Raw genomic sequence first — 45,224 nt, 5'->3', positions numbered from 1 at the left:
TCAGATGTCCTTCGATAATTTCTACGCCTTTATAACTACACAAACGTCGGAATATTTCTCCCAAACTACTTCGATATTGATTATAGATGATTTTTCGTCTATACTTAGGGGTGAAGACAATGTGGTATTTACACAGCCACTTTGTATGTGATAAACTATGTGCCTTTTGTGCCATACTTTTCTCCTCTCGCTTTACAATAGGCTTGAACACCTTTATTGTATCGCGTTTGGAGTTTTTTTGGTATAACCTTCGTCGCACACCCGCATAGCGGGTGGTTTATTTGTCACGCACCTTACGGAGCGTGACGGACTAAAAGTCACATAATAAAAAAAACTGACCTTCAAATGAAGATCAGTTCAAGGATAATAAACAGATTACAAGATGGCTAGAATGATGAAGTTCAGAATAAATAGAGCTGTAGCCCCCCAAAGGATTGGATGAATTTCTTTAGCCTTACCTGTTGAAACTTTTACCAAGCAATAGAAGATAAATGCTGCTGCAATACCGTATGAGATTGAGAAGCAAAGCGCCATGAAGAAGGCTGCAAAGAAGGCTGGAAGAGCGTCTTCGAATTGGCTCCAATCCACATCTAGGAATGATGAAACCATCATGACACCGACAATAATCAAAGCTGGAGCAGTTGCCGCTGCTGGTACAATTCCAATGAATGGTAAAATCAAAATTGATAGCAAGAAGAGAACGGCAGTTGTAACAGCTGTCAGACCAGTACGACCACCTGCAGAGATACCTGCAGCCGATTCAACATATGTCGTTGTATTTGAAGTACCAAATAGTGCACCGATAGAAGTACCAATCGCATCTGCAAAGAGCGCCTTGTCTATCTTAGAGTTAAAGCCTGTACCATTTTCGAGAGCTTTCTCATCTTCTTCTGAGAAAATACCAGTCTTACGACCTGTACCGATAAAGGTACCAAGTGTGTCAAAGGTATCTGACAAGCTGAATGCAAAGATGGTCATCAAAACAAGTGGTAGACGGCTTGAGTCAGCAAAGAGCGAAGATAGACCATCAAAAGCCGCTAGGAAAGTTGTACCAAGCTCCGCAAAGGCTGTACCGATATTGTTATTTGCAAAATCGATTGTAGACAGATCCACAACACCTGCTGGAATTCCAGCTAAAGTCGTTGCAATAATACCAATCAAAATTGCTCCACGCACGTTCTTAATAACCAAAACAGCTGTCAAGAGGAGACCGAACACTGTCAAGAGAACACTTGGATCAGTAAAGGTTGAAATACCAGGTACGACACCGCCACCAGCAAAAACTGAGAAAACACCGTTTGAGAATGTTTCTGCTGTTGCATCTGCCGGAGCAACACCATTTACAGTAATAATATCTGAACCAGATGTCAAGAAGGTGATTAAATTAGAGTTTTTAAAACCAAGATAGGCAACAAAAACCCCGATACCTCCACCGATGGCATGTTGCAAGCTAATCGGAATCGCCTTAATAATGCTCTTACGAACCTTTGTAACGGTAATAAAAACGTTAAACAAACCGCAGAGGAAAACCATTGCCAAAGCTTCTTGCCAAGTAAAACCAAGACCGATAACCACTGTATAGGTAAAGAAGGCATTCAACCCCATGCCTGGTGCCAAGGCGTAAGGTACGTTAGCAAATAATCCCATAACAAGCGTTGATACAGCACTCGCAATAATTGTCGCTAAAAAGACTGCCTGAGTCGGCATACCTGCCACACTCAATACGCTCGGGTTAACGAACAAAATATAGGACATGGCAAAGAAAGTCGTAAGACCTGCCATAATTTCTGTTGAAACCGTCGTTCCGTGTTCTTTCAATTTAAAAAATTGATCCATTTTTCATTTCTCCTTTAATTTACGAACGATAAAAACATTATAATCAAAAAACATTCTAATTTCAAGTTTTTTAATCTTGAAAACGTTATTTCGTTGATTTTCAGTCTTTAACATTCGCAAATACCGAACATTAAAAAGTTGCGGACGATCTATAAAAAATTTATTGCTTCTTTGCTTTTATTATCTCCTTTTGTTATACTGGAAATTATTAGTTCAAGATATGTTTACCTACAAGTACTATTCTTTGACGCATAAAACAATTTCTCAGCAATCTAGCTACCACCTAAATATTACTTACTATTAAAAACTAGTATAACAACTCTAGAAAGGAATGCTATTAAATATGAAGAAAAAAATCATTGCTATCGATTTGGACGGCACATTGCTCAATAATGATAGTCAATTATCTGATTATACCATCTCAACTATAAAGAAGGTCCGCCAAGCAGGACACACCGTTCTTATCGCCACAGGTCGCCCCTATCGAATGGCTGAAAAATATTACCACCAACTAGAACTGAATACTCCCATGATTAATTTCAACGGTTCTTTAGTTCACATCCCTGGAAAGAAATGGCAATGGGAACAAAATATTTTAATCGACAAAAAATACCTACTCGAATTTCTAAAAGAAGAAGAAACGTTTGAGGCAGATTTTATTGCCGGTGAATACAAGAATAAATTCTACATCACTCAAAAGAACTTAGACAAGATTGATCCAGCTCTGATGGGGGTTGAACAGATTACTCCAGATACACTCATCAGACCTGAGTTAATTACCAGTGACCCTCATTCCATCCTTATGCAAACTCGTGCAACAGATAAGTATGAACTTGCAAAAGAAATGAATGCCTATTTCAAAGATGAATTAGAAATCAATACGTGGGGTGGACCATTAAATATCCTCGAAACTTGTGCAAAAGGTGTCAATAAGGCAACCGCTCTGAGCTATGTTCTTAACCTCTACCAAGCCTCTCCTAGCGACTTAATTGCCTTCGGCGATGAGCACAACGATGTTGAGATGCTAGACCTAGCAGGAACGGCCTATGCCATGAAAAATTGTAGCGATACACTTCGTCCACATGCCGACAGATTGACAGCATTTGCTAATTTTGAAGATGGTGTCGCACGTGAACTAGAAAACCTATTTTTATAGACATCAAAAAACCTGATAAACTGTCAGGTTTTTGTCATATTCGTTGCATATTTTTATCACTTTTCTGAAACCAACTTATGAAAAATTTCGGAAATATTTTGCACTTTTAACATAATTCCTCTTGACAAATGCACTGAAAACGTTTTATAATGTTACAGTTCGAACATGAAAGCCCATTCAATGGTTTTTACATGAACAAGAAAAATTTAGGAGGATCAATAATGAGTATTGGAATCATTATTGCAAGTCATGGCGAATTTGCTGCTGGTATTCATCAGTCAGGTTCAATGATCTTTGGCGAACAAGAAAAAGTACAAGTTGTTACTTTTATGCCAAGTGAAGGTCCAGATGATTTATACGCTAAGCTAAATGCTGCCGTGGACGCATTCGATGCCGATGATGAAGTTTTGGTTTTGGCTGACCTTTGGAGTGGTTCACCATTCAACCAAGCAAGCCGTGTAGCTGGTGAAAATCCAGATCGTAAGTTTGCTATCATCACCGGTCTAAACTTGCCAATGCTTATCCAAGCTTACACAGAGCGTATGATTAACGCTGCTGCTGGCGTGGAGGAAGTTGCGGCAAACATTATCAAGGAAGCCAAAGATGGTATCAAAGTTCTTCCAGAAGAACTTCAACCAGCTGAAGCTGCTCCTGTTGCCGATGCTGCTCCTGTTGCACTACAAGGTGCTATCCCTCCAGGTACTGTTATCGGTGATGGCAAGTTGAAAATCAACTTAGCCCGTATCGACACTCGTCTCTTGCACGGTCAAGTGGCGACTGGTTGGACTCCTGCTTCCAAAGCAGATCGTATCATCGTTGCATCAGATACAGTTGCCAAAGATGAATTGCGTAAACAACTCATCAAACAAGCTGCACCTGGTAACGTAAAAGCGAACGTTGTCCCAATCAAGAAATTGATTGAGGTTTCTAAAGACCCTCGATTCGGTAACACTCACGCCTTGATTCTTTTCGAAACTCCTCAAGAAGCTCTTGAAGCAATTGAAGGTGGTGTTGAAATCAAAGAATTGAACGTTGGTTCTATGGCTCACTCAACTGGTAAAACAATGGTTAACAACGTATTGTCAATGGACAAAGATGACGTTGCAACCTTTGAAAAATTGCGTGACCTTGGCGTTGAATTTGATGTGCGTAAAGTACCAAACGATTCGAAGAAAGACTTGTTTGAACTTATCAACAAGGCAAACGTTCAATAAATCGATCTGTTAGTATAGAAAGGATTACAACATGTCAGATATTACACTTATTTCTGCAATTCTCGTTGTCATCGTTGCCTTCTTCGCTGGTCTTGAAGGTATCCTTGACGAATTCCAATTCCATCAACCATTGGTAGCTTGTACCCTTATCGGTCTTGTGACTGGTAACTTGGCTGCAGGTGTTATGCTTGGTGGTTCTCTACAAATGATTGCACTTGGTTGGGCAAACATTGGTGCAGCTGTTGCTCCTGACGCTGCTCTTGCTTCTGTAGCTGCTGCAATCATCATGATCAAAGGTGGCGACTTCTCAACTGAAGGTATTGCCGTTGCAACAACAACTGCTATCCCTCTTGCCGTAGCTGGTCTTTTCCTTACAATGATCGTTCGTACTATCTCAGTCGGTCTTGTACACGGTGCTGACAATGCTGCTAAAGATGCAAACTTCGCTGCTGTAGAACGTTACCACTTGTTTGCACTTCTCCTTCAAGGTTTGCGTATCGCAGTTCCTGCAGCTCTTCTTCTTGCAATTCCTGCAGAAGCTGTTCAATCAGTACTTGAAGCAATGCCAGCTTGGTTGTCAGGTGGTATGGCCGTTGGTGGTGGTATGGTTGTTGCCGTAGGTTACGCTATGGTTATCAACATGATGGCAACTCGTGAAGTATGGCCATTCTTCGCACTTGGTTTTGCCTTTGCCGCTATCAGCCAATTGACACTTATCGCACTTGGTGTTATCGGTGTTGCAATCGCGCTTATCTACCTCAACTTGTCAAAACAAGGCGGATCAGGTAACGGTGGTGCTTCATCTAACGACCCAATCGGCGACATCCTTGAAGACTACTAAGAGAAGGGAGATTCATCATGTCAGAAAAAATTCAACTTTCCGTAAGCGATCGTAAAAAAGTTTGGTGGCGTTCAACCTTCCTTCAAGGTTCATGGAACTATGAGCGTATGCAAAACTTAGGTTGGGCTTATGCAATGATCCCAGCTATCAAAAAACTTTACACTAAAAAAGAAGATCAAGCTGCTGCTCTTGAGCGCCACTTGGAATTCTTCAACACACACCCATACGTTGCTTCTCCAATCCTTGGTGTAACTCTTGCCCTTGAAGAAGAGCGTGCTAATGGTGCTGAAATCGATGACACAGCTATCCAAGGTGTGAAAATCGGTATGATGGGACCTCTTGCTGGTATCGGTGACCCAGTCTTCTGGTTTACTGTTCGTCCAATCCTTGGTGCTCTTGGTGCTTCACTTGCACTATCTGGAAATATCATGGGACCAATCATCTTCTTCTTTGGTTGGAACGCAATCCGTATGGCCTTCCTATGGTACACACAAGAATTTGGTTACAAGGCTGGTAGCGAAATCACTAAAGACATGTCTGGTGGTATCCTTCAAGACATCACTAAAGGTGCTTCAATCCTTGGTATGTTCATCCTTGCCGTTCTTGTTCAACGTTGGGTATCTATTACTTTCGCTGTAAATCTTCCTGCCAAACAATTGTCAGAAGGAGCTTACATCGTCTTCCCAGAAGGTACTGTTACTGGTGCTGAGTTGAAAGGTATTCTTGGTCAAGCTCTTAGCGGACTTAGCCTTGAACCAACTCAAGCTCAAACATTACAAGGTCAGTTGGACAGCTTGATTCCAGGTTTGATGGGACTTCTCCTTACTTTCCTCTGCATGCACTTGCTTAAGAAGAAAGTAACACCAATCACAATGATTATCGGTCTCTTCATCGTAGGTATTCTTGCTCGTTTCTTCAACATTATGTAATCAAGGACCCCGCTCTTGCGGGGTTTTATGATATAATGAATATCTAGGAAGGGAAGCACTATGGCACAATCACAAAATACAAACGTTGAACTCCAAACCACAGGGGTTTCCTACATGGGCTTTGGTGGCAAGGTTGGAAAATTTCTAATTGGTGACAAGGCACTTGAGTTCTACCCAGATAGCAACGTTGAACGCTACATCCAGATTCCTTGGTCAGAAATGACTAGCATTGGCGCAAACGTTTCTGGAAAAACAATCAGCCGTCATTTTGAAATTTATACAGAAAAAAGTCGATTCTTGTTTGCTTCTAAAGATTCTGGTAAGATTCTTAAAATTGCCCGTGAGCATATCGGCAATGAAAAAGTTGTAAAATTACCGACTCTTATGCAGACAATCGGCAGAAAAATTTCGAATCTATTTGCCAAAAAATAAAAAATCAAGTATAATAGTAGAAACGGATAAGTAGCTTCTAGCTCCTTTCAGAAAGTCTGCGGTCGCTGTGAGCAGATAGGAAAAAGTTGTGAAATTCTACCGTTATGAAATTATCAAAATACAATCAAGTGCACAGAATGTGAAGCTGGATGGAACCGCGGTAAATATCGCTCCAGCATCTCTCATTCTGTGTTTTTTATTCTAAAGGAGACATCTATGCTAGATATCAAACGTATTCGTACAGATTTTGACGGAGTAGCTGCCAAATTAGCTACTCGTGGTGTGGCTGCCGAAACCTTGGCAGACATCAAGGAATTGGATGCAAAACGCCGTGAAATTTTGGTTACCGTAGAAGAATTAAAAGCAGAGCGCAACACCGTTTCTGCGGAGATTGCCCAAGCAAAACGCAACAAGGAAAATGCTGACGACAAGATTGCGGCTATGCAAAAATTGTCTGCCGATGTTAAAAACTTGGATGCTGAACTCTTGGAAATTGATGAAAAACTAAATGCCATCCTTGCAGTTCTTCCAAATACGCCGCACGATTCTGTCCCTGTTGGTGCAGATGAAGAAGAAAACGTGGAAGTTCGCCGTTGGGGAACTCCCCGTGAATTCACTTTCGAGCCAAAAGCTCACTGGGATTTGGGCGAAGACCTAGATATTCTGGACTGGGAACGTGGCGCAAAAGTAACTGGTGCCCGCTTCCTCTTCTACAAGAACTTGGGTGCTCGCTTAGAACGTGCCCTCTACAACTTCATGTTGGACGAGCATATTGCAGAAGGCTATCAGGAAATCATCACACCTTACATGGTCAACCACGACTCTATGTTTGGTACTGGTCAGTATCCAAAGTTCAAGGAAGATACCTTTGAGCTGGCAGACACCAACTTCGTCCTCATTCCAACTGCGGAAGTACCATTGACCAACTACTACCGCAACGAGATTTTAGAAGAAAAAGACCTGCCAATCTACTTCACAGCCATGAGCCCATCTTTCCGTTCTGAAGCTGGTTCTGCTGGTCGTGACACCCGTGGCCTTATCCGCCTTCACCAATTCCACAAGGTTGAAATGGTCAAATTTGCCACACCAGAACAGTCTTATGATGAATTGGAAAAAATGACGGCAAACGCAGAGAATATTCTCCAAAAACTAGGCTTGCCTTACCGCGTTTTGGCCCTCTGTACAGGCGATATGGGCTTCTCAGCTGCTAAGACCTATGACTTGGAAGTCTGGATTCCTGCTCAAAATGCCTACCGTGAAATCTCAAGCTGTTCAAATACCGAGGATTTCCAAGCCCGTCGTGCCCAAATCCGCTACCGCGATGCTGCTGACGGCAAGGTTAAATTGCTCCATACCCTCAACGGCTCTGGTCTAGCAGTTGGCCGTACCGTAGCTGCAATCCTTGAAAACTACCAAAACGAAGATGGATCTGTCACCATTCCAGAAGTTCTCCGTCCATACATGGGTGGGGTTGATGTGATTAAGCCTTAGAGGTAAGGAATATGAAAAAGAAATGGTATAAGGACAAAAGTCGTGGTGAACTGGCTGGCGTTATCGCAGGTCTTTATGACTACTTTGACCTATATGAAAACTACGGTTGGAAATTAGAAAATGTTCGTTTGGTGGTCATTATATTAGCTATTGTAACCAACCTACCCTTTCTAACTGCCTACATCATTCTGGCTATACTTTTACCAGACAAGTCTGAACTCAACTAAAGCATAGCAAAAGACGACTCCTTCTAGGAGTCGCTTTTTTATAGATAATAGAAAATAGTGGCAATCAGATTGTTTACCAAGTGCACTGCAATCGGGTAAATCAAATAGCCTGTTTTATGATAGAGAGTTGACAAAATGATACCACTCCCCGCATAAATCAACCATGAACCGATGTCCGTTGGTCCATGAAGCAATCCAAAAAGGAGGCTTGAGGCAATGATTCCTAAAATGGCATGATGACCAAATAATTTTTTGAAAAAGTAGCCGCGTAGCATAACTTCCTCTCCAACGGCTGGTAAAAATGCCGTTGTTAAAATTGCCAACCAAAACGGAACTCCTTTCAAGGATTCCATAATCAGGGTCTCATTGACAGTTGTTTCTGCTCCTTGTAACTCTAGTAGAAACGAGCCAGCCATATCCGTCAACTGCATGATGGCAAAACTCAAAATGACGAGAGCCATTCCATCCCAAGAAAGAATCTTGGAATCCCAAACGGGTAAGCTATTTTTCTCAGCTCGCCACCAGAAGAACCCCACAATTCCCACTGTCACAAGCCCCGTTATCAGCAGAACAGGTTGCGACTTGGACTCTTCTAAAATCAAATCCGGGATGACGAAAATCATTAAAAAACCAAAAACTCTCAATAAAATCCATATCTTCCGACCAAGCCACTCTAAACCTTGACTTAATTTTTCCATACTATTCTCCTTTTGCTCCCTGATTCTTGTCTCTATCTTCCCTTATTTTAAATAATAGAATGCCACTACCGACCAGGCATTGTTGATAAAATGAACAGCGATAGGATAGATGAGGTAGTCCGTCTTATAGTACAAGAACGCTAGTAAAAATCCCGGGCTGGCATAAATAATCCAAGAGCCAAAATCTGTCGGTCCATGTAAGAAAGCAAAAATCAACCCAGAGACCAAAATTCCTAACATCTTGTGCTTTTCAAATAGCTTTTTGAATAGATAGCCTCTAGTAATGACCTCTTCTGCGATAGCAGGCAAACAAGCCATATTGATCAGAGCCACCCAAAATGGAATGTTCTCCAATATCTTTGTTAATTCAATCTCATTGCTAGTATCTTCAATCCCCTGAAGTTCCATAATGTAATAGCCAAGGTGTTTAAATAGCTGAGCCACTGTGAAAGTTACGACAACAAAACCAAGACCTTTCCAAGTTAAAAAACTTCTATCCCAGATGGTAATGCCATTCTTTTCAGCCCTCCAATACATAAAGACCATAACTCCAATGGAAGATAAAGCTATTCCCAAATGAGCTACTGGTGAGGTAGACATTTCTAAAATAGCATCTGGAAAAACAGCAATCAATACCAAACCAAACGCTCTCAGTAGTATCCAAAGCTTGCGACCAAGCCATTTCATCCCTTGACTTACATTCTCCACACCCATCTCCTTTACTGCTACACAACATACAAATATTCAAACAATTATATCATTGAAATACTTTGTGTTATTTTTACAGTACAATTTTACAATAATACAATCGATTTATCAATATGACCAAAAAACAAACATCCTGACAATGCTTGTTTACTGTCAGCCCACTGATCATTCAGTGGTTTTTGTCATCTTCAGATAAGGTTCTAGTAGAAAAAAGCCTCCAACCAAGCGGTCTAGCAGTTCCTCTTCGGACTCAACCGTTTCAAATGGTACGTCATATTTGACCAGTACTTTTCGAACCTGTCCCGTTTCAACAGCTTCTAGTAAAATCTGCCTATTCTCCTCCGTTCCATCCAAGCGATAAAATACCTGTCCCTCCTGTACCCTGTAATAAAGCGGTGCCTGAATCGGACAGTTCAGCACACGGTTTTGCTGAAGCAGAGAGGTCTCTACCTTCTTTCGCTCAATGAAGCTAACTTCTACTGAAATCCCCGCTTCAGCTCCCTTACCATACAGACGAATGGCGAAAGCTGGGGCCGACGAACTAGCAGAGGGAAGGCGGTAATAGGTCCAAAAATGCGGTCTGCAAATCTGGGCTTGGTTCATCCATTGACTGACTCTCTCGGGCACCAAGGGACCGACTTGCTCAGCTAAGGCTAAACTTAATGTCTGAAACTCCTTACGTGCTGCCTGTGCTAAGCTTCTTAAGGCTGTCATGTCGCTTGCCGAAGCTCCTGCCTTTTCAGGCTTGCAATAATGAACTCCTTGATATTCCAAATATCTACGGCATTGTTCAAACATCTGAATCTCCTATCCACTTCTCCATATAGACCATATCCATGCCTTCCTGCTCAGGCTCGGTTTTGATAGCCTTGTAGCCGAGTTTTTCGTAGAAAGCGACCAATCTAGGCTCCTGTAAAACCGTACAGAGTACCCACCGCTTGACTGTCGGATAAAGACTTTCTAATTCTAGCATTGCCTTATGACCATAGCCTTTTCCTCTGTGGTCTGGATCAATGCCAATCAGACCTAGCCAGCCCTGGTCTGCATCTTCAGCGACCGTTGTTCGTACCAGTCCGACTGTGTGCCCTTCCTCGACAATCTTGTAGTAGGTGCAATTTGGTCGTGCAAACCGTGATTGGAAGTAGTCCATAGTTTCAATGGCAGGGTTGTATTGGTCCTGATAGGTTTCATACAAGGCTGCAAATGCTCGGTGTTGAATAGGTAGCAATTCTTCTGCGTTTGATAGATCCGCTTTTACTAACATGGAAAACCTCCTGAAATAATTTCATTTATTATATCAAATATAGCAAAAAAATACTAGGTCTTCCTAGTATTTCCTAAAGCGTTGATAACGGTTTTCGAGTAGCTCATCAAGTGGCAAGGCTTGTAGTTGAGCCAACTGACTGACCAAGTTTTCCTTGATGTCGGCCAAGACTTCCTTTGTCGCTCTGCCATTTTCCAAAACAACCCGATCAACCACTTGGAGTTTCTCCAACTCATAAGAAGTGATCTTCATGAGTTCTGCCGCTTCCATGGCCCGACCGCCGTCTTTCCAGAGGATAGAGGCGAAACCTTCAGGGCTGAGGACGGCGTACATGGAGTTTTCCAGCATCCAGACCTGGTCTGCGACTGCTAGGGCAAGTGCTCCACCAGAGCCTCCCTCACCGATGATAATGGCGATAATGGGTACCTTGAGGTCGCTCATCTCCATGAGGTTTCGGGCAATGGCCTCGCCCTGCCCACGCTCCTCGGCACCGACACCTGGATAGGCTCCAGCGGTATTGATAAAGGTGACAACGGGACGACCGAACTTCTCCGCCTGCTTCATGAGACGAAGGGCTTTGCGGTAGCCTTCTGGGTGGGGCTGACCGAAGTTGCGTTTGAGGTTGTCCTGGAGGTTCTTCCCTTTTTGGATACCAATAACTGTCACCGGCTGACCTGCTATAAAGCCGATGCCACCCACAACTGCTCCGTCATCGCGGAAATTTCGATCGCCGTGCAATTCGATAAAGTCATCAAAGAGCTGTGTGGCATAGTCCAAGGTCGTCAGGCGAGCTTGGTCACGTGCCAAACGGATCATACGTGCTACATCACTGGTCATCTGACACCTCCATGCATTCTCAACAAGCGACTAATGGTCGCTGGCAAGTCCTGACGCTTCACAATGGCATCGACAAAGCCGTGTTCTTGTAAAAATTCAGCCTTCTGGAAATCGTCTGGCAGATTTTCACGCACAGTTGACTCAATGACCCTGCGGCCAGCAAAGCCAACCAAGGTCTGCGGCTCAGCCAGGATAATATCGCCCTCCATAGCAAAACTAGCCGTCACACCTCCTGTTGTCGGGTCTGTCAAGACTGTCAGGTAGAAGAGGCCAGCATTGGAATGGCGTTTTACAGCTGCCGAAATCTTAGCCATTTGCATCAGGCTCATAATGCCTTCCTGCATCCGAGCACCGCCAGATGCGGTAAAAAGGACGACTGGCAATTTCTCTTCAGTAGCCAGTTCAAAGAGGCGGGTAATTTTCTCACCGACCACTGTTCCCATTGAAGCCATGATAAAGTGAGAATCCATGATTCCAAGGGCAACTGGTTGTCCGCCGATTGTCGCCTTTCCTGTCAAAACAGCCTCGTCCAAACCTGTCTTTTGACGGGTGGCTGCCAGTTTTTCGAGATAATTAGGGAAGTTCAAGGGATTTTTGGTTTCAATCCCTGTAAACAATTCCTCGAACGAGCCTTCATCCACTGTCAATGCCAAGCGTTCCTGGGCTGTAATTCGAAAATTATAGGAACAGTGTTGACAGGTTTTCTCTGGTCCCAAGTCCTTCTTGTAAAGGATTACCTTACAAGCTGGGCATTTGGAAAAGAGTTCATCTGGCACCTCTGGCTTTGCTTGAGGTGCTGACTCTATCCGCGAACGATTGGGGTTGATGCGGATATATTTGTCCTTTTTGCGAAACAAAGCCATAGCATTCTCCTAGTTTACTTTTTTATCGTCATTTAGTTTTCCTTTTATTACTTCGACGTAAGAGGAAACTCCGTTTCCTTATTTCCAACTTCAAACACTCCACTGGAGTATTTGAACTCGCCTTGCCTGATTGAAACAGTCTGGGGGACTGTTTCAAGTCAATGCCTAGAAACAAGAAAGCATTGAGTTATGCCTGTGGCTGTTGATGCGAACTTTGTTCGCTCTATTTCCAACCTCCAACTATCCACCAGATAGTTGGAGCGAGTACTAAAAGTAAACTAAAAGACTATAATTCTGCTTGATAGCGGGGTAAAAATTCTTCCATGAGGTAGGCGGTGTCGTAATCACCAGCCACCACTCGCTTGTCGGAAATTAAATCCAGCTGGAAGTCAGTATTGGTCACCACTCCGTCAATTTCCAATTCGTATAGGGCTCGCTGCATCTTCATCAGGGCTTCAAAACGATTTTCCCCATGCACGATAACCTTGGCAATCATAGAATCATAATATGGCGGAATGGTGTAGCCTGGATAAACTGCCGAATCCACACGCAAACCAACGCCACCGCTTGGTAGGTAGAGATTGGAAATCTTACCTGGACTTGGGGCAAAATTGAAGGCTGGATTTTCAGCATTGATACGGCATTCAATGGCATGGCCTGTAATCCGCACATCTTCTTGGCGGACGCTGAGTTCCTGACCAGCCGCAATCTTGATTTGTTCCTTGACAATATCCACACCGGTAACAAATTCAGTAACTGGATGTTCCACCTGCACCCGTGTGTTCATTTCCATGAAGTAAAATTCGCCCTTGGCTTCATCCAATAGGAACTCAATGGTACCCGCATTTTCATAGCCAACTGACTGGGCAGCCCGCACTGCTGCTTGACCGATACGATCCCGCATGGTCTGGCCGATAGCAATCGACGGAGCTTCTTCCAAGACCTTCTGGTTGTTGCGTTGAAGGGAACAATCCCGTTCGCCCAGATGAATGACATGACCGTACTGATCTGCCAAAATCTGTACTTCGATGTGGCGGGCTGGATAGACGACACGCTCCATATACATGGCTCCGTTACCAAAGGCTGCCTTGGCTTCACTGGAAGCTGATTCAAAGGCAGGCACTAGGTCTTCGGCTTTTTCCACCTTACGAATCCCCTTACCGCCACCACCAGCCGATGCCTTGAGCATGACAGGGTAGCCAATCTTTTCAGCGATTTCAAGGGCTTCTTGGCTGGTTAAGACTTCACCGTCTGATCCTGGAATAACAGGCACTTGAGCCTTAATCATCTCCGACCGAGCATTGATTTTATCGCCCATGGTATCCATGACCGTCCCAGAAGGTCCGATAAACTTGATACCGACCTCTTCACAGAGGGTGGCGAATTTGGAGTTTTCACTCAAAAATCCAAAGCCGGGATGAATGGCCTGGGCACCCGTCACAACAGCCGCCGAGATGACCGCCTGCATATTGAGATAGGAATCTGTCGAACGAGCCGGTCCAATACAGATAGCCTCATCTGCCAACATGGTGTGGAGGGCTTCCTTGTCAGCCTCTGAATAGACAGCCACCGTCGCAATCCCCAACTCCCTGGCCGCACGAATAATCCGCACTGCAATCTCACCACGATTGGCAATCAAAATCTTCTCAAACATGATGAATCCTATCTCCTTTTTAACATAGAATAATTGTTATAACAATCTCAAGGCGAGAATATTAAATAACGGTTATCAATAGCAGTTCTTCATTTTACTTTTAGTGCTTGCTCCAAAGGTTTAGGAAACCTTTGGAGGTTGGAAATGAGACGAATAAAATTCGTATCGATTGTTGTAGACAGTACTTGGGTACGTCAAAACGAGTTCAAATAATGATGAAATTATTTGAAGTTGGAAATAAGGAAACGAAGTTTCCTCGTTCGTCGACGCAATAAAAGATAAAATGGAGAACTGATTTATTTACCAATAGCAAAAGTCAACACCCCCGACGCAGCCAGTTTTCCGTCCACTTCTGCCTTTGCCTCAACGACCGCAATGGTTCCACGGCGTTTGACAAATTTAGCGGTCATAATCAACTGGTCACCAGGTACAACTTGCTTCTTAAATTTAACCTTATCCATGCCGGCATAAAAGACCAGCTTGCCCTTGTTTTCTTCCTTGGACAATTCCAAGACACCTGCGGTTTGTGCCAACGCCTCCATGATGAGAACACCTGGCATGACAGGATAGTCTGGGAAATGTCCGTTAAAGAAGGGCTCGTTAATGGTCACATTTTTGAGAGCCACAATCTCATCTTCCGATACTTCAAGGACACGATCGACCAAGAGCATTGGATAGCGATGAGGAAGAGCCTCTTTAATTTTCAAAATATCAATCATTTGATGCGTACCAATCCTTGTCCAAATTCTACAACGTCCTGGTTGGCCACCAAAATCTCTGTGACCACACCGTCACGGTCAACAGGCACTTCGTTCATGACCTTCATGGCTTCGATAATCATGAGAGTCTGCCCTTTTTTGACCGTATCGCCAACTGCTACAAAGGCTGGCTTGTCAGGGGCTGGCGACAAATAAGCCACGCCGACCAAGGGACTTTCCACTACCGTACCTTCTGCCACAGAGCTTGCACCTGCTTCTACTGGAGCTGGCTCACTGGTTTCGACTGCTGGCACAGGGGCTGGGCTTGCAGGAGTTACTGGAACAAGCGGAGCTTCTACCGCTGGACTCGGAGCCGCTGTCGCCTGCTGATTTTTACTGAAATGCAAGGTTTCCCCAGCATTGCTATATGAAAATTCTCGCAAACTTGACTGGTCAAACTGACTCATCAAGTCCTTTATTTCTGTAATATTCACTTAAGCCTCCCAACGTTTGAAAGCAATCACCGAGTTGTGACCTCCAAAGCCAAATGTATTTGAAATGGCATGGCGGATTTCCATATCACGCCCCTGTCCATAAATGACATCCGCTTCAATATCTTCAGATAATTCTGTCGTACCAGCTGTCTTTGGTGCGTAAGAATGACGCATGGCCTCAATGACTGCTGCCGCCTCAACTGCACCCGCTGCCCCCAACAAGTGACCTGTAAAGGACTTGGTGGAAGAAACTGGCGTGTTCTTGCCGAAGACGGATACGATAGCTTGGCTTTCCCCTTTTTCATTAGCCGGTGTCGAAGTACCATGGGCATTGATATAGTCAATATCAGCTGGTTCTAAACCTGCTTCTGAAATGGCCAACTTCATGGCCTTAATAGCACCCAGACCTTCTGGATGTGGAGAAGTCATGTGGTAAGCATCGCAAGTATTTCCATAACCAACGATTTCAGCCAAAATCGTCGCCCCACGCGCTTCTGCGTGTTCCAAACTTTCCAATACTAGAACCGCGGAACCCTCTCCCATGACAAAACCATTGCGGTCCTTGTCAAATGGAATAGACGCACGTTCTGGATCCTCAGTAGTCGACATAGCTGTCAAAGCTTGGAAGCCACCGATTGCAAACGGAGTAATGGCTGCTTCTGCTCCACCTGCCAACATGACATCTTGGAAACCAAACTTGATTTCACGGAAGGCTTCTCCTAAGGCATCATTTGACGAAGCACAGGCTGTGATGACACACTTGCAGACACCATTGGCACCGACCTGCATAGCAATATTTCCAGCAGCCATGTTTGGCAAGGCCTTTGGAAGAGCCATGGGACGAATGCGTTTTGGACCTTTTTCGTTCATCCGAGCCACTTGCTCTTCAATTTCCAAAATACCACCGATACCTGTTGATAAGATAACGCCAAAACGGTCACTATCCACTGTCTCTGTATCCAGCTGTGCATTAGCAATCGCTTCTTTAGCTGCATAGAGTGCATAGAGTGAGTAATTATCGTAGCGATTTGTATCCTTTTTAACGAAATATTTGTCAAAAGGAAAATCTTTTAATTCCGCAGCATTATGGACCGAATATTCACTGGTATCAAACTTGGTAATCTTTCCGATCCCAATTTTCCCTGCTTTCAAACTATCCCAGAACTCCTCTGGCGTATTTCCGATTGGAGATGTCAGACCGTAGCCTGTTACTACTACACGATTTAATTTTGTCATTTTCAAACCTCTCTTAAAATAACACACAAAACAACATTGAATTTACAGTGCGTTATTGCAGTCTTTCAGTTTGCTTTTAGTACTACGAACAAAGTTCATTTCAACAAGCTGCAGACATCTTCAATAGTCCAGTGGACTATTGAAGATTGGAAATCGTACTTACGATAGTAAGTAACGCTCCGTTAGTACGGCAAAGCGAGTTCAAACAATCCAATAGATTGTTTGAAGCTGGAAATCTGGAAACGTAGTTTCCTCGCTCGTCGAAGTAATAAAAGATAAACTGGAAGACTGGATTACTGCATGGTCAAACCGCCGTCAACCGCAATCACCTGTCCAGTTAGATATTCTTGCTTGGCAAGGAATACAGCAACATCAGCTACTTCTTCTGTCGCACCAAAGCGTTTCATAGGAATTTGTGCAGTCATAGCTTCTTTAATCTTGTCAGATAAAACATCTGTCATATCAGACTGGATAAAGCCCGGCGCAATCGCATTGACACGAACATTTCGCCCAGCAACCTCACGGGCAATGGCTTTAGTAAATCCAATCACACCTGCCTTAGAAGCAGAATAATTGGCCTGTCCAGCATTTCCAATCAAGCCAGATACACTTGACAGATTGATAATAGCACCCTCACGAGCCTTTGTCATTGGTTTCAAAACAGCCTGCGTCATATTAAAAGTTCCAGTAAGATTTACCTTCAGAACCGTATCAAAATCCTCTTCTGTCATACGAAGAGCCATACCGTCTTTGGTAATCCCTGCATTGTTGACCAAAATATCGACGCTCCCGAGGGTTTCGATGGCTTCTGCCACCATTCGTTTGGCATCTTCCGCGCTCGAAATATCTCCTGAAATAGCTAGGACTTTCACACCGTAATCTGCAAAGCTATCCAGAATCTCTTGCCCTAATTGACCACGACCGTTCAGCACCACATTGGCACCAAGACTGGCAAACTTATGGGCAATGGCCAAGCCGATTCCTCGACTTGAACCTGTTACAAAAACATTTTTATTTGTTAATTCCATGATTCCTCCTCATGATTTATTCAATACTATTTGTAGCCCCTCTATATCTTCAATTGCTACAACATGCGCTGTCTTATCGATTTTCTTGACAAATCCTGATAAGACTTTACCTGGACCGATTTCGATAAACTTAGTCACTCCAGCCGCCTGCATGGTGGCGATTGATTCATAAAAACGAACTGGCTCCATGACCTGACGGGTCAAGAGGGACTTGATGTCCTCTTTTTTCATGACCTTGGCTTCTGTATTACCAACCAATTCTACTTGGAAGTCCGCAAATTCCACCTGCTCCAAGGCCTGAGCCAATTGCTCCGACGCTGGACGCAAGAGAGCCGTGTGGAAAGGCCCCGATACATTGAGCGGAATCATCCGTTTGACACCTGCTTCCTTCAGCAATTCAACCGCCTCATCCACTGCAGCAACCTCGCCTCCGATGACGATTTGGGCTGGTGTATTGTAGTTGGCTGGGGAAACAATCCCAGAGGTAACTGACGAACAGACTTCTTCTATCAAGTTGACATCTGTGTTGAGAACAGCAACCATCTTACCAGTTCCTGCTGGCGCAGCTGTTTCCATATATTCACCACGCTTAGCAATCAGGGCAATCCCATCTTCAAAGGCCAATGCTCCCGATGCCACCAGAGCTGAATATTCTCCCAAGGATAGACCAGCTACCATATCAGGTTGTATTCCCTTTTCTACCAACAAACGATAGATAGCTAGGGAAGTTGTCAAAATAGCGGGCTGGGTATAGCGAGTCTGATGTAATTTATCCTCTTGATTGTCAATCAGATCGCGAATGTCATACCCCAGAATCTGACTAGCCTGGTCAAACGTTTCTCTAACTATCGGGGAATATTCGTAAAGGTCGCGAGCCATCCCCACTGTCTGAGACCCTTGACCTGCAAAAAGAAAAGCTGTCTTTGTCATCCTATTCTCCAACCGAAGCCCAACGGCTTGCCTCTTCTCTAATCACTTTGGCTGCTCCATAATAGATGTCTTTCAAAATATCTTCACAAGATTCTTCTTTAGAAACCAGACCAGCAATTTGACCAGCCATCACGGAGCCATTTGTTACATCACCGTCCACAACGGCATTGCGAAGGGCCCCTGCCCCAAGCACTTCAATTTCTTCTTCTGTAATTTTCCCTGCTAAGAAATCACGTTCTGCAGCTGCATAAGCAGATGACAACTTATTCTTGATAGCTCTCACAGGATGTCCAACAATAGAAGCAGATACAGTTGTATCAATATCCTTAGCTTTTAAAACTTTTTCCTTATAAGCCTGATGGGCATTGGACTCTGTAGCTACTACAAAACGAGTTCCAACTTGCACCGCTTCTGCACCCAACATGAATGCTGCCGCTGCACCTGCACCATCTGCAATACCTCCAGCAGCAATAACAGGAATAGATACGGCTTCAACAACCTGACGAACCAAGGTCATGGTGGTCAATTTACCAATATGGCCTCCAGCTTCCATACCTTCAGCAATAACAGCATCTACCCCTAATTTTTCCATGCGTTTCGCAAGGGCTACACTTGGTACAACAGGAATAACTGTAATTCCTGCAGCATGGAGACGCTCCATATACTTCCCTGGATTTCCTGCTCCTGTAGTGACAACTTTCACACCTTCTTCGATGACCAAGTCAACAATGTCATCCGCAAAAGGAGACAAAAGCATGATATTGACACCGAAAGGCTTGTCCGTGATAGATTTAACCTTGTCAATATTTGCCTTGACCACCTCTTTTGGAGCATTTCCTCCACCGATGATTCCTAGACCACCTGCATTAGATACGGCACCAGCCAAATCTCCATCAGCTACCCAAGCCATACCACCTTGAAAAATTGGATACTTAATATCGAGCAATTCTGTTATTTTCGTCTTCATAATTCCCTCATCTTTTTTTCTTGCTTACCTAATCATTTGAATATCAAATCATTAGGTAAACAAGTGAAGGGTTGCCCCCTCACTCAAAAAATAGTTTGATATTTCAATGTTTTGATTATCAAAGTATTCGACTTAAGAAAAATGCTAAATAGCACTTTTCCTTAGAAATATTATTTTGTTTTTTCTTCAACGTAGGCAACCAAATCGCCTACAGTTGTCAAACCTTCTTCAGTATCGATTTGAATATCGAAGGCATCTTCGATTTCAGAGATAACTTGGAAAAGATCCAATGAATCTGCATCCAAATCTTCAAAGGTTGTTGTAAGGGTTACTTCTTCAGCATCCTTACCCAATTCTTCAACGATGATTTCCTGTACTTTTTCAAATACTGCCATGATATGTGTCTCCTTTTGGAAAATAAAATATTTTAATCTTGCCTAGGGCAAGGAATTAACTAAAGTTGTAAGAGTAGAGTTCCCCATGTGAGGCCTCCACCGAAACCAGCCATGAGAACAGTCTGGCTTCCATCCAATCGCAACATTCCGCTCTCTACACATTCTGATAAGAGAATGGGAAGACTTGCTGCACTGGTATTGCCATATTTATCCATATTTGCTGGAAATTTTTCACGCGCCACTCCCAATTTACGAGCCATCTTATCTAGGATACGTATATTGGCCTGATGGAGCAAGAAATAATCAACACAATCCACAGTCATATCAGCTTGTTCTAGCAGCTCTGCCATGGTTGCCGTAACATCCCTCGTAGCAAATTCAAATATAGCTCTGCCCTCCATTTGGATAAAGGGTTGCTGACGACTTTGTGTCGAGAATGGCGTCTCTTTCTGATCTATCCCTGCTGTCAGACTAGCACCTCGACCGCCATCCGTTCGTAAGATTTCTGCTAAAAAGCTCGGTTGTTCACACGCTTCCAGCAAAACTCCTCCAGCACCATCTCCAAATAAAACAGCCGTTGATCGATCCGACCAGTCGACAGACCTAGATAGGGTCTCAGCTCCAATGACAAGTCCTCTCTTATAGACTCCTGAAGCAAGCAATTTTTCCGCTGTTGATAGCGCAAAAACAAATCCTGAACAAGCTGCAACGAGATCATAGGCAAAAGCCTTTTTCGCCCCAATTGCTGCTTGGACCATAGCCGCCGTAGATGGCATTGAAGCATCTGGAGTAATCGTTGCTACGATGATGAAGTCAATTTCACTAGCATCTAGCTGAGACTTTTCCAGTAATTTTCTAGCCACTTGACTAGCCAAATCACTCGTCGTCTCTCCAGTAACAATGTGCCGTTGACCGATACCTGTACGGCTACGAATCCACTCATCACTGGTCTCCATTCGTTGAGCCAAATCATCATTGGTCACAATCTTCTTCGGAAGATAGTGGGCCACCTGAATGATTTTAGCATGGTTTCTCATTTCAAATCCTCCAAGAAGTGATAGAGTTTCATGAGTCCTTTCTTCATTACCTGATACTCTGCATCATCCATACCATCTGTAATCTGCTTAACCATTTCATTGTGAAATCGTTGATGCAAACGATAGACCAGTCGACCTTTTTTGGTCAGGTAGAGATGAACAACTCGCCGATCTTTGGTCGAACGAATACGTTCCACGTATCCTTTTCTTTCCAAATTGTTCAAGCTAGTTGTAACAGTACCTAAGGTTACCATCAAAGTCCGAGCAACATCACTCGGAGTAGCTCCATCAATACTTCCTATCACATCAATCGTGTGCATTTCCTTAATCGAAATATCATTGAATCGGCTACCACGCAGACTTGTTTCTTCAATCACCAACACATTGTTAAAAATGGCCGTTAGATATTCATTTACTTTTGGATCTTCCAAAACAGGCCTCCTTTACTTTGATAGTCAAAGTATAAACCATAAAACTTTGATTGTCAAACATTTTTTACTAATTTAAAAATTAATCTCCCGTAAACACTGGTCTACGTCGTTCTGCATGCGCTCGAACTCCCTCTTTAAAATCCTCTTTATAGGCCAATGTTTCTTGCAAATCCAGCTCTAATCGGCGATAAGACTCCCAGTCTTTAAATTGACTTTCCCATGTCAGTTGTTTGATTGCTGCATAAGAATTTACTGAGCCTCGCAAGAGTTTTTTTATGACCTGGGCAACCGTCTTTTCTAGTTTTTCTGGCTCTGCCAATTTATAAATAATCCCATATTCTAAAGCCTTATCCGCTGATAAGCCCTCTCCAGTCATCGCCAAGTGACTAGCACGATTTGCCCCAATAGCACGACTCAGTAGAAAGAGCCCCCCCGCATCCGGCGCAAGTCCAACACCTACAAAGGCTTGGATGAATTTTGTCTTGCTGGAGCCAATAACAAAATCAGCTGCCACCGCCATATTAGCCGCGGCTCCGGCCACTGCCCCATCTGTCACCATAATGACCACTTTAGACAATTTCTTCATCGCAAACGAAATATCATTCACCAGCTCTGCTATTTTTACCAAAGAAGCAATATCATCATCATCAACTGCACGCTTCATCTCAACTAAATCTCCACCCACGGAGAAAATGGAACCCTGTGCTTGAATTTGTAAAATTTTGACGGAGGCATCCCCTTCTGCAAGGCGGATTGCTTCTAAGATTTCTTCACACATAGGAATATTAAAACCATTTGCCACTTCCGGTCTGTTTAAAGTTAGAATCGCTACGGAATCAATTACTTCATAACGAATTGTTTGGTAGGCCATTCCCTTGCTCCTTTCAAAATAGTTTGATAATTAAAAGATTTGAACATCAAACTTCAAATTCTTGTTTTCCATTGTAACACAGTTTTTACAATTGTCACTTTTTTTCTAGCAAGGAAAGTGTGACGTCCGAAAAAGAGGGGGGCTATCATCGAAATATAAAATTTAGATATGCTAGAAAATAACGTGTCTAAGAACCTATATTCACACGCAAAGCCCTTGGCTTTTTCGCTCATCAAGGCAATTTTTGAGGGAAATAGTGACTGTATTTTGAAAAAAACAACCTCAATATGCAAGTCTGAACTGTAAATATAGGCTCTAAGTTTAATTTACAACTTTCATTTTTTCACGTTAATACTTTCGGAAGATTGAACTGGATTCTGAGCTAGAAACACCATTTTTCACGGAGAACTAATACTTGGACTACAATATAATATTTCTTAAAATCGCAATAAATCAAAGGCGTCTTCAAGATTGTCTACCAATCTATCTGCTTTCGACTGATCAATTCCATAATGCTGGTCTCGAATAGCCCAAACTGTCAATCCTGCTTTTTTAGCCGCTTCAATTCCCTTAGCACTATCTTCAAATACTAAAATATCCGATTTAGCCACTTCTGTTGCACTAGCTGCTTTCATATAAACTGCGGGATCTGGTTTTGGGGCCTCACAATCCATCGCTGAGAAAACATGACTAAAGTGAGAGCGTATACCAGCATCTAGTAGAGCACGTTCGATTTCTGAACGGTCGGTATTTGAAGCCAAAACTACAGGAATACCTTGGATAGTTAGTCTCTCCAATACCGCTTTAACTTCAGGAAAAATCCTCTCTGCATAAGGGGTAGGTCGCTTTTCTTTATACACACGATATTCTTCTTCCAAGGCAGGGACATCCCAGTTATCATAATCATCCCCTAAAATCCGTTGCCAAATTTGACTAGCCCTTCCACCGACAAATATAGATGGATCCAAATGATCAACCGATAAACCTTTTGTCGCTAAAAAATCCGCTCGACGCTGGAAATAGAATGTTTCTGTGTCAAAAAGTACACCATCCATGTCGAAAATAATTGCTTTTACCATAATCGCCTCCTATTACTTTAATTGTAACACAGTTGAAAGAAAAAAATGTTTTTCTGAAATTTTCATACTTGTCTCTTGTTCGTTTTTCGATAAAATTCTTGGCAAGATTTGTCTGAACATACTGACAATTTCATATCATTCTGCTATAATAGAAAAAAATATCCAAGGAGATGAGAATGAAAGTTATTAAATTTGGGGGAAGCTCACTTGCTTCAGCTGGACAGTTAGAAAAAGTTTTCAATATTGTTCAATCTGATTCAGAACGTCGCTTTGTTGTTGTGTCTGCACCTGGAAAACGCAATGCCGAGGATACTAAAGTTACTGATGCGTTGATTAAATATTATAAAGAATATGTTAACGGAAAAGATGTGACTGCCAGTCAAGAATGGATCATCAACCGTTATCAAGCAATGGTTGACGAACTTGGTTTCACAGCTAACAGCATGAAGAAAATCGCAGACAGCATCATCTCTTTGGCCAGCCTACCAATTGATGACAATGAATTCCTTTACGACGCATTCTTAGCAGCTGGTGAAGATAATAATGCCAAATTGATTGCCGAATATTTTACCCACAGAGGATTGCCTGCACGCTATGTCCATCCTAAAAAAGCTGGTATTATCGTCAGCTCCGAACCAGGAAATGCTCGCATTTTGCCTTCAAGTTATGACAAAATCGAAGAGCTTCGTGATACAGATGAAGTACTCATTATCCCAGGATTCTTCGGTGTAACTGTTGATAACCAGATTTGTACCTTCTCAAGAGGTGGATCGGATATTACAGGTTCCATCATTGCTGCCGGGGTTAAGGCTGACCTCTATGAAAACTTTACAGATGTCGATGGTATTTTTGCTGCCCATCCTGGCATCATAAAAAATCCACATTCAATCAAAGAATTGACCTATCGTGAAATGCGAGAATTAGCTTATGCAGGTTTCTCCGTCCTCCACGATGAAGCCCTCCTTCCTGCCTATCGCGGGCGGATTCCATTGGTTATCAAAAACACCAATAACCCAACTCACCCTGGTACCCGAATTGTACACAAACATACCGAGCAAACAGTTCCTGTTGTCGGCATTGCCGCAGACGATGGTTTTGTCAGCATTAACTTGTCCAAATACTTGATGAACCGTGAAGTTGGTTTTGGTCGTAAGGTGTTGCAAATTCTCGAAGATCTCAATATTCGCTGGGAGCACATGCCGACCGGGATTGACGATTTATCCATCGTAGTCCGTGAGCGTGAATTGACTCCTATTAAGGAAGAAGAGATCCTTCGTCAACTCAATACGAAAATGGAAGTTGACAAGGCCGAAATCGAACATGGTTTATCTATTATCATGATTGTTGGTGAAAATATGAAGAGCCATGTCGGTGTAACAGCTACCGCTACCACCGCCCTCTCTAAACAAAACGTCAACTTGGCAATGATTTCACAGGGAGCCAGTGAAGTTTCTGTTATGTTCGTTGTCAAAACCGAAGAAAAGAAACGCGCCCTGCACGCACTCTATGAAGCTTTTTTTAACGAGCAATAATCACAACGAGGTCGATCAGTTCCCTCTTTCATACTCTTCGAAAATCAAAATCAGACGTTGTTGACTTGATTTGATAAGTGTCAAGCTCCAAAGTTTTCCCAAACCTTTGGAGCTAGTCTGATTTTAATTTTCATTGAGTAGCAATTAAAATTTGAATAAACAAAAATAGCTTAGAATCAACGTTTCTGACGATGCAATTCTAAGCTATTTTTTTAGGCTTTTTATACGAAAACTCAAAGTTAGTGTCAACATCTCAGTGCAGTGGTTGATTGGGTTTAACAGTCCAGTGGACTATTTTAGCCCGAGCCAACTGCTTGGAAGTGAGGGGAACTCTTTTTGACCTAGTCGAGTCTTTCCTACTCCCCTTACATCGAAGTAATAAAAGTCAACTAAATGACGATATTTGTATTATAGACAATATCTAGGTAACACTTCTCTAATATTTTACCCTTCTATTCTAGTGAAAGAGGCAGATTATTGTCACTTTTACTATCGCTGTTACTCAAAAATTCGAGGTAGGCGATCTGTCAAAAGACAAACCACCTCGTAATTTATGGTTCCGATGCGATCAGCCCACTCCTGAACAGAGATCGTTTTATCTCCATCTTGACCGATTAGGGTGACTTTTTGACCAAGTGGATAAGCATGAGGTAAACGAATGGTAATCTGGTCCATCGAAATACGCCCTACAATTTCACAGGCCTGCCCATCGACTAAGACTGATAAGCCCTGTAAGCTTCGTACGAGACCATCTGCATATCCTATCGGAACGGTCGCAATCCATTCTGAGGCGGTGCTGTGATAAGTAGCTCCGTAGCCAATTGTTGTGCCAGCTTCAACCTGCTTTACATGAACAATTTCAGATACGAGAGATAAGGCTGGTTGAACCTCAAACGGGAGTTCTAGTACTCGTCCACTCGGATTAAGTCCATAAAGAATGTTTCCCAAACGAACCAGGTTAAATACTGTATCAGCATGCCAAATGCTTGTTGCTGAATTACTGGCATGAATCCAGCGCGGAGTAATTGGTAGAACATCCAAAAATTCTTTAAAAACAGACAGTTGACTCTCGAAGTGCGCCTGATCAACCTCATCCGCAGTAGCAAAATGAGTATAGACTCCTTCGATGTCATACTCTAATTCTTCAAGGATAGCAATCGCTTGTAGCAAATCGGCTATTTTTCTAAAACCAATCCGCCCCATACCAGTATCTAGCTTAAGATGGACAGTTAGACCAGATAAATCCGCCTCCAAGTCTTTTGCATCTTGCAACCAGTCCAGACTGGCAACTGTCACACTGATATTGAGTTGATGAGCTACTGGTAAAAAACGTACAGGAACTACTCCTAAAATCAAGATAGGGTGCTCGATACCTGCTTTACGTAGCTCTAATGCTTCATCCAAATTCGAAACACAAAAACCAGCTGCTTGACTGGATAACTTTTTCGCTACCGCAACAGCTCCATGACCATAAGCATTCGCCTTAACAACAGCAAATGCTTCAGTCTTCGGGGGCAAATTGATCATTACTTGCTCGAAATTTTCCGCAATCGCATCTAAGTTAACCCGAATTTGCGTGGGTCGATGTTCACTTTCAATCATCTTTCTCCTCCAAAATCACACTAGCTTGTACAAAATTTCCTGAATGGCTAATGCTGAGCCAAATATTCCCATCAAAGGGACTCTTCGTCACATAGGGAACTCCTTTGCTGGTATTCAGAATTTCAATATCATGAAATCCTATCTTACCAATACCTGTTCCCAAGGCCTTGGTCAGCGCTTCTTTGGCTGACCAACGTCCAGCTAAATATTCTAACTGACGGCGACCGGACAGACTTTGATACCGTTCAAATTCTTTCTCTGTGAGAATCTTTTTGGGAAACCCTTGGTGTTTGATTCTGGCACTTTCAATCGCCTCCATCTCCTGAAGGTCAATGCCATGTCCTACTATCATTAATCGGTCTCCTTTTGCATAGTCATTTCATTTATTAAAATAAACGAACTGACTCTAGTGACTTGTCTAAAAATTGCAAAAGGACTGGACAGCCGTCCAGTCCACGCGTCATTCCTATTTACGGCCGTGACAATTTTTAAATTTCTTACCAGATTGACATGGGCATGGATCGTTACGATCAACACCTTCAAAAGATACATTCTCCTGAATTGCATGCGATTGGTTCGGCATAATATTCTTAACAGCTGTCGTATGTGCTTCTTGACTTGTGCGCTCACGCTCAATATTGTCATGAATTTGCGCCTTCATCATCAAGCGGGTTACTTCAAACTCGATAGCCCCAATCATATCGTTGAACATAGTAAATGCTTCTGATTGATATTCAACGATTGGATTGTTTTGAGCGTATCCACGAAGACTGACTGCATTGCGCAATTGATCCAAGGCATCAATATGGTCTGTCCATTTGTTATCCACAACACGAAGGATAAGAACTTTCTGGAATTCGCGTACACGTTCTTCATCGCGTAATTTTTTCACTTGCGAATCATAAACTCTCAAGGCACGTTCATAGAGCTCTTCGACAATCTCTTTCTGATTCATTGCTTCAAAAGTAGCTTTACTCAAGGTATCATCTTCAACAAGATTTGCATGCGCAAATTTGATAATGCCATCAATAGCTTCATCTTTCGAACCAAGGAAGTGACCAGCAACTTGGCGTTCAATCGTCCGTTTCATCATCGCTTTGATTTCAGGAGCCAAATCACGGTCAGCAGTAATCACATCCTGGCGTTGGCGATAGATGATTTCACGTTGCTCACGCATCACATCGTCATATTGAAGGACTTGTTTACGTGAGTCGTAGTTGTTCCCTTCCACACGCTTCTGAGCAGATTCAACTTGACGCGTCAACATTTTAGACTTGATAACAGACTCTTCTTCTGTTAGATTCATACGCTCCATAAATACTTTGATGCGTTCTGAACCAAAGCGTTTCATCAAGTCATCTTCGAGAGATAGATAGAATTGTGATTCACCTGGGTCACCTTGACGACCTGAACGTCCACGAAGCTGGTTATCAATACGACGACTTTCGTGGCGCTCAGTACCAATAACACATAGTCCACCAAGTTCACGTACACCTGGACCTAACTTAATATCGGTACCGCGTCCCGCCATGTTGGTCGCAATAGTGACCGCACCACGCTGACCAGCATTCATAATAATCTGCGCTTCACGATAGTGGTTTTTAGCATTCAATACTTCGTGAGGGACACCTGCAGCTACCAATTTTTGAGAAATCAAATCAGAAGTTTCAACCGCAACTGTACCGACCAAGACAGGTTGCCCTTTCTCATAGCGTCTCTTCACATCCGCAATAACGGCATTGAATTTGTATTCTAGACTTGGATAGAGTAAATCTTCGTGGTCAACACGCGCGATTGGGCGGTTGGTTGGGATTGGTACAACACGGATGTTGTAGATTTCACGGAATTCTTCCTCTTCTGTTTTACCAGTACCCGTCATCCCTGATAATTTTTTATACATACGGAAAAGGTTTTGGTAGGTAATAGAGGCACTTGTCTTAGACTCGTTTTGAACCGGTACACCTTCCTTAGCTTCGATGGCTTGGTGAAGTCCATCAGAATAGCGACGACCTTCCATCGTACGACCTGTAAATGGATCGATAATCATGACCTCTTGGTCTTCATTGACCAGATAGTCAATATCATAGGTCATGATGTAGTTGGCACGAAGTGCATTATCCAAGAAATGGGTAATGGCTACATTTTCAATATCGTAGAGGTTATCTAACTTGAAGAATTTCTCTGCTTTGTCAATACCTGAATCAGACAGACCAATCGTTTTAGATGGAATGTCAATGATGTAATCTTCTGTTGTCAAAGATTTAACAAGATTATCTGCCAAGAAATACAACTGGTTTGTTTCAGAACCTTGTGCACCAGATACAATCAACGGCGTACGAGCTTCGTCAATCAAGATTGAGTCAACTTCATCGACCAAGGCGTAATTGAGAGGACGTTGAACCATGTCTTCTGCACGCACAACCATATTGTCTCGGAGGTAGTCAAAACCAATCTCTGAGTTGGTCGAATAAGTAATATCGCAGTTATAGGCCTCACGTTTTTCCAAGGGTGATTTAGCAGCTAAGTTGATACCAACTGATAGACCAAGCCATGAGTACAATTCACCCATTTCAGTCGCATCACGAGTAGAAAGATACTCGTTAACCGTCACTACGTGAACACCTTGACCAGACAAGGCATTCAAATAAACAGGCATCGTTGCAGTCAGAGTCTTACCTTCACCTGTACGCATTTCTGGAACGTCACCGTTGTGAAGAACGATTCCTCCCATAACCTGAACCTTGTAGGGATAGAGTCCCAATACGCGACGAGCTCCTTCACGGACTACCGCATAAGCTTCGTACAAAAGATCGTCGAGGGATTCGCCGTTATTGTATCGCTCCTTAAATTCTGCTGTCTTAGCTTGCAACTGTTCATCAGTCAGCGCTTCCATTTCATCGGCATACGAGAAGACCTTGTCTGCCATTTTCTCAAGTTTTCTTAGCTCTCCCTTATCATTTTCAATGAGAGAACGAAGTACATTTGTTACCATATCATTCATCCTATTTCAGTTTTAGTCGATAATATATTGTAGCAGAAAACCAGTCAATTTTCAAGGTTTGCCCTTAGGATACACAGTATTCTTAGATAAAAACACAATAAAACAAACAAATCTGGAAAAATTTCTACACAGTAATATTACATTGCTAAAAAGAACATGATTAAGACACCAATTACTAAAATAAATTCCAGGATACCATCCTCTATCTCTAGTAAAAATATACCATTTAAAATTTTAAAAAAATATGCACTATTGCCCCAAAAATGTGAACGATTTGGCATTTTTTTCTTCATACAAGTAGTATAATCTGATTGTACAAGTAAATATGTAAAAAGGAGAGGAAAATGTATACCAAGAAAATCGCTCTTAAACAACTAGCCATATCTAGTACTACAGTAGCCATAGTGAGTAGCCTATGGGGAAGCCAGCCTCCTATAGTTTACGCAAATGATGCCTCGACGGTATCTGTTCAATATCACTATATTGCACAAGATGAACTAACAAGTTCAGAGAAGGATTCTGTCTTATCTAAGCTAAAAACTGTCTCACCTTCCAAAGAAACAGCTACGGAGAATCAGACAATCTATCTCATCTACAAGACCGAACCTAAAAAAATATTTGGGATTCTTCCAGCTACAGGAGAGACTGGAATCAATCTATTAACGATTGGAGGGGGACTTCTTCTAGTTCTAGGAATAAGTTTGGTCGGAAAAGGCAAAAAGAAAAGAATTATTTCATCCATCCTTCTTCTGACCGCCACTGGTTCTATTCTACCTATCCAGAGCATCCAGGCTCTAGAAAGCAATTTACTTGCAGGCTACAATCAGGTTCATCAGCTCAAAGTCGGAGACCAACTTCCTGATCCAAGTAACATAAAGCAGTATCAGTATGTAGGCTATGTCACTGACAAGGATATAGTTCCACAATCTATCGAGAATAAAGAGAGCTCTTCCACAACTGCATCATCTCAGCAGCAAGATAGTACCGATAGCGCTATAAATAATGAAACCTTGCTCTTCAATCTAAAAAAATTAGATCCAACAAGCGACAACCAGCAACTAAAAAAGGCTGCCAACAATATTGGCGCAGACCACAAATTGGCTAGTAGTAAAATGATCAGCCTTGTCCCCATGGCCGACAAAACCATTATTTCTGATATACAGGGAAGAGAGGAAAACATCAATACACTCCTAGCTCACTTTGAAGATGGCAGCACCTTATTTTTCCCGCTCCAATATACAGAAAGCAAAGATAAACGTGCCTACTACCAAGTAGCGGATTGGGGAGTTACTTATTCACCTCTCCAAACATTACAGGACTACTCTGACATTCTAGACAAGGTAGTTCCAAGCCTACAAGCGGTTGAATTTCGTTCTGAAAATATGTATACTGCTCTCTCCATTACAGAAAATCAAGAGCAGCAAATGGACCGTCTCTATCTAGAAGAACCATTTAACAAAGTTAAGACAAATATTCGTGACTATCTAAAAAAAGCGTTAATAAATGATGAGTCTGTTAAACTAGATGATCCAGAATCAGTCAGACAAACCATTCGTACTATCGAAGAGAATAAAGAAATTATCTTACTCAGTTTAGCCTACCTCGATAGATGGTATGATATTGATTACGGAGAAATTAATAGCAAGGAATTAACAATGTTCCATACGGATTTCTTCGGAGGAGAAGCGGATTCACTAGATGCTCTCATAAATTTTGGACAAAATGACTACCAGAGTTACAGTCCGCAAAGAAGTTATCTTTCCTATGCAGAGAACTTTGCATCTGTCACAGACAAGGCTTCCCTGACTGATTTCCTTGAAGCCTATCGAGAAATCTTTTTACCTGAAATGTCTGATAACGATTGGTTCAAACAGACGACAGATGCCTTTATCGTAGAGACTAAATCTACCGTTCTGAGCGATGAAGATAACAGCAGACTAAATGTCTATGAGCGATTAAAAGATCCTCAAATCCCTGAAGAAGTGATTACGCCTCGTATCCGCGATACCTATCCAAATATGTTACTCCCGCTATTAACAACGAGCGAGGACAATGTTTACATCATTTCAAACCTATCAAATCTCATCTTTAGTTCCTACGATCGTTACATTGATCAATCTCTAAAACTAAGCAATCCCGAAGTCTATCAGGCCGAACTCTCCAAAATAAAAGAACAAATCCTAGCAGATGCCGAGTTGTATCGTGCTCATTACGACATGTGGTACCGTATCCTGCCTGATTATCATAAGCATACCTTACTCTACTTCCAGCCAGTATGGGGAGGACACGGCAATTACGCCTACGACGCCTCTTCTTACGCTTGGAGAGGTGTTTGGTATTCCGATACAGGCAAGCTCACTCCTGAATTTGTTGAGAAAATGCAAAATGACGCTACCGCTGAGACGACAGCTGCCATTCAAGAGGTTTTCGGTCCTTCTGGAACCTACTTCCTTCCTGAACTCACTTGGGCCGGTGCTTATGCTTGGAGACAGGAAGTCAACTTTGTCATCACCCCATTACTCGGAACAGATGGCGCCGTAACACTCACGCACGAGATGGTTCACGCATTTGATTATGATAAATTCTTACTCGGTCATAACCGAAGAGCTGGTATGCAACTTGAAGCATTTCCAGAAGGAATGTTACAAGCACCAGACCGCGTCGACTACCCAATCATCGGCTTTAACTCTCTATCTGATTATTCAGGTTATACTGGCACTCGCTACCACAATGTTAGTCCTGAACGCTTCCAAAATTCAACAGATTTACAACAATATATGCAGGGCTTATTCGATCTCATCTACACATTAGAATACGCTGAAGGTACAGCTATTTTAAAACAGGATAAAGACACTCAACGCCAATGGTTTCACAAGTTAGAAACGAAAGAAAAATTCATCCCAGGTGCGGAAGAGTATGGACCTTACGGAGTAAACCTTAAACGTGATTTCACAGATGAAGAATGGAATAGCATCGAGCTAAAAACTGTTAATGACCTTGTTGATAATGATGTGACCGTCCGTCGTGAATCTGCAAATCGCATTGAGCGAGACCCTGATAATCCTGAAGAGGTGATGAACAACGGCTATCACAAACTAAGTCTCTTTGCTCCTATCTGGGCTACCGCAACAACCGAGCGTGTTCCTGGTGATCTTTCTTTTCGACGTACAGCATTTGAACTTCTAGCTGAAAAAGGATATGAAAACGGCATGGTACCTTACATGTCTAACCAATACAAACAAGCAGATAGCGATGTCGTTCCTGATTCACTCATCTTTGCCAATATTCTCCCTGAATACAATGGCGATTATAAGACTTTCAAGAAAGCGATGTACCAAGAACGCGTCCAAAAACTTGCTTTCTTAAAACCTGTTACCATCAACTATGATGGGCAGGAGCTCACGGTAGCCAACTATGAGCAATTGCAAGAATTGATGGATCAAGCTGTCCTAGCCGATATTGCTGCAGGTAATTTTACAACAGAAAATACGAAAGTTTCTGAATTAAAAGGATTGTTACACGATGCCTATCTAAAACTTACCGATGATTATAGAACTAGTATTTTTACAGAATAAGAAAAAAGTTAGGGATTATTTCTAGTCCCTAACTTTTTATATTACTTTTCTGATACCTGTTTTGCCAAAGCAAAGTTTCCAAGAGTTGCAGAACCATTTTCAGCAACAGCTGGCGTCACGATATATTCTTTGACATCTGGTGTTGGGAGATAATCGTTCATCAAACCGACAAACTTCTCACGTACACGATTAAGCATGTGCTCTTGAGCCATAACTCCTCCACCAAATACAATTACTTGTGGACGATAAAGCAAGGTTGCCTGTACTGCTGCTTGAGCAATGTAGTAAGCCTGCACATCCCAAACGTCTGAGTTGAGCTCGATCAATTCACCACGGATACCTGTACGGCCTTCAAGAGAAGGACCCGCAGCTAAGCCTTCCAAACACCCATTGTGGAATGGACACATCCCTTTAAATTCATGTTTTACATCGTAAGGGTGTAGGGCAACGTAAGTATGACCCGCTTCGGTATGACCCAAGCCACCGATAAACTCACCATTTTGAATAGCACCTGCACCAATACCTGTACCGATTGTATAGTAAACTAAGCTCTTTACCCCTTTACGAACCAATGTTTCACCAAAAGCTGATGAATTCACATCTGTCGTGAAGTAGAATGGAATGTTAAATTCCTTAGCAATCATACCAAGTAAATCAATATTTGACCAGTGTGGTTTTGGTGTCGAAGTGATATAACCATAAGTCTGTGAGTTTTGATCAATATCAATTGGACCGAAAGAACCAATCGCAATACCTGCCAAACGATCTTCATAGCGCTTGAAGAATTCAACCGTTCTCTCAATCGTTTCATAAGGAGTTGTCGTTGGAAATTGCGTTTTTTCAACAACTTGAAAGTTCTCATCGCCTACTGCACAAACAAACTTTGTACCACCAGCTTCTAAGCTACCATATAATTTTGTCATTTGATTGTCTCCAAAATTTTTATCACTTTTATTATAACATATAAGCAAACAGAAGAAAAAGGCTTTCAGCCTTTTTCCTGTTAATTATGTAGTAAAGTCATGCTCTACAAATCGATTTTATATAAGATTACTTAGCTACTTTCAAGAATTCTACACCGTGAGCGATTGTTCCCTCTGCAAGTGGTGATACTTCTGCAAAGTCAGCAGTGTTGGTTACGATGATCATTGTTGTATCATCAAGACCAGCTTCTGCAATCTTCGCTGCATCGAATTTAGCAAGTGGTGTACCTGCTTTTACCTTATCGCCAGCTGCAACCAGTTTCTCAAATCCGTTACCGTTCATTGATACCGTATCAATACCGATGTGGATCAAGATTTCAGCTCCTGAAGCTGTTTTCAAGCCATAAGCATGACCTGTTTCGAAGGCAATAGTTACTTCCGAATCTGCTGGTGCGTAAACAATACCTTCAGAAGGTTTTACTGCCAAACCTTTACCCATAGCTCCTGAAGAGAAGACTGGATCATTGACATTTTCAAGGGCAACAACATCACCTGAAAGTGGAGATACAAGAGTTTCTTCAGCTACAAGTCCTGTTTCTGCTTCTTCAAGCGTTTCAGCTGTTTCTTGTGCTGAAACACTAGGCTTTTTTACATCTTTCTCCTCATCTTCATAACCGAAGAAGTAAGTAAGAGCAAAACCAAGGGCAAATGATACAGCTACCATGAAGATGTATGGAAGAATCTGACCATTACCTGCATAAAGTGTCAAACCTGGGATGATGGTAACACCCATACCTGTACCCGCAAGGCCAAGGATTGACGCAACTGCACCACCAATCGCACCCGCAATCAATGAAAGAAGGAATGGCTTACGGAAACGCAAGTTAACACCGAAGATAGCTGGCTCAGTAATACCAAGGAAGGCAGAAAGAGCTGCTGGGAAAGCAAGAGCTTTCAATTTAGGATTTTTAGTTTTCACACCAACCGCTACTGTTGCAGCACCTTGTGCTGTCATCGCTGCAGTGATGATGGCGTTGAATGGGTTAGCACCAGTGTTTGCTACCAATTGAGCTTCCAAGAAGTTGAAGATATGGTGAACACCTGATACCACGATAACTTGGTGAACACCACCGATAAGGAGACCACCAAGACCAAATGGCAAGTTCAAGATTGCTTGTGTACCAGCCAAGATGTAGTTTTCAACCACGTGGAAGACTGGACCAATGACAAACAAGCCAAGGATAGACATAACAAAGAGAGTTACGAATGGTGTTACCAAGAGATCAAGTACTTCTGGAACAACCTTACGAACAGCTTTTTCGAATTTAGCACCGATCAAACCGATGATGAAGGCTGGCAATACTGAACCTTGTAAACCAACAACTGGGATGAAACCAAAGAAAATCGTTGGTTTGACATCGCCACCTGAAGCAACGACCCAAGCGTTTGGCAATTGACCAGCAATGAGCATCATACCAAGTACGATACCGATGGTTTGGTTACCACCGAATACACGGAAGGTTGACCATACTACCAAGGCTGGCAATACGATGAATGCTGTATCTGTCAAGATTTGTGAGTAAACGTTCAAATCTTCTGGAAGAGTATAACCAAGAGCTCCAAGAAGACCACGAAGACCCATGAAAAGACCAGTTGCTACGATAGCAGGAATGATTGGAACGAATACGTCACCGAAAGTACGGATAGCACGTTGGAAAGCATTGCCTTGTTTAGCAGCTTCAGCTTTTTGTTCACCAGTAGTCGCTGTTGGCAAACCAAGGGCAACCACTTCATCGTAGATTTTGTTTACTGTACCAGTACCAAAGATGATTTGGTATTGACCAGAGTTGAAGAAAGCACCTTGTACTTTTTCGATGTCTTCGACTGTATCCTTGTCGATTTTTCCTTCATCAACAACCATGACACGAAGGCGAGTCGCACAGTGGGCAACACTGCGTACGTTCTCACGTCCACCAAGGGCGTCAATGACTTTTTTTGCAATTTCTGTATTATTCATCTTGCAAAAATCTCCTTATTAAATATTTTTTTATTTTTTGAAAGTGTTTTCAAACTTTCGATGGTTTTATTATATCACTTTTATAAAATATGTCAAACGTTTATCACATTTTTTTTTGAATTTCTTAAAAACATTGTTAAAGCTTGATTTTTTACAAGAAAACGTTTACTATATTAATGAAAAACTAGAAAATTTGGAGAAAATTATGGCTTTTACAACAGAGGAGCGTTACAGGGCTTATGCTGACTGGACACCCGAATATATTGAAAAAATAAAGAAGAATACAGAGAGTTCTCCTTGGAGGACAAATTTCCATATTGAAACACCACATGGACTGTTAAATGATCCAAATGGATTTTCTTATTTTAATGGAAAGTGGACTCTTTTTTACCAATACTTCCCATTCGGTGCTGCGCACGGATTAAAATCTTGGGTCCATACAGAGTCAACGGATTTGGTCCATTTTGAAGAAACTGGTACGGTTATGTACCCAGATACACCACTTGATAGCCACGGTGCCTACTCTGGATCTGCCATGGAATTTGGCGATAAGCTCTTCCTCTTCTATACTGGAAATGTCCGCGATGAAAATTGGGTTCGCCATCCATACCAAATCGGTGCCTTGATGGATAAAGATGGTAAGATTGAAAAAATTGATAAAGTCTTGATTGAGCAACCAGAAGATACCACGGACCATTTCCGTGATCCACAAATTTTCAACTATAAAGGGCAATATTATGCTATCGTCGGTGGACAAAATCTGGATAAAAAGGGAATTGTCAAACTTTATAAAGCTGAAAATAACGACTACCTCAACTGGTCCTATGTTGGTGACCTAGATTTTGCCAATGATATAACCGCTTATATGATGGAATGTCCGAATATTGCTTTCGTCGGTGAGCAACCAATCTTACTCTACTGCCCACAAGGCTTGGACAAAGAGGTATTGGACTATGGCAATATCTATCCAAATATGTATAAGATTGGTCAGAGTTTCGATCCTGAAACAGCAAGCATTGTCGAACCGAGCGAATTGATCAATCTGGACTATGGTTTTGAGTGCTATGCAACCCAGGCCTTTAATGCACCAGACGGTCGAACTCTATCTGTTAGCTGGTTGGCTCTTCCAGATGTGGAATACCCAACCGATGCTTATGACTACCAAGGCTGTCTGTCATTGGTTAAAGAATTAACCATCAAGGACGGTAAGCTCTACCAATATCCAGTCGATGCAATTACCAGTCTTCGTAAAGAAGCTCAGCCATTTTCAGCCCAAAAAGAAACCAATAATATTTACGAATTGGAACTTGATTTTTCAGCGGGCACGAAGCATGAAATCGTATTGTTCGCAAATGAAGAAGAAAAAGGCTTGGTCTTGTCTGTAGACACTGAACAAGGCCGAATTACATTAGACCGTGGCAACTGTGGTCAGCCATTCGCACTCGATTTCGGTACAAGTCGCTCTTGCGAGATTTCTCCAGGAGCTCTTACAGCCAATATCTTCATCGACAAATCTGTCTTTGAAATCTTTATCAATAAAGGAGAGAAAGTATTTTCTGGTCGTGTCTTCCCTGATGCGGATCAGTCTGGTATCGTCATTACGACTGGTAATCCGACCGGAACCTACTACCATTTAGATTATGGTCGCAAAACTAACTGATGTCGCACAGTTAGCTGGGGTCAGCCCAACAACTGTCTCGCGCGTTATCAATAAAAAAGGATACCTATCTGAAAAAACCATTCGCAATGTCGAAGAGGCTATGCGTGAACTAGGCTACAAACCTAATAATTTAGCTCGTAGTTTACAAGGTAAATCCGCAAAATTAGTTGGTCTCATCTTCCCAACAATAAACAATATTTTTTATTCTGAATTGATTAGCCATTTAGAAAAAGAGCTTTTTGATCGAGGCTATAAAACCATTATTTGCAATAGCCAGCACGAGTCCGATAAGGAACGTGAGTATCTGGAAATGTTGGCAGCTAACCAAGTAGATGGGATTATCTCGGGCAGTCACAATCTCGGTATCCAAGACTACGACCGTGTCGTAGCTCCAATTATCGCTTTTGACCGCAACCTCTCTCCTTCCATTCCCATTGTCTCTTCCGATAATTTTGCTGGCGGGGTATTAGCTGCCCAAACCTTACAAAAAGCGGGATGTCACAACCCATTAATGATTACCGGAAACGATGATTCCAATTCACCTACCGGCCTTCGCCAAGTAGGTTTCACATCTATTTTGAACAAAGCCGAAGTTTTTCATATCTCCAGTGATTTCTCACCTGTGCGCAAGGAGATGGAAATCCGAGCCATTCTTGAAAAACAAAAACCAGATGGTATCTTTGTATCTGGCGATGCAACGGCTATGCTGGTATGGAACGTCATTCGTTCATTGAAGCTGTCTATTCCAGAAGATATTAAATTGATTGGTTATGATGGAACAAGTTTCATCGAAAACTACTATCCTCAACTGACAACCATCAAGCAACCATTAACCGAAATAGCTCGCCTGCTGGTTGAACTATTAGTTGATAAAATCGAAGGAAAAAAACTGACAAAAACAGACTATATCCTGCCGATTAGCCTACTAGCAGGAGCTAGTATATAAAAAAGCTGTACCTAATAAAAATTAGGTGCAGCTTTTTTTTGTGATACATTCTCTTGTTTCTCAAGTAAAAAAGAAGCTCATCAGGCTTCTTCTTTAATAAACTGGCTCAAAACTCCATTGACAAACTTAGCTGAAGATTCATCAGAAAATTCTTTAGCCAATTCAATAGCCTCGTTAACAGCAACACGGTCTGGCGTTTCTTCGAAATGTAAGATTTCAAATAGGCCTAGTCGCATGATATTCTTGTCAATCAAGGTTAAACGGTCTAAGGTCCATCCTGCTTTTAATCGGCTAGACAACTCCTTATCCAAGTCATCACGATAGTCTGCTACACCATTGACAAGGTTAAGGAGAAAGAGCGGAATTTCAACTCCTTCTTGCTCTTCCTCTCTATCATAAAGATAAGAAAACTGAGCTGCCTGAACAGGTTCTTGACCAAATTCAAGTGATACGATTGCCTGCAAAGCGCACTTACGCAGGGCATGTCTGTTATTCTTCATCAAGGAAATCCTCTCCGAATAAATCTTTCAATGCTGGTTTTGGTGTTTTATCAGGAACAATGCCGCTGACATGGATATTAACCGCAGCCACTTGAACTTCTGCATAGTTGTAAACTGCTGTCTTGACTGCACGCTGGATGTCCATTGATACGGCAGGAACATTTACACCATATTCTAGATAGACGTAAATATCCGCAGTCACTCGACCTTCCTCGTCAGTTTCAAGATAAACACCTTTATTTAACGATGTTTTGGACCAACTGTCTGCTACACGCTTATTTTGAAGGGAATGTACTCCATCAACTTTCGCTGCAGCAATGCCTGTAATTACTTCAAGGACGCGAGGTGCGATAACAATCTCGCCTTGATATTCTGTTGTCATAGGCTCTCCTTTCTTAAGAGGAAACGATTAAGCACGTGATACGTAAGTTCCTTCAGCTGTGTTGATAACGAGTTTTTGACCTGCTTCGATAAAGTCTGGTACGTTGACTACAAGACCTGTTTCCATCGTAGCTGGTTTACCTGAACCTGTAACAGTCGCACCTTTGATAGATGGTTGTGTTTCTGCAACGACCAATTCAACAGTTGTTGGTACAGTAACACCGATCACTTCTGTTCCGTAGAACTGGATCTTCACATCAGAATTCTCCAAGATATAGAGCAATTCTTCTTTGATAGTCGCCACTGGAATTTCATACTGATCGTAAGTCTCAGTATTCATGAAATAAGCTGTGTCATCCATTTGGTAAAGGTACTGTGCTGGAACTGTTTCGATAATAGCTTGTTCAAATTTTTCATCTGGACGGTAAGTTGTATCGAAGGTTGAACCTGTACGTACATCACGCAATTTCATACGCATGATGGTGTTTCCTTTACCTGGTTTGTGGTGGCTTGCATCCAAAACTTTAATCAATTTACCTTCAGCTTCGAAGGTCATACCTGCTCTAAGTTTACTTGCTTCAATCATTGTATTGAATACCTCTTCAAATTTTATTTATTCGTTTTATTCTACCACAAACTGTCAAATTTCTCAAATGACAATCAATTCCTTGGGAGCTAATGTCAAGACTTCACAACCGTTTTCCGTAATCAATAGGTCATCTTCGATACGGACACCGTATTTGTCATCCAAATAAATTCCCGGCTCATCCGTCAAGACCATTCCCGCCTTGATAGTTTCGTCAGATTTTCCGAAATATGGATACTCATGAATGTCCAAGCCGATTCCGTGGCCAATACCGTGTGTAAAGTTGGCTCCGTAACCCGCCGCATTGATAATCTCACGAGGAATAGCATCAAACTCGCGGTAGGTGACGCCTTCTTTGGCCTGCTCAATTAAAGCCTTATTGGCACGCAAGACCACATCGTAAATCTCACGCTCTTGATCTGTCACATGACCGATATGGATGGTCCGTGTCATATCGCTGACATAATGTTGGTAATAGCAACCAAAATCCAGCGTCAAGGTCTCACCAGTTTGGATAACCTTTTCAGATGCTCTTCCATGAGGCATAGCAGAGCGGTAGCCAGATGCCACGATAAACTCAAATGATGCCACTTCTGCACCTAGTTGACGCATGCGGTGGTCAAGGAAATGATTGACGTCCATCTCAGTCGTCTGACCTGGTTTGATAAAGTCGAGAACATCAATAAAAGCCTGATCCGAAATTTGACATGCACGGCGAATGGTCGCAATTTCTTTCTCATCCTTAATCATGCGCAAGTCTTCGATAAAGTTTGACATAGCAACTAGTTGATAACCCTCAAAAATGCTGGTCAGACTTTGATAGAAGCCATAGGTCACCTCGCTATCAAAACCAATGGTTTCTAGTCCATCTTCCTTAATCACCTTAGCAATTTCTTCAAGGGCAAAACGGCTCTCGATAATATCAAAACCTTTTACTGATGCCTTGGCTATCAAAGTATAACGCGAATCAGTCACAAACAAGCGACGCTTGCCACTGATGAAGACAGTCGCCTCTGTCCCCCAAAAACCAGTTAGGTAGTAAATATTGTTTTGACCTGTTACCAAAATCCCATCCACATCTGATTGGGCTAATTTTGCTTCGAATTTTTCAAGTCTTTTTTGCATCCTACACCTCCAAAGATTTTGTAACTATTATAGCAGAAATGCGGACAAATACCAATTCTTTCTAGCAGATAGAGAAAAAAGCCGCCAGAGCGACTTTTTATTTCAACTTCGTTTTCAAATACTGGCCTGTAAAGCTGGCTGGGTTATCCGCCACTTCTTCTGGCGTTCCTGTCGCGACAACGGTACCGCCACCGACACCGCCTTCTGGCCCCATGTCGATAATGTGGTCAGCCGTCTTGATGACATCCAGATTGTGCTCGATGACAAGGACAGTGTTACCGTCATCAACAAAGCGGGCCAAGACCTTGAGCAACTGGGCAATATCCTCAGTATGCAGGCCAGTCGTCGGCTCGTCCAAGATATAGAGGGACTTGCCAGTTGACCGCTTGTGGAGTTCAGAAGCCAATTTCATCCGCTGGGCTTCCCCACCTGACAGGGTGGTCGCAGGTTGACCAAGAGTAACATAACCCAAGCCCACATCTTGAATGGTACGGAGCTTGCGTTCGATTTTTGGAATGTGTTTGAAGAATTCCACCGCATCATTGACCGTCATATCAAGGACCTGAGCGATATTTTTCTCCTTGTAGTGCACTTCCAAGGTTTCCGAGTTGTAACGATGTCCATGACAGACTTCACAAGGTACAAAGACATCAGGCAGGAAGTGCATTTCAATCTTGATAATCCCGTCACCCGAACAAGCCTCACAACGACCACCTTTGACGTTAAAGGAGAAACGCCCCTTCTTGTAGCCACGGATTTTTGCCTCATTGGTCTGGGAAAAGAGGTCACGAATATCGTCAAAAACACCTGTGTAGGTAGCTGGGTTGGAACGCGGTGTCCGTCCAATCGGGCTTTGGTCAATATCAATTAAGCGGTCCAAGTGTTCAATTCCTGAAATGGACTTGAACTTGCCTGGCTTGTCCGAATTGCGATTGAGCTTCTGAGCAATGGCTTTTTTCAGAATGGAGTTGACCAGGGTTGATTTCCCAGAGCCAGACACCCCTGTCACCGCTACAAATTTTCCGAGTGGGAAACGGACCGTCACATCCTGCAAGTTGTTTTCCTTAGCACCTGTTACCTCTAGGAAACGACCATTTCCAACACGGCGTTCGAGAGGGACTGGAATTTCTCGTTTGCCAGACAGGTACTGACCTGTAATGGATTTCTTGTTTTTAGCTACTTGGGCAGGCGTTCCAGAGGCCACGATTTCTCCACCGAAGACACCCGCACCTGGACCGATATCAATCAACCAATCCGCCTCACGCATGGTATCCTCATCATGCTCCACCACAATCAAGGTATTTCCCAAATCACGCATCTTCTTAAGGCTAGCAATGAGGCGGTCATTGTCCCGCTGGTGCAGGCCAATCGACGGCTCATCCAAAATATAGAGAACACCAGATAGGTTAGAGCCAATCTGGGTCGCCAAACGAATCCGCTGACTCTCCCCACCCGAAAGCGTACCAGCTGCTCGCGAAAGGGTCAGGTAATTCAAGCCTACGTTATTAAGGAAGGACAGGCGATCCTTGATTTCCTTGACAATCGGTGTCGCAATGGTGGCTTCGTTTTCAGACAAGGTCAGATTTTCAATAACTTCCAGATGATCTGCTACAGACAAGTCAGATAGCTGCCCGATATGAAGTCCTTTCTCACCACCGACTTTAACAGACAGAGCTTGATCATTGAGGCGATAGCCGTGGCAGGTTCCACAGGTCAATTCATTCATATAGGCCTTCATGACCGTCCGCGTGTAATCACTATTGGTTTCACGGTAGCGGCGGTTAATGTTAGTAATCAAGCCCTCGAATGGAATGTCAATATCACGCACCCCACCGAACTCATTTTCATAGTGGAAATGGAATTCTTTCCCGTCAGAACCGTTGAAAATCAGGTTCTTCTCCTCTTCCGTCAATTCCTCAAAAGGCTTGTCCATGTCCACGCCAAAGTGGTTCATAGCCTGCTCCAACATCTGAGGGTAGTAGTTAGAAGAGATTGGATTCCAAGGAGCCAAGGCACCCTCACGCAAGGTCTTGCTGGCATCTGGGACAATCAAATCCGTATCCACTTCCAGCTTCATGCCCAAACCGTCACAGTCGCTACAAGACCCAAAAGGAGCATTGAAAGAGAAAAGGCGGGGCTCCAACTCAGGCACCGTAAAGCCACAAACTGGGCAGGCATAGTACTCAGAGAACAGCAGTTCCTTCTCATCCATGGTATCGATGATGACGTAACCGTCCGCAATCCGCAAGGCCGCCTCAATGGAGTCAAAAAGCCGCGAGCGAATGCCTTCTTTGATGACAATCCGATCGACCACAACCTCAATGTTATGAGCCTTGCTCTTAGACAACTCAGGCACTTCCGACACATCATAAACATCGCCATTGACACGGACCCGAACGTAGCCATCCTTCTGGACTTTCTCAAAAATGGTCTTGTGCTGCCCCTTTTTCTTCCGCACAATCGGAGCTAAAATCTGCAAACGTTGACGCTCTGGCAATTCCAAGACCTCATCGACGATTTGTTCTACTGATGAAGCCGAAATCGCCCCATGCCCATTGATACAGTAGGGCACCCCAACCCGAGCATAGAGCAAACGGAGATAGTCATTGATTTCCGTCGCCGTCCCAACCGTCGAACGCGGATTCCGCGAGGTTGTTTTTTGGTCTATGGAAATAGCAGGGCTGAGACCTTCTATGGAATCCACATCAGGTTTGTCCATGTTGCCCAAGAACTGACGAGCATAGGCAGACAAAGATTCCACATAACGACGTTGGCCTTCGGCATACAAGGTATCAAAAGCCAAACTCGACTTACCAGAACCCGACAAACCAGTCACCACCACCAATTTCTCACGCGGAATGGTCACATCAATATTTTTTAAATTATGGGCACGAGCCCCATGAATCACAATATTTTCTTGCATAACATGATATAAGTGCGTTAAGAAAGCGAGAAGAAAATAGGAAAATGTGACGTCACTTCGTGACAAAACATTTTGTCTTTTTCTCGACGCTTTTAGCACGCATTCAAATCCTTTCTAAAGATACAAAGCCCGTAAAACGCAAAGTGAAAATAGGCGGTAAGTCCGAAATCTGTGATTTCGAAGACGCACCCCCGTCAAGACAACTAGTGCTTTCACAGGTTGAAAACCGAAGAAAGCACAGATGTCTACGACGCAGAAGCCGGTCTCCATGCTGAAACATGAGGCAACTAGTACTTTTTCACACAGCGTTTAGGGCGTGTTCAATTCCTTTCTAATATAAGTGCGTTCACAAGATAACTGGTGACGGTCGATTAACTCCGCGACACCAGACGAAACTGCCTATGGGCAATTCCTATATCTTGTATTAGCTCGATTTTCAAAAAATATCGTTTTGAAAATCTCACGTCAAGAAACCGTATAAAACTCGACGCTTTTAGCACGCATTCAATTCCTTTCTAAAGATACAGAGGGCGTTGTAACAGTCTGGGAGACTGTTACAATCGGGAAATAGGGAAAACACAGTTTTCCTCATTACACCAACATCATTAGCCCGTGTTCAATTCCTTTCTAAATTATAAGTGCGTTCACAAGATAACTGGTAACGGTCGATTAACTCCGCGACACCAGACGAAACTGCCTATGGGCAATTCCTATATCTTGTATTAGCTCGATTTTCAAAAAATATCGTTTTGAAAATCTCATGTCAAGAAACCGTCCAAAAATAGGAAATCTGCAAAGTGTGCCAAACACACGAGAAGATTTGCGCTTTACAGCATCCACATCCGTAATCAGCTGAAGCTGAAACGGCTGCGTATCTTTTTTTGCTAGGTTTTTAGCACGCGTTCAAATCCTTTCTTAAGAGGCTATAAGCTATGGTATACGGAACAAGGAAAAGTCCGTACAACTTATTCGCTTAAATGTCTACATATTATAACACATTTCTATATAAAACCTTTCCGAAACTGCACATTTTTTGGTATAATAGAGGTTGCGTTAACGCAACAAAGATAAAAGGAGGGCAAAGATATGAAACAAATTTTTCTATCAACCATGACTGATTTAGAAGAAATCCAAACC

43 protein-coding genes (1 of these 43 running past the window's edge) are annotated in these 45,224 nt (G+C 42.7%); 12 read left to right on the top strand and 31 right to left on the bottom strand.

What is annotated here, in order from left to right:
* Together tnpA and ODU46_RS04905 are read right to left on the bottom strand one after the other, a co-directional pair.
* Positions 1–175: IS200/IS605 family transposase (gene tnpA, locus ODU46_RS04910; RefSeq protein ID WP_256768521.1), on the bottom strand; the 175-nt coding region annotated here is incomplete at its 3' end.
* A 200-nt stretch (positions 176–375) separates the two neighbouring features.
* Positions 376–1,836, bottom strand: a complete 1,461-nt coding sequence (locus tag ODU46_RS04905; protein ID WP_398579326.1) for an NCS2 family permease — start codon at positions 1,834–1,836, stop codon at positions 376–378.
* 343 nt (positions 1,837–2,179) lie between these two features.
* On the opposite strand from ODU46_RS04905, the gene ODU46_RS04900 reads away from it, so the two are divergent.
* The 7 genes from ODU46_RS04900 to ODU46_RS04870 all read left to right on the top strand — a co-directional run bounded on the left by ODU46_RS04900 (position 2,180) and on the right by ODU46_RS04870 (position 8,126).
* The gene (locus ODU46_RS04900; protein ID WP_024384520.1) at positions 2,180–2,992 is read left to right on the top strand and encodes a Cof-type HAD-IIB family hydrolase; all 813 of its coding nucleotides are present in this window, start codon (positions 2,180–2,182) and stop codon (positions 2,990–2,992) included.
* Positions 2,993–3,213: 221 nt separating this feature from the next.
* Positions 3,214–4,206 carry a PTS sugar transporter subunit IIB gene (locus tag ODU46_RS04895; RefSeq protein WP_012775315.1) on the top strand — a complete coding sequence of 331 codons (993 nt, stop codon included), beginning with the start codon at positions 3,214–3,216 and terminating at the stop codon, positions 4,204–4,206.
* Positions 4,207–4,237: 31 nt separating this feature from the next.
* Complete coding sequence (locus ODU46_RS04890; RefSeq protein WP_024384519.1) at positions 4,238–5,047, top strand: PTS mannose/fructose/sorbose transporter subunit IIC; 810 nt, start codon at positions 4,238–4,240, stop codon at positions 5,045–5,047.
* A 17-nt stretch (positions 5,048–5,064) separates the two neighbouring features.
* Positions 5,065–5,976 (top strand): PTS system mannose/fructose/sorbose family transporter subunit IID, encoded by a 912-nt coding sequence (locus tag ODU46_RS04885; RefSeq protein ID WP_002942570.1) that lies wholly within the window; start codon positions 5,065–5,067, stop codon positions 5,974–5,976.
* A gap of 60 nt (positions 5,977–6,036) precedes the next feature.
* Entirely contained in the window at positions 6,037–6,408 is a 372-nt protein-coding gene (locus ODU46_RS04880) for a DUF956 family protein (RefSeq protein ID WP_398579325.1), read from the top strand.
* Positions 6,409–6,624: 216 nt separating this feature from the next.
* Positions 6,625–7,899 (top strand): serine--tRNA ligase, encoded by a 1,275-nt coding sequence (gene serS, locus ODU46_RS04875; RefSeq protein WP_024395410.1) that lies wholly within the window; start codon positions 6,625–6,627, stop codon positions 7,897–7,899.
* A gap of 11 nt (positions 7,900–7,910) precedes the next feature.
* Positions 7,911–8,126: a PspC domain-containing protein gene (locus ODU46_RS04870; protein ID WP_024381939.1), complete on the top strand. Its 216-nt coding sequence runs from the start codon at positions 7,911–7,913 to the stop codon at positions 8,124–8,126.
* 38 nt (positions 8,127–8,164) lie between these two features.
* Here ODU46_RS04870 and ODU46_RS04865 read toward each other — a convergent pair whose 3' ends face one another.
* The 18 genes from ODU46_RS04865 to ODU46_RS04780 all read right to left on the bottom strand — a co-directional run bounded on the left by ODU46_RS04865 (position 8,165) and on the right by ODU46_RS04780 (position 23,316).
* Positions 8,165–8,824, bottom strand: a complete 660-nt coding sequence (locus ODU46_RS04865; protein ID WP_238600096.1) for a CPBP family intramembrane glutamic endopeptidase — start codon at positions 8,822–8,824, stop codon at positions 8,165–8,167.
* Between the two features lie 42 nt (positions 8,825–8,866).
* The gene (locus ODU46_RS04860; RefSeq protein ID WP_398579324.1) at positions 8,867–9,538 is read right to left on the bottom strand and encodes a lysostaphin resistance A-like protein; all 672 of its coding nucleotides are present in this window, start codon (positions 9,536–9,538) and stop codon (positions 8,867–8,869) included.
* Between the two features lie 159 nt (positions 9,539–9,697).
* Entirely contained in the window at positions 9,698–10,330 is a 633-nt protein-coding gene (locus ODU46_RS04855) for a hypothetical protein (protein ID WP_024392572.1), read from the bottom strand.
* Positions 10,323–10,796, bottom strand: coding sequence for a GNAT family N-acetyltransferase (locus tag ODU46_RS04850; protein WP_313681138.1), 474 nt, complete (start codon positions 10,794–10,796; stop codon positions 10,323–10,325). Before ODU46_RS04850 ends, ODU46_RS04855 begins: the two co-directional genes overlap by 8 nt.
* A gap of 63 nt (positions 10,797–10,859) precedes the next feature.
* Positions 10,860–11,633 carry an acetyl-CoA carboxylase carboxyl transferase subunit alpha gene (locus tag ODU46_RS04845; RefSeq protein WP_398579323.1) on the bottom strand — a complete coding sequence of 258 codons (774 nt, stop codon included), beginning with the start codon at positions 11,631–11,633 and terminating at the stop codon, positions 10,860–10,862.
* Positions 11,630–12,496: an acetyl-CoA carboxylase, carboxyltransferase subunit beta gene (accD, locus tag ODU46_RS04840; protein ID WP_398579322.1), complete on the bottom strand. Its 867-nt coding sequence runs from the start codon at positions 12,494–12,496 to the stop codon at positions 11,630–11,632. Before accD ends, ODU46_RS04845 begins: the two co-directional genes overlap by 4 nt.
* A 286-nt stretch (positions 12,497–12,782) precedes the next feature.
* On the bottom strand, positions 12,783–14,150 hold the full coding sequence (locus ODU46_RS04835) for an acetyl-CoA carboxylase biotin carboxylase subunit (protein WP_398579321.1): 1,368 nt from the start codon (positions 14,148–14,150) through the stop codon (positions 12,783–12,785).
* Between the two features lie 296 nt (positions 14,151–14,446).
* The gene (gene fabZ, locus ODU46_RS04830) at positions 14,447–14,869 is read right to left on the bottom strand and encodes a 3-hydroxyacyl-ACP dehydratase FabZ (protein ID WP_024378919.1); all 423 of its coding nucleotides are present in this window, start codon (positions 14,867–14,869) and stop codon (positions 14,447–14,449) included.
* Positions 14,866–15,342: an acetyl-CoA carboxylase biotin carboxyl carrier protein gene (gene accB / locus ODU46_RS04825; protein ID WP_398579320.1), complete on the bottom strand. Its 477-nt coding sequence runs from the start codon at positions 15,340–15,342 to the stop codon at positions 14,866–14,868. The genes fabZ and accB overlap by 4 nt, the downstream gene beginning before the upstream one ends.
* A complete protein-coding gene (gene fabF / locus ODU46_RS04820) occupies positions 15,343–16,578 on the bottom strand; it encodes a beta-ketoacyl-ACP synthase II (protein WP_029174475.1) in 1,236 nt (411 codons plus the stop codon).
* A gap of 293 nt (positions 16,579–16,871) precedes the next feature.
* On the bottom strand, positions 16,872–17,606 hold the full coding sequence (fabG, locus tag ODU46_RS04815; RefSeq protein WP_105136346.1) for a 3-oxoacyl-[acyl-carrier-protein] reductase: 735 nt from the start codon (positions 17,604–17,606) through the stop codon (positions 16,872–16,874).
* A gap of 9 nt (positions 17,607–17,615) precedes the next feature.
* On the bottom strand, positions 17,616–18,536 hold the full coding sequence (gene fabD, locus ODU46_RS04810; protein ID WP_398579319.1) for an ACP S-malonyltransferase: 921 nt from the start codon (positions 18,534–18,536) through the stop codon (positions 17,616–17,618).
* Between the two features lies 1 nt (position 18,537).
* Entirely contained in the window at positions 18,538–19,503 is a 966-nt protein-coding gene (fabK, locus tag ODU46_RS04805) for an enoyl-[acyl-carrier-protein] reductase FabK (RefSeq protein ID WP_114866782.1), read from the bottom strand.
* Positions 19,504–19,673: 170 nt separating this feature from the next.
* On the bottom strand, positions 19,674–19,898 hold the full coding sequence (locus ODU46_RS04800; protein WP_002938891.1) for an acyl carrier protein: 225 nt from the start codon (positions 19,896–19,898) through the stop codon (positions 19,674–19,676).
* 59 nt (positions 19,899–19,957) lie between these two features.
* Positions 19,958–20,935: a beta-ketoacyl-ACP synthase III gene (locus ODU46_RS04795; RefSeq protein WP_114866783.1), complete on the bottom strand. Its 978-nt coding sequence runs from the start codon at positions 20,933–20,935 to the stop codon at positions 19,958–19,960.
* A complete protein-coding gene (locus tag ODU46_RS04790) occupies positions 20,932–21,366 on the bottom strand; it encodes a MarR family winged helix-turn-helix transcriptional regulator (protein ID WP_012775319.1) in 435 nt (144 codons plus the stop codon). The genes ODU46_RS04795 and ODU46_RS04790 overlap by 4 nt, the downstream gene beginning before the upstream one ends.
* 79 nt (positions 21,367–21,445) lie before the next feature.
* Positions 21,446–22,237: an enoyl-CoA hydratase gene (locus ODU46_RS04785; protein WP_114866784.1), complete on the bottom strand. Its 792-nt coding sequence runs from the start codon at positions 22,235–22,237 to the stop codon at positions 21,446–21,448.
* A gap of 437 nt (positions 22,238–22,674) precedes the next feature.
* Entirely contained in the window at positions 22,675–23,316 is a 642-nt protein-coding gene (locus tag ODU46_RS04780) for an HAD family hydrolase (protein WP_398579318.1), read from the bottom strand.
* A gap of 176 nt (positions 23,317–23,492) precedes the next feature.
* Here ODU46_RS04780 and ODU46_RS04775 point away from each other — a divergent pair, with 176 nt between their 5' ends.
* A complete protein-coding gene (locus tag ODU46_RS04775) occupies positions 23,493–24,848 on the top strand; it encodes an aspartate kinase (RefSeq protein WP_002942489.1) in 1,356 nt (451 codons plus the stop codon).
* Between the two features lie 498 nt (positions 24,849–25,346).
* On the opposite strand, the gene alr is transcribed toward ODU46_RS04775, so the two are convergent.
* The 4 genes from alr to ODU46_RS04755 form a co-directional block, all read right to left on the bottom strand.
* Positions 25,347–26,450: an alanine racemase gene (gene alr / locus ODU46_RS04770; RefSeq protein WP_398579317.1), complete on the bottom strand. Its 1,104-nt coding sequence runs from the start codon at positions 26,448–26,450 to the stop codon at positions 25,347–25,349.
* On the bottom strand, positions 26,443–26,802 hold the full coding sequence (acpS, locus tag ODU46_RS04765) for a holo-ACP synthase (protein WP_012027718.1): 360 nt from the start codon (positions 26,800–26,802) through the stop codon (positions 26,443–26,445). Before acpS ends, alr begins: the two co-directional genes overlap by 8 nt.
* Before the next feature lie 114 nt (positions 26,803–26,916).
* Positions 26,917–29,442, bottom strand: a complete 2,526-nt coding sequence (gene secA / locus ODU46_RS04760; RefSeq protein ID WP_002938259.1) for a preprotein translocase subunit SecA — start codon at positions 29,440–29,442, stop codon at positions 26,917–26,919.
* A 146-nt stretch (positions 29,443–29,588) separates the two neighbouring features.
* Positions 29,589–29,744 carry a hypothetical protein gene (locus tag ODU46_RS04755; protein WP_253211465.1) on the bottom strand — a complete coding sequence of 52 codons (156 nt, stop codon included), beginning with the start codon at positions 29,742–29,744 and terminating at the stop codon, positions 29,589–29,591.
* Between the two features lie 51 nt (positions 29,745–29,795).
* On the opposite strand from ODU46_RS04755, the gene ODU46_RS04750 reads away from it, so the two are divergent.
* On the top strand, positions 29,796–33,026 hold the full coding sequence (locus ODU46_RS04750; protein ID WP_398579316.1) for a ZmpA/ZmpB/ZmpC family metallo-endopeptidase: 3,231 nt from the start codon (positions 29,796–29,798) through the stop codon (positions 33,024–33,026).
* 41 nt (positions 33,027–33,067) lie between these two features.
* On the opposite strand, the gene scrK is transcribed toward ODU46_RS04750, so the two are convergent.
* Together scrK and ODU46_RS04740 are read right to left on the bottom strand one after the other, a co-directional pair.
* On the bottom strand, positions 33,068–33,949 hold the full coding sequence (scrK, locus tag ODU46_RS04745; protein WP_336372747.1) for a fructokinase ScrK: 882 nt from the start codon (positions 33,947–33,949) through the stop codon (positions 33,068–33,070).
* A 127-nt stretch (positions 33,950–34,076) separates the two neighbouring features.
* Positions 34,077–35,966: a sucrose-specific PTS transporter subunit IIBC gene (locus tag ODU46_RS04740; RefSeq protein ID WP_398579315.1), complete on the bottom strand. Its 1,890-nt coding sequence runs from the start codon at positions 35,964–35,966 to the stop codon at positions 34,077–34,079.
* Between the two features lie 205 nt (positions 35,967–36,171).
* Here ODU46_RS04740 and ODU46_RS04735 point away from each other — a divergent pair, with 205 nt between their 5' ends.
* Together ODU46_RS04735 and ODU46_RS04730 are read left to right on the top strand one after the other, a co-directional pair.
* Entirely contained in the window at positions 36,172–37,626 is a 1,455-nt protein-coding gene (locus ODU46_RS04735) for a sucrose-6-phosphate hydrolase (RefSeq protein WP_398579314.1), read from the top strand.
* Positions 37,607–38,572 (top strand): LacI family DNA-binding transcriptional regulator, encoded by a 966-nt coding sequence (locus ODU46_RS04730; RefSeq protein ID WP_002942449.1) that lies wholly within the window; start codon positions 37,607–37,609, stop codon positions 38,570–38,572. Before ODU46_RS04735 ends, ODU46_RS04730 begins: the two co-directional genes overlap by 20 nt.
* Positions 38,573–38,652: 80 nt before the next feature.
* Here ODU46_RS04730 and nusB read toward each other — a convergent pair whose 3' ends face one another.
* From nusB to uvrA, 5 genes are all read right to left on the bottom strand, one after another.
* Positions 38,653–39,072, bottom strand: coding sequence for a transcription antitermination factor NusB (gene nusB, locus ODU46_RS04725; protein ID WP_002938276.1), 420 nt, complete (start codon positions 39,070–39,072; stop codon positions 38,653–38,655).
* Complete coding sequence (locus ODU46_RS04720; RefSeq protein WP_002942446.1) at positions 39,062–39,454, bottom strand: Asp23/Gls24 family envelope stress response protein; 393 nt, start codon at positions 39,452–39,454, stop codon at positions 39,062–39,064. Before ODU46_RS04720 ends, nusB begins: the two co-directional genes overlap by 11 nt.
* A gap of 27 nt (positions 39,455–39,481) precedes the next feature.
* Entirely contained in the window at positions 39,482–40,039 is a 558-nt protein-coding gene (gene efp, locus ODU46_RS04715) for an elongation factor P (RefSeq protein ID WP_002942436.1), read from the bottom strand.
* Positions 40,040–40,102: 63 nt separating this feature from the next.
* Positions 40,103–41,164 carry a Xaa-Pro peptidase family protein gene (locus ODU46_RS04710; protein ID WP_336372745.1) on the bottom strand — a complete coding sequence of 354 codons (1,062 nt, stop codon included), beginning with the start codon at positions 41,162–41,164 and terminating at the stop codon, positions 40,103–40,105.
* Between the two features lie 97 nt (positions 41,165–41,261).
* Complete coding sequence (gene uvrA, locus ODU46_RS04705; protein WP_398579313.1) at positions 41,262–44,087, bottom strand: excinuclease ABC subunit UvrA; 2,826 nt, start codon at positions 44,085–44,087, stop codon at positions 41,262–41,264.
* A gap of 1,086 nt (positions 44,088–45,173) precedes the next feature.
* Here uvrA and ODU46_RS04700 point away from each other — a divergent pair.
* A protein-coding gene (locus tag ODU46_RS04700; RefSeq protein ID WP_002939248.1) for a magnesium transporter CorA family protein crosses the window boundary here: on the top strand, positions 45,174–45,224 show its start. It continues 894 nt past the right edge of the window; 51 of the gene's 945 nt are visible here — the first part of the coding sequence; the start codon lies at positions 45,174–45,176; the stop codon falls past the right edge of the window.

Source organism: Streptococcus sp. 2020WUSS089 (assembly GCF_044427405.1).
Taxonomy (GTDB): domain Bacteria; phylum Bacillota; class Bacilli; order Lactobacillales; family Streptococcaceae; genus Streptococcus; species Streptococcus hashimotonensis.
The sequence above is the reverse complement of the archived record's forward strand: the minus strand, read 5'-3'. Positions and strand labels throughout refer to the sequence as shown.

What these genes read in the sequence shown, in the direction of transcription:
- ODU46_RS04710 (WP_336372745.1), bottom strand. Translation starts at nt 41,164, where the DNA reads ATGCAAAAAAGACTTGAAAAATTCGAAGCAAAATTAGCCCAATCAGAT.
- acpS (WP_012027718.1), bottom strand. Translation starts at nt 26,802, where the DNA reads ATGATAGTAGGACATGGCATTGACCTTCAGGAGATGGAGGCGATTGAA.
- fabF (WP_029174475.1), bottom strand. Translation starts at nt 16,578, where the DNA reads ATGACAAAATTAAATCGTGTAGTAGTAACAGGCTACGGTCTGACATCT.
- ODU46_RS04730 (WP_002942449.1), top strand. Translation starts at nt 37,607, where the DNA reads ATGGTCGCAAAACTAACTGATGTCGCACAGTTAGCTGGGGTCAGCCCA.
- fabG (WP_105136346.1), bottom strand. Translation starts at nt 17,606, where the DNA reads ATGGAATTAACAAATAAAAATGTTTTTGTAACAGGTTCAAGTCGAGGA.
- ODU46_RS04780 (WP_398579318.1), bottom strand. Translation starts at nt 23,316, where the DNA reads ATGGTAAAAGCAATTATTTTCGACATGGATGGTGTACTTTTTGACACA.
- nusB (WP_002938276.1), bottom strand. Translation starts at nt 39,072, where the DNA reads ATGAAGAATAACAGACATGCCCTGCGTAAGTGCGCTTTGCAGGCAATC.
- fabK (WP_114866782.1), bottom strand. Translation starts at nt 19,503, where the DNA reads ATGAAGACGAAAATAACAGAATTGCTCGATATTAAGTATCCAATTTTT.
- ODU46_RS04775 (WP_002942489.1), top strand. Translation starts at nt 23,493, where the DNA reads ATGAAAGTTATTAAATTTGGGGGAAGCTCACTTGCTTCAGCTGGACAG.
- ODU46_RS04835 (WP_398579321.1), bottom strand. Translation starts at nt 14,150, where the DNA reads ATGTTTGAGAAGATTTTGATTGCCAATCGTGGTGAGATTGCAGTGCGG.
- ODU46_RS04720 (WP_002942446.1), bottom strand. Translation starts at nt 39,454, where the DNA reads ATGACAACAGAATATCAAGGCGAGATTGTTATCGCACCTCGCGTCCTT.
- efp (WP_002942436.1), bottom strand. Translation starts at nt 40,039, where the DNA reads ATGATTGAAGCAAGTAAACTTAGAGCAGGTATGACCTTCGAAGCTGAA.
- ODU46_RS04850 (WP_313681138.1), bottom strand. Translation starts at nt 10,796, where the DNA reads ATGTTAGTAAAAGCGGATCTATCAAACGCAGAAGAATTGCTACCTATT.
- ODU46_RS04890 (WP_024384519.1), top strand. Translation starts at nt 4,238, where the DNA reads ATGTCAGATATTACACTTATTTCTGCAATTCTCGTTGTCATCGTTGCC.
- scrK (WP_336372747.1), bottom strand. Translation starts at nt 33,949, where the DNA reads ATGACAAAATTATATGGTAGCTTAGAAGCTGGTGGTACAAAGTTTGTT.
- ODU46_RS04795 (WP_114866783.1), bottom strand. Translation starts at nt 20,935, where the DNA reads ATGAGAAACCATGCTAAAATCATTCAGGTGGCCCACTATCTTCCGAAG.
- uvrA (WP_398579313.1), bottom strand. Translation starts at nt 44,087, where the DNA reads ATGCAAGAAAATATTGTGATTCATGGGGCTCGTGCCCATAATTTAAAA.
- ODU46_RS04905 (WP_398579326.1), bottom strand. Translation starts at nt 1,836, where the DNA reads ATGGATCAATTTTTTAAATTGAAAGAACACGGAACGACGGTTTCAACA.
- ODU46_RS04785 (WP_114866784.1), bottom strand. Translation starts at nt 22,237, where the DNA reads ATGGCCTACCAAACAATTCGTTATGAAGTAATTGATTCCGTAGCGATT.
- ODU46_RS04855 (WP_024392572.1), bottom strand. Translation starts at nt 10,330, where the DNA reads ATGTTTGAACAATGCCGTAGATATTTGGAATATCAAGGAGTTCATTAT.
- ODU46_RS04750 (WP_398579316.1), top strand. Translation starts at nt 29,796, where the DNA reads ATGTATACCAAGAAAATCGCTCTTAAACAACTAGCCATATCTAGTACT.
- ODU46_RS04735 (WP_398579314.1), top strand. Translation starts at nt 36,172, where the DNA reads ATGGCTTTTACAACAGAGGAGCGTTACAGGGCTTATGCTGACTGGACA.
- secA (WP_002938259.1), bottom strand. Translation starts at nt 29,442, where the DNA reads ATGGTAACAAATGTACTTCGTTCTCTCATTGAAAATGATAAGGGAGAG.
- ODU46_RS04860 (WP_398579324.1), bottom strand. Translation starts at nt 9,538, where the DNA reads ATGGGTGTGGAGAATGTAAGTCAAGGGATGAAATGGCTTGGTCGCAAG.
- ODU46_RS04900 (WP_024384520.1), top strand. Translation starts at nt 2,180, where the DNA reads ATGAAGAAAAAAATCATTGCTATCGATTTGGACGGCACATTGCTCAAT.
- accD (WP_398579322.1), bottom strand. Translation starts at nt 12,496, where the DNA reads ATGGCTTTGTTTCGCAAAAAGGACAAATATATCCGCATCAACCCCAAT.
- alr (WP_398579317.1), bottom strand. Translation starts at nt 26,450, where the DNA reads ATGATTGAAAGTGAACATCGACCCACGCAAATTCGGGTTAACTTAGAT.
- ODU46_RS04865 (WP_238600096.1), bottom strand. Translation starts at nt 8,824, where the DNA reads ATGGAAAAATTAAGTCAAGGTTTAGAGTGGCTTGGTCGGAAGATATGG.
- ODU46_RS04740 (WP_398579315.1), bottom strand. Translation starts at nt 35,966, where the DNA reads ATGAATAATACAGAAATTGCAAAAAAAGTCATTGACGCCCTTGGTGGA.
- ODU46_RS04800 (WP_002938891.1), bottom strand. Translation starts at nt 19,898, where the DNA reads ATGGCAGTATTTGAAAAAGTACAGGAAATCATCGTTGAAGAATTGGGT.
- ODU46_RS04885 (WP_002942570.1), top strand. Translation starts at nt 5,065, where the DNA reads ATGTCAGAAAAAATTCAACTTTCCGTAAGCGATCGTAAAAAAGTTTGG.
- ODU46_RS04880 (WP_398579325.1), top strand. Translation starts at nt 6,037, where the DNA reads ATGGCACAATCACAAAATACAAACGTTGAACTCCAAACCACAGGGGTT.
- fabD (WP_398579319.1), bottom strand. Translation starts at nt 18,536, where the DNA reads ATGACAAAGACAGCTTTTCTTTTTGCAGGTCAAGGGTCTCAGACAGTG.
- ODU46_RS04870 (WP_024381939.1), top strand. Translation starts at nt 7,911, where the DNA reads ATGAAAAAGAAATGGTATAAGGACAAAAGTCGTGGTGAACTGGCTGGC.
- fabZ (WP_024378919.1), bottom strand. Translation starts at nt 14,869, where the DNA reads ATGATTGATATTTTGAAAATTAAAGAGGCTCTTCCTCATCGCTATCCA.
- ODU46_RS04895 (WP_012775315.1), top strand. Translation starts at nt 3,214, where the DNA reads ATGAGTATTGGAATCATTATTGCAAGTCATGGCGAATTTGCTGCTGGT.
- ODU46_RS04755 (WP_253211465.1), bottom strand. Translation starts at nt 29,744, where the DNA reads ATGAAGAAAAAAATGCCAAATCGTTCACATTTTTGGGGCAATAGTGCA.
- ODU46_RS04845 (WP_398579323.1), bottom strand. Translation starts at nt 11,633, where the DNA reads ATGACCAGTGATGTAGCACGTATGATCCGTTTGGCACGTGACCAAGCT.
- serS (WP_024395410.1), top strand. Translation starts at nt 6,625, where the DNA reads ATGCTAGATATCAAACGTATTCGTACAGATTTTGACGGAGTAGCTGCC.